This is a genomic window from Paenibacillus sp. FSL L8-0638, assembly GCF_038593075.1.
GTDB lineage: Bacteria > Bacillota > Bacilli > Paenibacillales > Paenibacillaceae > Paenibacillus > Paenibacillus polymyxa_D.
Map to the genome: position 1 here is coordinate 1,107,501 of NZ_CP151960.1, position 57,671 is coordinate 1,165,171.

The 57,671-nt window shown below is 48.5% G+C and carries 40 protein-coding genes, 14 tRNA genes and 2 rRNA genes (2 of these 56 cut by a window edge); 50 read left to right on the plus strand and 6 right to left on the minus strand.

Annotated elements, in window-relative coordinates:
* From MKY35_RS04945 to MKY35_RS05025, 17 genes are all read left to right on the plus strand, one after another.
* Positions 1-1,041 (plus strand): 23S ribosomal RNA (locus MKY35_RS04945); it begins 1,907 nt to the left of the window's first position.
* Between the two features lie 150 nt (positions 1,042-1,191).
* Positions 1,192-1,308, plus strand: a 5S ribosomal RNA gene (rrf, locus tag MKY35_RS04950).
* A 70-nt stretch (positions 1,309-1,378) separates the two neighbouring features.
* Positions 1,379-1,454: transfer RNA gene (locus MKY35_RS04955), tRNA-Ala, on the plus strand.
* Between the two features lie 4 nt (positions 1,455-1,458).
* Positions 1,459-1,534 (plus strand) — tRNA-Asn (locus MKY35_RS04960).
* Positions 1,535-1,537: 3 nt separating this feature from the next.
* Positions 1,538-1,620: transfer RNA gene (locus tag MKY35_RS04965), tRNA-Ser, on the plus strand.
* A 20-nt stretch (positions 1,621-1,640) separates the two neighbouring features.
* Positions 1,641-1,712, plus strand: a tRNA-Glu gene (locus tag MKY35_RS04970).
* A 10-nt stretch (positions 1,713-1,722) separates the two neighbouring features.
* Positions 1,723-1,798 (plus strand) — tRNA-Val (locus tag MKY35_RS04975).
* Positions 1,799-1,824: 26 nt separating this feature from the next.
* A tRNA-Met gene (locus MKY35_RS04980) sits at positions 1,825-1,898 on the plus strand.
* Between the two features lie 26 nt (positions 1,899-1,924).
* Positions 1,925-2,001 (plus strand) — tRNA-Asp (locus MKY35_RS04985).
* A 13-nt stretch (positions 2,002-2,014) separates the two neighbouring features.
* Positions 2,015-2,090: transfer RNA gene (locus MKY35_RS04990), tRNA-Thr, on the plus strand.
* A 4-nt stretch (positions 2,091-2,094) separates the two neighbouring features.
* A tRNA-Tyr gene (locus MKY35_RS04995) sits at positions 2,095-2,180 on the plus strand.
* Positions 2,181-2,187: 7 nt separating this feature from the next.
* Positions 2,188-2,263: transfer RNA gene (locus tag MKY35_RS05000), tRNA-Lys, on the plus strand.
* Between the two features lie 12 nt (positions 2,264-2,275).
* Positions 2,276-2,356, plus strand: a tRNA-Leu gene (locus tag MKY35_RS05005).
* Positions 2,357-2,366: 10 nt separating this feature from the next.
* Positions 2,367-2,441: transfer RNA gene (locus MKY35_RS05010), tRNA-Gly, on the plus strand.
* A 7-nt stretch (positions 2,442-2,448) separates the two neighbouring features.
* A tRNA-Arg gene (locus MKY35_RS05015) sits at positions 2,449-2,525 on the plus strand.
* A gap of 12 nt (positions 2,526-2,537) precedes the next feature.
* Positions 2,538-2,617: transfer RNA gene (locus MKY35_RS05020), tRNA-Leu, on the plus strand.
* 901 nt (positions 2,618-3,518) lie between these two features.
* Positions 3,519-3,983, plus strand: coding sequence for a hypothetical protein (locus MKY35_RS05025; protein WP_029514777.1), 465 nt, complete (start codon positions 3,519-3,521; stop codon positions 3,981-3,983).
* A gap of 455 nt (positions 3,984-4,438) precedes the next feature.
* On the opposite strand, the gene MKY35_RS05030 is transcribed toward MKY35_RS05025, so the two are convergent.
* Positions 4,439-5,269, minus strand: a complete 831-nt coding sequence (locus MKY35_RS05030; protein ID WP_342446606.1) for an SDR family oxidoreductase — start codon at positions 5,267-5,269, stop codon at positions 4,439-4,441.
* A 46-nt stretch (positions 5,270-5,315) separates the two neighbouring features.
* Positions 5,316-6,068 (minus strand): SDR family NAD(P)-dependent oxidoreductase, encoded by a 753-nt coding sequence (locus MKY35_RS05035; protein ID WP_342445766.1) that lies wholly within the window; start codon positions 6,066-6,068, stop codon positions 5,316-5,318.
* A gap of 167 nt (positions 6,069-6,235) precedes the next feature.
* Here MKY35_RS05035 and MKY35_RS05040 point away from each other — a divergent pair, with 167 nt between their 5' ends.
* Together MKY35_RS05040 and MKY35_RS05045 are read left to right on the plus strand one after the other, a co-directional pair.
* Positions 6,236-6,892 carry a TetR/AcrR family transcriptional regulator gene (locus tag MKY35_RS05040; RefSeq protein WP_049816862.1) on the plus strand — a complete coding sequence of 219 codons (657 nt, stop codon included), beginning with the start codon at positions 6,236-6,238 and terminating at the stop codon, positions 6,890-6,892.
* A 167-nt stretch (positions 6,893-7,059) separates the two neighbouring features.
* Positions 7,060-7,212: a hypothetical protein gene (locus tag MKY35_RS05045; protein ID WP_342445767.1), complete on the plus strand. Its 153-nt coding sequence runs from the start codon at positions 7,060-7,062 to the stop codon at positions 7,210-7,212.
* Positions 7,213-7,302: 90 nt separating this feature from the next.
* Here MKY35_RS05045 and MKY35_RS05050 read toward each other — a convergent pair whose 3' ends face one another.
* Complete coding sequence (locus MKY35_RS05050) at positions 7,303-8,655, minus strand: MATE family efflux transporter (RefSeq protein WP_029514780.1); 1,353 nt, start codon at positions 8,653-8,655, stop codon at positions 7,303-7,305.
* Between the two features lie 137 nt (positions 8,656-8,792).
* Between MKY35_RS05050 and MKY35_RS05055 the strand changes: the two genes are divergently transcribed.
* Positions 8,793-9,473: a TetR family transcriptional regulator gene (locus MKY35_RS05055; RefSeq protein ID WP_039269369.1), complete on the plus strand. Its 681-nt coding sequence runs from the start codon at positions 8,793-8,795 to the stop codon at positions 9,471-9,473.
* Positions 9,474-9,591: 118 nt separating this feature from the next.
* Here MKY35_RS05055 and MKY35_RS05060 read toward each other — a convergent pair whose 3' ends face one another.
* Positions 9,592-10,443, minus strand: a complete 852-nt coding sequence (locus MKY35_RS05060) for an aldo/keto reductase (protein ID WP_342445768.1) — start codon at positions 10,441-10,443, stop codon at positions 9,592-9,594.
* A gap of 194 nt (positions 10,444-10,637) precedes the next feature.
* On the opposite strand from MKY35_RS05060, the gene MKY35_RS05065 reads away from it, so the two are divergent.
* Positions 10,638-11,018: a helix-turn-helix domain-containing protein gene (locus tag MKY35_RS05065; RefSeq protein ID WP_025685981.1), complete on the plus strand. Its 381-nt coding sequence runs from the start codon at positions 10,638-10,640 to the stop codon at positions 11,016-11,018.
* 46 nt (positions 11,019-11,064) lie between these two features.
* On the opposite strand, the gene MKY35_RS05070 is transcribed toward MKY35_RS05065, so the two are convergent.
* Positions 11,065-12,135: an SDR family oxidoreductase gene (locus MKY35_RS05070; protein WP_342445769.1), complete on the minus strand. Its 1,071-nt coding sequence runs from the start codon at positions 12,133-12,135 to the stop codon at positions 11,065-11,067.
* 352 nt (positions 12,136-12,487) lie between these two features.
* On the opposite strand from MKY35_RS05070, the gene MKY35_RS05075 reads away from it, so the two are divergent.
* The 23 genes from MKY35_RS05075 to MKY35_RS05185 all read left to right on the plus strand — a co-directional run bounded on the left by MKY35_RS05075 (position 12,488) and on the right by MKY35_RS05185 (position 46,471).
* Complete coding sequence (locus MKY35_RS05075) at positions 12,488-12,943, plus strand: HAD-IA family hydrolase (RefSeq protein WP_342445770.1); 456 nt, start codon at positions 12,488-12,490, stop codon at positions 12,941-12,943.
* Positions 12,944-13,118: 175 nt separating this feature from the next.
* The gene (locus MKY35_RS05080; RefSeq protein WP_165149917.1) at positions 13,119-13,865 is read left to right on the plus strand and encodes an SDR family oxidoreductase; all 747 of its coding nucleotides are present in this window, start codon (positions 13,119-13,121) and stop codon (positions 13,863-13,865) included.
* Positions 13,866-14,025: 160 nt separating this feature from the next.
* Positions 14,026-14,373: a winged helix-turn-helix transcriptional regulator gene (locus MKY35_RS05085; protein ID WP_019685981.1), complete on the plus strand. Its 348-nt coding sequence runs from the start codon at positions 14,026-14,028 to the stop codon at positions 14,371-14,373.
* A gap of 489 nt (positions 14,374-14,862) precedes the next feature.
* Positions 14,863-18,888 (plus strand): DUF5695 domain-containing protein, encoded by a 4,026-nt coding sequence (locus tag MKY35_RS05090; RefSeq protein ID WP_342445771.1) that lies wholly within the window; start codon positions 14,863-14,865, stop codon positions 18,886-18,888.
* A gap of 134 nt (positions 18,889-19,022) precedes the next feature.
* Positions 19,023-20,321 carry an alpha-glucosidase/alpha-galactosidase gene (locus MKY35_RS05095; protein ID WP_342445772.1) on the plus strand — a complete coding sequence of 433 codons (1,299 nt, stop codon included), beginning with the start codon at positions 19,023-19,025 and terminating at the stop codon, positions 20,319-20,321.
* Between the two features lie 13 nt (positions 20,322-20,334).
* On the plus strand, positions 20,335-22,161 hold the full coding sequence (locus tag MKY35_RS05100) for a sensor histidine kinase (protein WP_342445773.1): 1,827 nt from the start codon (positions 20,335-20,337) through the stop codon (positions 22,159-22,161).
* A gap of 16 nt (positions 22,162-22,177) precedes the next feature.
* Positions 22,178-23,767 (plus strand): response regulator, encoded by a 1,590-nt coding sequence (locus MKY35_RS05105; protein WP_342445774.1) that lies wholly within the window; start codon positions 22,178-22,180, stop codon positions 23,765-23,767.
* A 123-nt stretch (positions 23,768-23,890) separates the two neighbouring features.
* Positions 23,891-25,246, plus strand: coding sequence for a sugar ABC transporter substrate-binding protein (locus MKY35_RS05110; RefSeq protein WP_342445775.1), 1,356 nt, complete (start codon positions 23,891-23,893; stop codon positions 25,244-25,246).
* Positions 25,247-25,279: 33 nt separating this feature from the next.
* Complete coding sequence (locus tag MKY35_RS05115) at positions 25,280-26,185, plus strand: sugar ABC transporter permease (RefSeq protein ID WP_342445776.1); 906 nt, start codon at positions 25,280-25,282, stop codon at positions 26,183-26,185.
* Positions 26,182-27,108 carry a carbohydrate ABC transporter permease gene (locus tag MKY35_RS05120; RefSeq protein ID WP_342445777.1) on the plus strand — a complete coding sequence of 309 codons (927 nt, stop codon included), beginning with the start codon at positions 26,182-26,184 and terminating at the stop codon, positions 27,106-27,108. Before MKY35_RS05115 ends, MKY35_RS05120 begins: the two co-directional genes overlap by 4 nt.
* A gap of 221 nt (positions 27,109-27,329) precedes the next feature.
* Complete coding sequence (locus MKY35_RS05125) at positions 27,330-28,385, plus strand: Xaa-Pro peptidase family protein (protein WP_342446607.1); 1,056 nt, start codon at positions 27,330-27,332, stop codon at positions 28,383-28,385.
* A gap of 68 nt (positions 28,386-28,453) precedes the next feature.
* The gene (locus MKY35_RS05130; protein WP_342445778.1) at positions 28,454-29,977 is read left to right on the plus strand and encodes an Ig domain-containing protein; all 1,524 of its coding nucleotides are present in this window, start codon (positions 28,454-28,456) and stop codon (positions 29,975-29,977) included.
* A gap of 45 nt (positions 29,978-30,022) precedes the next feature.
* Positions 30,023-31,231, plus strand: a complete 1,209-nt coding sequence (locus tag MKY35_RS05135) for an FAD-dependent oxidoreductase (RefSeq protein WP_342445779.1) — start codon at positions 30,023-30,025, stop codon at positions 31,229-31,231.
* Positions 31,228-32,229, plus strand: coding sequence for a 4-hydroxyproline epimerase (locus MKY35_RS05140; RefSeq protein ID WP_342445780.1), 1,002 nt, complete (start codon positions 31,228-31,230; stop codon positions 32,227-32,229). The genes MKY35_RS05135 and MKY35_RS05140 overlap by 4 nt, the downstream gene beginning before the upstream one ends.
* 63 nt (positions 32,230-32,292) lie before the next feature.
* Positions 32,293-33,180: a dihydrodipicolinate synthase family protein gene (locus MKY35_RS05145; protein WP_342445781.1), complete on the plus strand. Its 888-nt coding sequence runs from the start codon at positions 32,293-32,295 to the stop codon at positions 33,178-33,180.
* Between the two features lie 15 nt (positions 33,181-33,195).
* The gene (locus MKY35_RS05150) at positions 33,196-34,632 is read left to right on the plus strand and encodes an aldehyde dehydrogenase family protein (protein WP_342445782.1); all 1,437 of its coding nucleotides are present in this window, start codon (positions 33,196-33,198) and stop codon (positions 34,630-34,632) included.
* Positions 34,625-34,939: a (2Fe-2S)-binding protein gene (locus MKY35_RS05155; RefSeq protein ID WP_342445783.1), complete on the plus strand. Its 315-nt coding sequence runs from the start codon at positions 34,625-34,627 to the stop codon at positions 34,937-34,939. Before MKY35_RS05150 ends, MKY35_RS05155 begins: the two co-directional genes overlap by 8 nt.
* On the plus strand, positions 34,936-35,271 hold the full coding sequence (locus MKY35_RS05160) for a (2Fe-2S)-binding protein (RefSeq protein ID WP_322251192.1): 336 nt from the start codon (positions 34,936-34,938) through the stop codon (positions 35,269-35,271). Before MKY35_RS05155 ends, MKY35_RS05160 begins: the two co-directional genes overlap by 4 nt.
* Complete coding sequence (locus tag MKY35_RS05165) at positions 35,268-36,494, plus strand: FAD-dependent oxidoreductase (RefSeq protein WP_342445784.1); 1,227 nt, start codon at positions 35,268-35,270, stop codon at positions 36,492-36,494. Before MKY35_RS05160 ends, MKY35_RS05165 begins: the two co-directional genes overlap by 4 nt.
* Before the next feature lie 86 nt (positions 36,495-36,580).
* Positions 36,581-38,881 (plus strand): beta-L-arabinofuranosidase domain-containing protein, encoded by a 2,301-nt coding sequence (locus MKY35_RS05170; protein ID WP_342446608.1) that lies wholly within the window; start codon positions 36,581-36,583, stop codon positions 38,879-38,881.
* 436 nt (positions 38,882-39,317) lie between these two features.
* On the plus strand, positions 39,318-40,262 hold the full coding sequence (locus MKY35_RS05175; RefSeq protein WP_342445785.1) for a copper amine oxidase N-terminal domain-containing protein: 945 nt from the start codon (positions 39,318-39,320) through the stop codon (positions 40,260-40,262).
* 3 nt (positions 40,263-40,265) lie between these two features.
* Positions 40,266-43,556, plus strand: coding sequence for a DUF5704 domain-containing protein (locus MKY35_RS05180; RefSeq protein ID WP_342445786.1), 3,291 nt, complete (start codon positions 40,266-40,268; stop codon positions 43,554-43,556).
* A gap of 371 nt (positions 43,557-43,927) precedes the next feature.
* Entirely contained in the window at positions 43,928-46,471 is a 2,544-nt protein-coding gene (locus MKY35_RS05185) for a rhamnogalacturonan lyase (protein WP_342445787.1), read from the plus strand.
* 335 nt (positions 46,472-46,806) lie between these two features.
* Here MKY35_RS05185 and MKY35_RS05190 read toward each other — a convergent pair whose 3' ends face one another.
* The gene (locus MKY35_RS05190; protein ID WP_342445788.1) at positions 46,807-47,856 is read right to left on the minus strand and encodes a substrate-binding domain-containing protein; all 1,050 of its coding nucleotides are present in this window, start codon (positions 47,854-47,856) and stop codon (positions 46,807-46,809) included.
* Between the two features lie 409 nt (positions 47,857-48,265).
* Here MKY35_RS05190 and MKY35_RS05195 point away from each other — a divergent pair, with 409 nt between their 5' ends.
* The 6 genes from MKY35_RS05195 to nifB form a co-directional block, all read left to right on the plus strand.
* On the plus strand, positions 48,266-49,228 hold the full coding sequence (locus MKY35_RS05195; protein ID WP_342445789.1) for an ABC transporter permease subunit: 963 nt from the start codon (positions 48,266-48,268) through the stop codon (positions 49,226-49,228).
* 15 nt (positions 49,229-49,243) lie between these two features.
* Entirely contained in the window at positions 49,244-50,125 is an 882-nt protein-coding gene (locus MKY35_RS05200; RefSeq protein ID WP_322251200.1) for a carbohydrate ABC transporter permease, read from the plus strand.
* A 60-nt stretch (positions 50,126-50,185) separates the two neighbouring features.
* Positions 50,186-51,775, plus strand: coding sequence for an ABC transporter substrate-binding protein (locus tag MKY35_RS05205; protein WP_342445790.1), 1,590 nt, complete (start codon positions 50,186-50,188; stop codon positions 51,773-51,775).
* A gap of 25 nt (positions 51,776-51,800) precedes the next feature.
* Positions 51,801-53,267, plus strand: coding sequence for a glycoside hydrolase family 32 protein (locus MKY35_RS05210; RefSeq protein WP_342445791.1), 1,467 nt, complete (start codon positions 51,801-51,803; stop codon positions 53,265-53,267).
* On the plus strand, positions 53,264-56,521 hold the full coding sequence (locus MKY35_RS05215; RefSeq protein WP_342445792.1) for a GH32 C-terminal domain-containing protein: 3,258 nt from the start codon (positions 53,264-53,266) through the stop codon (positions 56,519-56,521). Before MKY35_RS05210 ends, MKY35_RS05215 begins: the two co-directional genes overlap by 4 nt.
* A gap of 270 nt (positions 56,522-56,791) precedes the next feature.
* Positions 56,792-57,671: the 5' portion of a nitrogenase cofactor biosynthesis protein NifB gene (gene nifB / locus MKY35_RS05220; RefSeq protein ID WP_342445793.1), read on the plus strand. It continues 620 nt past the right edge of the window; the window shows 880 of its 1,500 coding nt (coding positions 1-880); it begins with the start codon at positions 56,792-56,794; the stop codon falls past the right edge of the window.

The following is a 57,671-nucleotide window of genomic DNA, read 5'->3' on the forward strand; positions in this document are numbered from 1 at the left end:
GGGGAGTGGTAAGCCCTTCGGGGCGAAGCTATGAACCGAAGCCCCAGTAAACGGCGGCCGTAACTATAACGGTCCTAAGGTAGCGAAATTCCTTGTCAGGTAAATTCTGACCCGCACGAATGGCGTAACGACTTGGGCGCTGTCTCAACGAGAGATCCGGTGAAATTTTAATACCTGTGAAGATGCAGGTTACCCGCGACAAGACGGAAAGACCCCATGGAGCTTTACTGCAGCTTGATATTGAATTTGGGTACGATCTGTACAGGATAGGTGGGAGCCGTAGAACTTTGAGCGCCAGCTTGAAGGGAGGCATCCTTGGGATACCACCCTGATCGTATCTAGGTTCTAACTTGGTACCGTAATCCGGTGCGAGGACAGTGTCAGGTGGGCAGTTTGACTGGGGCGGTCGCCTCCTAAAGAGTAACGGAGGCGCCCCAAGGTTCCCTCAGAATGGTTGGAAATCATTCGAAGAGTGCAAAGGCAGAAGGGAGCTTGACTGCGAGACCTACAAGTCGAGCAGGGACGAAAGTCGGGCTTAGTGATCCGGTGGTACCGCATGGAAGGGCCATCGCTCAACGGATAAAAGCTACCCTGGGGATAACAGGCTTATCTCCCCCAAGAGTCCACATCGACGGGGAGGTTTGGCACCTCGATGTCGGCTCATCGCATCCTGGGGCTGAAGTAGGTCCCAAGGGTTGGGCTGTTCGCCCATTAAAGCGGTACGCGAGCTGGGTTCAGAACGTCGTGAGACAGTTCGGTCCCTATCTGTCGTGGGCGTAGGAAATTTGAGAGGAGCTGTCCTTAGTACGAGAGGACCGGGATGGACGTACCGCTGGTGTACCAGTTGTTCCGCCAGGAGCACCGCTGGGTAGCTATGTACGGAAGGGATAAGCGCTGAAAGCATCTAAGCGTGAAGCCCCCCTCAAGATGAGATTTCCCAGTATGTAAGACCCCTTGAAGACGACGAGGTAGATAGGTTGGGGGTGGAAGTGCAGTAATGCATGGAGCTGACCAATACTAATCGGTCGAGGGCTTATCCTAAGATAAGACGCAATGAGTTTCTGATCCAGTTTTCAGGGTGTAACCTTGAACGTATGTACAAGAGACATACAACAAGCGCATGGCTATTCATTCACACGATATGTGATGAACTGAATAACCGTACGGTAGAATTTGTATAGCAAATTCATGTTTGGTGGCGATAGCGGAGGGGTTCCACACGTACCCATCCCGAACACGACCGTTAAGCCCTCCAGCGCCGATGGTACTTGGACCGCAGGGTCCTGGGAGAGTAGGACGTCGCCAAGCAATCCCATAATGGGGATTTTTTTTCGCCTATCAGGCTATTGATTATACATACAAAATTGATTTTTTAGATGGGGCTATAGCTCAGCTGGGAGAGCGCCTGCCTTGCACGCAGGAGGTCAGGGGTTCGATCCCCCTTGGCTCCACCAATATTCCCTGATAGCTCAGTTGGTAGAGCACTCGACTGTTAATCGAGTTGTCACAGGTTCGAGTCCTGTTCGGGGAGCCATGTGGAGAGTTGGCCGAAGGAGCACGATTGGAAATCGTGTAGGCGCCAAAAGCGTCTCGAGGGTTCGAATCCCTCTCTCTCCGCCAGCTCTTAATAATAGATATATGGCCCGTTGGTCAAGGGGTTAAGACACCTCCCTTTCACGGAGGTAACAGGGGTTCGAATCCCCTACGGGTCATAAGCAGTATGGAGGCTTAGCTCAGCTGGGAGAGCATCTGCCTTACAAGCAGAGGGTCGGGGGTTCGATCCCCTCAGCCTCCACCATTTGAAAAATAAATATTTATTACTGTCGCGGGGTGGAGCAGTTCGGTAGCTCGTCGGGCTCATAACCCGAAGGTCGCAGGTTCAAATCCTGCCCCCGCAATTACTTCAACTAAGGAAGTTTCCTCTGGAACCGTGGTGTAGAGGCCTAACATGCCTGCCTGTCACGCAGGAGATCGCGGGTTCGAATCCCGTCGGTTCCGCCATTTAACTTAATACGCCGGTGTAGCTCAACTGGTAGAGCAACTGACTTGTAATCAGTAGGTTGGGGGTTCAAGTCCTCTCGCCGGCACCATATTGGAGGATTAGCGAAGTGGCCAAACGCATCAGACTGTAAATCTGCTCCCTTACGGGTTCGGTGGTTCGAATCCATCATCCTCCACCAGTTTTACGAGCCATTAGCTCAGTTGGTAGAGCACCTGACTTTTAATCAGGGTGTCGAAGGTTCGAGTCCTTCATGGCTCACCATTATCATTGTATGCGCGTGTGGCGGAATTGGCAGACGCACTAGACTTAGGATCTAGCGTCTTTGACGTGGGGGTTCAAGTCCCTCCACGCGCATCTTGTTTTTGCGGACGTGGCTCAGCGGTAGAGCATCGCCTTGCCAAGGCGAGGGTCGCGGGTTCGATTCCCGTCGTCCGCTCCATTTATTAGTCCCCTTAGCTCAGCTGGATAGAGCGTTTGACTACGAATCAAAAGGTCGGGAGTTCGAATCTCTCAGGGGACGCCATTAACTTCATAAGCCGGTGTGGCGGAATTGGCAGACGCGCGCGACTCAAAATCGTGAGGGAAACCGTGGAGGTTCGAGTCCTCTCACCGGCATCTATTTCGGGATGTAGCTCAATGGTAAAACTCAGCCTTCCAAGCTGGTAGCGTGGGTCCGATTCCCATTACCCGCTTTATATAGATGAAAAAGGAGAGATGGCTTATTTTTATGCCATCTCTCCTTTTTTACTTTTAAACTATTTCTATCGACATTACAAGCAGTAGAAACCCCAAGGCAATCTCCTCCGTTCTTTTGCGTTATTAAGATAGGGCGTACAACTAACGAGGAACGATAGTTAAATAACACACAATGTTGAGCAGGCGCTTCAAGTCTGCTCTTTTTATTAAACTAACGGGCAAGTTAGTTTTAAGTTTACTTCACCAACTCAACACAGAAAGCGCAAAAGTCTGTTGGGAAACTCGACAGACTTTTGCGCTTTAGAAGATGAATTTACCAAGGTTGACTTGTTGGTCCAATGTAAAAGGTATCGTACTCATTTGGTTTACGTATGCGGGTACGCCCCCTTCCATGCAGAGGGTCTTTCCCAAACAAATATGGACTAACGGCCACCATCTGAATGAAAATATCTTTGGCTTGTGAATCTGAACCTCCTTAATGGAAGTACAGGACACAGGCCGAGAGTTTTTTGGTAGGACATACTCTGAGTCCTTAATTTCCCGACTTCAAGGAACTATAGGCAGCATCGTATTATCTCGCTGGTCGAATATTTAAAGCGGTGTTTGTGAATACCAGTCTATGTGAACACTATTTAACAAACTAACAAATTCGCCATTCAAAATCTTCTCTTGAATCAATTTTGGTATACTATGTGGTAGATAAGAGAATTAATTTGAAGTCTGGGTATAAAGATGTTTCTACAACAACTTGAGAAATGAATTTGATTTTGGTGAAATGCGGAAGCTGTTAGGGCGTAAAGAGAGAAGAGGAGGAATGGAAATGTCGTATCTCGTTGATTTTAAAGATGTATCTACGGTTGGTTTAGAGTCTTCACCTGTAGCAGAAGCGCTTGCTGGTTTACGTGCTAATGAAGCCCGTTATTTTATGAACAAGTACAAGTATGAATTTACGGTTGTACCAGCTAGCGAAAGCCAGGAGAGCCTTGATTATGTGAACCGAATTTTGAGAGAAGAACGTGATATTGCGTTTGCGGCTAAACCTTTAGAAACGTCGCGTTTTCAAGTGGAAAATATCCGATTTACCTACGTTTTTTATGAGGATGGTCTTGCAATCAATGTCATGTATACGGTGGATGACCCTAAAAAGCGGGCTGTTGGTTTTAAGCTTTCTGAGGGGATGGAGGTACCAAAGGAGCTAGAAGGGAAGTTTAAGTTTGCTAGGCAGAAGTCTAAACTAGCTGGAACAATTCGGGGTTCGTTTTTTGTAATTAAAGGACAATATTAAAGTAAGCAAAAGCGCAAATGGAGGAATCCAGCACCTTATTCTCTTTGCAAAAAAGTGAAATTAAAGAAAGGGCTATCCCGCAAAAGGATTGCCCTTTTTTGAAAGAATGATGAAAAGCTACCGCTTATCGTATGATTATCAAATAGGAAGATCGCGGGTAGTCTCTGATAAGGAGACTATTTTTTTGAGAACTTGCCCTTTCAGCCAACGCGGTGAACCATACCATAAGTGAAGATGAAAAATTTCCTTGTGGGAAGTGACCTAACAATACGATTAGCCAGAATAGTTTGCTGCGAATGAAGGTAACAACACTTAGTGTGGTATGCACTCGTGTTGATCTTGTTTTAATATCCAAACTTCTATTTCATACATGTTGTTGTTAGTCCATGTCTAGCTTCGCTTTTCTCAAGTGCTTTATTAAGCGGCCCATGATCGATTCTCGGTCTCGTCTCCAATCAGTTGTTGAAGTAGTGAGACTGTTCGAGGTCGTGGATCAGTGCAGGTTGCACAGGCCGCCATCCCAGAAGTTCCTGAGTTGCAACGCTTGATCTCGGGATATCGAGCGCTGCAAGTGTGCTGAGGAAGCCGAAGTGGGTGTCTGCTTCTTCACGTGAAATGCTGACTACAGGCACGTTCAGGTGTTTACCGATAACACTTGCGATGTCGCGAAATGGCACGCCTTCATCTGCGACCCCATTCAGTCGTGAACCGGCGGGTGCCTTTTCTAACGCAAGGCGGTATAGATGTGCGGCGTCAAGGCGGTGCACAGCTGGCCAGCGGTTGGTCCCCCCTTCCACATAGGCTGAGAAGCCCTTCGTTTTGGCAATGTTGATCAGTCTCGGCACAAATCCTGTGTCACCCTCACCGTGTACCGAAGGACAAAGCTCTACGATTGATGTCCGCACTCCGCGCTCAGCCAGCAATAACGCTACGTTTTCTGCTGCCACTCCATTGGCGTGCGTGGTGATCACGAATGGATTACCAGATCCTTCCAGCGCCGCCCCCATCGCCTCAACGGCGTGCAGATCTGCTGTGAGTGCCCTGGCGAAGTTCGAGAAGTCGTGATTAAATGCCAGATGAATAATGCCATCCGCAGCAGCCGCACCACTACGAAGGCTGTCGAGATCGTCGATGTCACCGCGGTGTACTTCGGCCCCGGCCTCTTTTAGTTTCGCAGCGCTATTGTCTGAGCGCACAAGACCGACGACCTGATGACCCGCATCCATGAGTTCGCGGACGACAGCGGAACCGATGTAACCTGTTGCTCCTGTTACGAAAACACGCATCATGAAATCCCCCTTAAGCTACTAACCATTATTGTATAAATTATAATTACCACGCGATGGGTCCATCCTCATCTGAAAACGTTCCTGTTGGACCGTCCGCACCAATCATCGCAAGCCGGACCGCTTCACGCGCCCCTTGTTCAACACTACGAGTGCCAGCAAAATTATTGAGCGCAGTCGATGTAAAACCTGGACATGCCACATTGACCTTGATGTTTGTCGATTCAAGCGCAAAGGCAAAGGCAAGTGTGACCGCATGAACAGCCGATTTTGATGCCGAATAGGCCCCAAACATCGCACGATGTGAGTTTTCCGGAATGGAGTTCCAGCTAAGGGAGCCGCCGGTGCTGCCCATGTTGACGATGCGTGCTGAAGGAGCCTCACGTAAAAGTGGCAACATGGCCTGGGTGACAGCAATGACACCAAAAACATTAGTTTCATAAACCGAACGAATGTCTTCGAGCGAAGCAACGGTCAAAAGACCGCTCGTCGCGCCACTGCTCGGAAACGGATCGCCCGGTTTACCTGCGTGTGATATGGCCGCATTGTTCACAAGTACATCGAGATGACCAAATTCGTTCCGAATACGCTCTGCTGCAGCAACAATGGAGTCCTGATCGGTAACGTCGAGCTGGAGAGCGTGCGCATCCGAACCGATGCTTTTGGAAGCAGTTTCTCCATTTTCGAGGCTGCGTGATCCGACGAGCACGGTGAAGCCGTGTTCCGCTAGATCCTTCGCAATTTGTAAACCTATTCCTTTATTGGCGCCAGTGATCAAGGCAACGGGTTTGTCCTGCATGGTTGTAATCTCCTTTTTGGTGTGGGATACCATCTATATATTTCCTGTTGGATGTGGGATAATGATATTAAATCACATAAAAACGAAACTGTAAAGTTCCGGAACTAATCGGTTTCTAAATATATATTTTAAAAGGAGCTAAGTTTATGAGTAAAATAAAAAAGAAAATGTCTGAGAGGGGCGAATTATCTGAGGTCGTGGCAGAAAAGCCTGCGCAAGCATTGGGCCGCAAGCGAGATCACACGCGGGATGATAAAATCCTTGAGGCGACAATCGACATCCTCGCCGATACGAGTTTCGATGGTATGACAATGGACATGGTCGCGGCTCGAGCAAAGGCTGGGAAGGCGACGGTTTACCGCCGCTGGTCTTCCAAGGCGGAGTTAGTCCGAGACGCCTTGGCCTGGATGAATCGGAATCATCTTGAGCTCGAAAGCTTGCCTGATACAGGAACCTTGCGCGAAGATCTCCTCGTGCTTTTGAAGCCGCAATCAATCGCGGAAGAAGAACGCAAATTTCGAGTCCTAGCGGGCCTAGGCTCCTTTTTGCAGCATCCGGAATTTGCCGAAGCAGGAACAGCCGGGATTTTCGAGCCATGGGTTGTTGTGAACCGTGAGCTTATGAACCGAGCCGTCGTCCGCGGTGAAATTCCCGCTCACGCAGACATTGAGATGGCTTGCCAGGTCATTACTTCAATGGCTTCTTTTCGCGGACTCATCCAGCGCAAACCGTTCGACAAGCCTTTCTTCACAGCGCTAATCGATGGCATTCTACTGCCTGCACTCAAAAACCCGCAAACAGCTCCAAATATCATGGACAGATGATGACCAGGCGCTTACCAGAAGAATCTACAAGGTGGATCAATCACAGAAATGATTCAACTAACGGGAAACGATATTTGAATTTAGAACAGGGAGCACACTGCCGCGGCAAATGCTCCCTCTTTCATGGAAGTAACGGGCAGTACAGGTTAATACAGTAGCGTTGAAAAATGAAATATAAGGGATTAGGAGGCACGGATTTGCTCGTCTCGAAGTTTGCGCTGGGAACGATGATCTTCAGAGGTAAGAACTTTCCGATGAGTGTGTCGATGGGGGCGCTGAATAAGCAAGATCGTGCAGGTAGGGGGCATTTTCCTTTTTAAAATGACAATTGCCCTATTCCCCGTCCATGTACCTAAAAAAGGCAGGGTCGGGGAGTGTCCTATCCTGCCTTCTTGGGTGTTATATGTTTTCTACTGTACTAACTTATCCAATTCTGGCTGCAATTTGGTCCGCAAAACATACAACATGATGGCACCAACAAGGAATGCGACCGCATCCGCAATGACAAGCGACCAGACCACCCCGTGGAAGCCGTTCATTTGATTGGCGATAAACAACACAGGAATCAGAGTAATTCCTTGAATAATTGACATAATAAACGCGGCAGTTCCTTGCGCTGATGCTTGGAAGATCCCGGTAAACAATGTGGTCATTCCTGTAATGAACAAGGATAGGAACGTCACATGTAGAATGTAGCTGCCCATTCCAATTAATTGCGAGTCATTTGTAAATAAACCAATTAAGTGGTCGGAAATCAAATAGACGATGATGCCGAATACGACCGCTAACGCCACAATCACTTTGATCGTAAATCCAATGGTATTCTTCATGCGTAATTTATTCGCTGTGAATGAGAAGGCAATCAACGGCACGACTCCCTCGCATAAGCCCATCAGAATAAACTCAGGAAATTGCAATAAACGTGATGAAATTCCGTAAGCCGCTACGGCCTGATCCCCGTATTCGACAAGAAAATGGTTAAAGATGAGCGACATTGCACCCAAAAAGATACTCATAATAAAGACGGGAACTCCGATTTTGAATACATTGCTCAGAATGTCCTTGGTAGCCTTGAACCATTTTACGGAGACGGTTAAGAATTGGCTCTTATATCCCATATGGAAGGCGTAGAATGCACTCGCAACCAAGTTAGAAATGACCGTAGCAGACGCAACGCCGATCACATCCCAATGGAGCACGAAGATGACTAACGCGTCGAGAATAATATTTATAACAACACTGAGAATCATACCGATCATCGACGTGATTGCTGCGCCCTCCGAACGCACGATATTCTCCAGTGTGAAGAATAATACGACGAATGGTGAGCCAATAAGCATAATCGTGACATAGTCCTTCGTGAATCCGAAGGAGTCAGACGTTGCTCCCAGGCCATGAACGATTGGATTGATCAACGGGAGACCCACGGCCATCACGATAAGACCGAGAACTAAACTGCTGTAAAAGGCAAATGAAGACACATGCTTTACCTCATCATATTTTTTCTCTCCTAGCAAACGGGAGATGAATGTACCGCTACCCATGCCAATCAAATTGCCTAGCGCCATAATGATTGCGAATAACGGCAGGGTCAGTGCGAGTGCGGTTAACATGGCAGTATTGTGAAGTGTACCAAGGAAATAGGCATTCAAGATGGAATAAATGACACTCATTGACGTGCCTAGCATCATGGGTATAGCGAAGTGAGCTACGGCTTTTGCGACCGGTGCTTTTTCAAAGTAATGGAGGTTTTCTGCATCCATGCGGATCACTACTTTCTCTATTTATTTTGCCTTTCAGTCTAACACTGTTAGGTTGTGCCTTACAGTGTTAGATGGTATCATGAACCAATGAACCTGTAAAGCATAAACTTACACTGTTAGATAAAAGGGCGGATGACATGAAAAAGCAGCAACCTCAGATTTCGGAGGATAAGATTTTGGAAACCTCGTGGGAGCTTCTTGGAGAGGAGGGCATCGAGAAATTAAGCATGAGACGATTGGCCGACAGGTTAGGGATTCAGGCTCCCTCTCTGTACTGGTACTTCAAGAGCAAACAGCATCTCTACCAGCGTCTGGCCAACCAGGTATCGAAAATGATTCTGGAAGAGTTCCACTCCGAGGGGGAATGGAAGGAGCAGCTGACAGGGCTTGCGGTAACGGTACGGAACGTGCTCAGCCGATATCCCTGCTCCACGCAGCTCATGATGATGACGCTGCCCCACGAACCGGACATCATCCGGTTCACCAACCGTATGCTGCTCTGCGTGGAATCGACGCCGCTTGAGCAAGAGCAGAAAATGCAAGTGGTTACTACGCTTGTGAACTATGTCTTCTATTTCGTTCTAGACGATTATCAGCATGAGCGTAATGTCTCCGCTATCTTTAAGGACCAGAAAGCGCATCCGGGTGAGGAGATGATTCGCCTTCTGGACTCCATGAGCGAGACGGATGTGGGACTGTTTCGGAGGATGTTCACGAACGGGCTGTTCAATCTGATGGGAACCGACGGGGCGTTTGAGTTCGGCTTGAAGCTGATTCTGTTGGGGATTGAGCAGGTGATAAAGGAGCAGGAGAAGTAGTATGTAAAAACCGCCCATCCGGTTATTGGATGGGCGGTTTCAATTAGGTTTACGTTTACCCTAAATTGTTGGTTCTTTTGGCGTAATCAAAACCTACGGGTGATCTTTTGAAAGAGGGTTAGATATCGAGTTTACGGGTACCGATCCATTTCACCATGTCAGGATCGCGATGTGAAAAGAACAGGCTCTGTTTCGTATCTAACGTAGTAATCGACTCCATATCCTCTTGGCTTAACTCAAAGTCAAAGATATTGAAGTTTTCGATAATTCTCTCTTTAGGAACAGACTTTGGAATCACAACAACTTCTCTTTGTGCCAACCAGCGTAAAACCACCTGAGCAACGGATTTATTATACTTTTCAGCTATGGATACCAATATTTCATGCTGGAACAAGTTGTTTTTCCCTTCAGCAAAAGGCGCCCAGGATTCGATCTGAACATTATTCTCTTTCATAAATTTTGCATGTTCAATTTGCTGGTTGAATGGGTGCGTTTCAACCTGATTTACGGCAGGAACTACTTCATTATGAATAATCAAATCGATCAGGCGATCCTCATGGAAGATACTAACGCCGATTGCACGGACCTTTCCATCACGATACAATTCCTCCATAGCGCGCCAAGAACCAAACACATCTCCATATGGCTGGTGAATTAAATACAAATCCAAATAGTCCAACTGCAATCTTTCCAGTGATTTTTCAAATGCCTTTTTTGTACGCTCATAACCAGTATCCTGAACCCAAAGTTTCGTAGTGATAAATAACTCCTCTCTTGCCACGCCACTACGTTTGATCGCTCTGCCAACTGCTTCTTCATTTAGATAAGAGGCAGCGGTATCAATCAGCCGATAGCCTGCCATAATAGCGTCATAAACACTTTGTTCACATTCATTTGCATCTTGGATCTGATAAACACCAAAACCGAGTATAGGCATCTCAATCCCATTGTTCAAAGTTACTTTTTGCATATAAAATCCTTAGTATTAGGGAAATACTTTTACGGAATGTAAGCAAAACTTAATTTAATTCGGGGTCAACTAACGGGCAGGATAGCCTAATATTTTGGTTGTCGTTATAATGTTTAATAGGGACATTTAATATCTCCAATTCATCAGGAGTTACCAATGACCTGTTTCGAAATATTCGAAAAGGGGCAAGTTGTGTGAAAAAGACTGAAAAAATTTACAACACCGCAGTTGAGGCAACTTTAGAGGTAATTGGTGGGAAATGGAAACCTGTTATTCTCTTTCATTTGACATTCGGTAAGAAACGTAATAATGAATTTAAGAGCTTGATTCCCGCAATTACTCAAAAGATGTTAACGCAGCACCTTCGGGAGCTTGAAGAAGAGGGCGTCATCTTACGTATTTCTTATAATCAGGTACCACCTAGAGTTGAGTATGAGTTGACAGACTACGGCTGGAGTCTAAAGGAACTCCTACATCTGATGTGCCGTTGGGGGGATTCGCATATAGAGAGAAAGTACGAGGGAAAGGCTACTGTTCTGGCTAATCCAATGCTTACAGACGTGAATAACAGTTAAGAAACCGACCCAATACAAGGTCGGCTTTCTTATTTTATACGGTAGTTTACGGGATGACTTTACGCTTGCGGAAGTCGTTGAAGATGTTCATAAACATTGCTTCGGTATCGACGAATTCGTGAAAGCCTAAACGACGAGCCTTAGTTCCGTCGGCAAAAAAATCGTAATCCCATGCAAACACGAAATCGCCGAATAGCCAAGAGGAAACGTCTTTATAGGAATTCCGAGCAAGCCCATGCTTCTCAACCATTTTGTTCCAAAGCTGCTCCTTGTCCTCCATGACAACGTCCAGAGACATTTGCAACGGAGGGGCTGTTTCCATACCAAAGTATTGAGCGATCTTCGGCCATAACTCATTCCAACGGAACAGATCGCCGTTCGTAATGTTGAATGCCTGATTCGCACAGCGCTGGTCGGTCGCCGCCCATACTGTTGCCTTTGCGAGAAGCCCAGCGTCTGTCATCTCCAAGAGGCTGTTGTAAGCTCCTGACTTACCTGGAAACCGCAAAGGTATTCCAAGTTCCTTCGAAATTGAAGCGTAAATCGCTATGACCATTGCGAGGTTCATCGGATTTCCAAGCGAGAAGCCGCAGACTACAGAAGGACGGAGTGCAGACCAAGTCCAAGCCTTACCTTTTTGCCGTTGTTCTAAAAAATCTTGCTGATCAATATTGAACTCAGGAGGCATGTGGTTAGCGTCTGTCTCACGAGCAGGAGTTTTGAACGGGCCGAGATGTGCGCCGTATACCTTATATCCCTGCATCAGACTGACATGTTTCAAGCCCGGCGCGATTGGTTCGATCACTTCTACGATGTTCACTAACATGGCGAGGTTCGGTGGAACAAGTTCAGCCCAAGTTTGACGGTCTTGGTAAGCAGCATAAAAAATGTGTGTTACCCCAGTTAAATCGCTTAACTTCTCGTGAAGATCGTCTATATTGAGTAGATCCGCAGCCACATATCGAACATGGTTGCTAGATTCTCCACCGCGACGCGATACGCCGATCACGTCCCAATCAGGAAGAGAGATGAGGTGATCAATGAGGTTGCGACCGATAACACCATTCGCACCTACGACCAAGGCGACTTTGCGTGTTGTTGTAGATTCATTATTCATAGTGTTTCAGCTCCTTCTGTACTATTCTTTCTTTGTACAACATTATTTTGCATCAACTAACCATACATAGGAAGTACGCACATTAAAGTGACATAAGCACTTTAAAGTAATCGAGGTATATTTAGACGAAAAGAAGGCAGTCAACTCTCTCTTTGCTTTCTTAATCATTATGGTAGTTAGGTATACTCGGCGCTAGCTTTCAAAGGTAGTTTAAGTTAACGGAAGACGATAGTTCAAATAATATAGACTGCTGGCATGATTCGGCAGTCTATTCAGCTAACGGGCAGGATAGTTCAAATACGTGGTATCATGTGGTGAGTAATTAATGGAGCCCTCTTTTACAATGTTGAGAATGGGGGAAATCGTGGTCGGCTTGGAATGGGAAGGTTTGTATAGAGAATTGTTGGGAGATGGAAACCAATTGCTTATGGAAGGCGCAATGGATGTCTGTCATCGCTTATCAAAGACCCATCGAATGTTCGTAATCACGAATGGTATCACTCACACGCAAATCAAACGCTTGAAGCAGTCTGGGCTATATAAGTTTTTCGAGGATATCTTTGATTCGCAAAGCATTGGTTATCAAAAACCGAAGGAAGAATTTTTCAATTACGTCATAAGTCATATTTCAGAATTTAATAGAAAGGATGCGCTTGTCATTGGAGATTCATTAAATACGGATATCAAAGGTGGTCTTCAGTCGGGCATTGACACCTGTTGGGTCAACAGAACCGGACAAATAAGTCCGGCAGAAATTAAAAGCACATATACAATCTCAAACTTAATGGAGCTCACTTCCATCTGTTAGGCTGTAAAAACAAACGCTTGTGCCGCCTCAATTATCACTTTTTGGTGACTATATCACAAAAAAGTGGGTACTGTTTTTCTTGTAACTTTTCCCCCATACTATCGTTCATAGGAGGTTCATGAAGCAGACAGAGCATCCTATACCATATAAATCATTATAAAAGGAGTGTAATAGAATGGGGAAATTTGACGGGAAGGTAGCAGTTGTAACCGGAGGTACAAGCGGCATCGGTCTCGCGTCGGCACAACAGTTCGTAAAAGAAGGGGCTTACGTTTTTATCACGGGACGCAGACAACGTGAACTGGATGAAGCAGTAAAGCAGATCGGAAAGAATGTTACAGGTGTCCGAGGTGACATATCTAAATCGGAAGATCTAGATATATTATTCGAAACAGTTAAGCGAGAAAAGGGACACTTGGACATTCTCTTTGCAAATGCCGGACTAGGGTCATTGCTTCCATTAGGAGAAATTACAGAAGCACAATACTACAAGACTTTCGATGTCAACGTGAAAGGAACCATCTTTACAGTACAAAAGGCATTAGCTTTGTTTCCAAATAAAAGAGGTTCGATTATTCTAACGGGATCCACTGCTGGCTCGACGGGGATGCCAGCGTTTAGTATCTATGGTGCATCCAAGGCAGCGATCAGACAGCTCGTCCGCAGCTGGATTCTTGATATGAGAGGGACCGAAATTCGTATAAACATCCTTAGTCCGGGAACAATCGTAACGCCGGCGTACGATGAGTTATTTGGCTCTGAACTAGATCATTTACTGGAACAGGCAAAAAATGATATTCCGCTCGGCAGAGTGGGGCAGGTTGAAGAGATCTCCAATGCTGTCATGTTCCTAGCCTCTAATGAAAGCAGCTATATGAACGGCGTTGAATTATTCGTAGATGGCGGAGTTGCTCAAGTTTAACCAGGACATAATAATTTTCAAACGACAAAGATTTTTAAATCAACTTAAATGCGATTGTATTATCCCCTCCATGTAACGTTCAATTTTTCCTTCAGTGATCCTTGAAGGATCAAGCGATACATGAAGGGGATATTCTTAGATCGGGAGATGGTGCATTGATATGAAAACATTTTTCTGTGAACTGGAAGTTACACTAGAGGTTATCGGAGGAAAGTGGAAGGGGCTTGTTCTGTACTATTTAATAAAAGGACCTAAACGGACGGGAGAGCTTAAGCGACTCGTTCATAATATATCGCAAAAGATGCTGATTCAAACTCTTCGGGAACTGGAAACAGACGGATTAATTCGCAGAAAGATGTACAATCAGGTACCGCCTAAGGTGGAATATTCAACGACGGAACTGGGTCAATCACTTGAACCCATTTTGAGATCGCTTTGTGATTGGGGGGGGAATTACGCAGAGCAATCCTTCGCTCCGGGCGAGATTGAGATTTTGTATCTGGATTAACTGTCGGGGGACAAGAGCATAGTCCATTTGAAGTCGCTATTTTAGCGGCTTTTTTGTTTTATCGTTTTACGTTGATGTTTTCGAGTGATTAGCAATATTCTAGTACAGGTTACTTCGTAATTAACAAGGTACACTACAAAACTAAGGACACAAAACTTGTCTCAGAGATTAATAAGTACGTCTTGGATTATGGCAAAAGCATCATGCCCCAGCTGTTGCCAGGAGTCTGAGCAAACAGGTAAGCGGTTGAGGCTAATGACAATGAACCCATTACGCTAACTGGAAACGATAGTTCAATGATAAAGTGGTGGTCTCGAAAGGTTGAAATCCTATATAAATCGGTTGAAAATGTTGATTTCACCAGTGGACAAGGATTTGTACAATAGAGTTGTAACGCTTACATTTCCAAGGAGGTTGCGGCGAAATGAAGAGACTTCAGGTGATTGGCAAGCAAATCAGGACCCCGAAATCCCAAAGGAGGCCGTGTTGATGAAATTTAAGGGAATATTGGCGGCGTTTTTATTTTTAACCACAGCGTCTGTGCTGTTTGGGACGCATACGGCAGAGGCCCATGAACTATCCAATGACAAGCTGACGATTCAGACAGGCGAGCATGGCGAAATTTCATCCATACGTATCAAGGGAGATGCTTTTCCGACAGAGTATGTCATGAACGCAACGGTAACACCTGAGCAGAACACCGCAGATCATCAGTGGCTAGGGGAGCTGATGTTCACGTACCGATTGGATGGAGGTAGCTGGACAAAAGCATGGACGAACAAGTCGGCTGACGCACGCAAGATCACAACTAGTGGTAACCGTGTCACTGTCACGTACGAGAATTCTACTAATGCAGAAGGCATACGCAATTTTAAAGTCATCGAAACGTATTCGGCAGAGTCGAATGGTTCGGTGTTGTGGAATATACAGGTACAGAATACAAGTGGGAAAAAATTGGAGATTGGCGATTTTGGTTTGCCTCTGCCTTTTAATGAGCAGTGGACTAACGGTGACGCGATCTACGAAACCAGAGTGGTGACGCATTCCTTTGTCGGCAATAACAGCTCCTATATCACAGCTGGGCGTCCCAGCGGCATTGGCTCTTCCCTTTTGCTGATTCCTGATTCCACAACAGGTGCGGGTTTTGAATATCAGGATCACTGGAGGGATGAGGAGCATCCGGGCAGCAAATGGGCCTGGAATCCGGCCAACGAAGGTAAATGGCTGGAAGGGCTGAATGTATTTTATATTCATTCCAATGTCATCAAGTCCACCAACCGGGGCTATTTGCCCAATACAAGCCTGATCCTGAATCCCGGTCAAAGCAAAAACTATGGCTTCAAGTTTCTGGCTGTGAAGGACGAGCATGATGTAAAAGATACGTTGTACCAAGAAAACTTGGTGGATACAACAGTCGTACCCGGCATGATCGTGCCTACGAATCAAAAGGCGAAGGTAGACCTGCGCTCCAAGCAGGCGATCAGCAAAGTAACCTATCCCGACGGAACCGTTATTCCAGAGACGGATAGCAAGGCTGGAGGACACCACATTTATGAATTGAAATTTACTAAATTGGGTCCGAATTTCATAACGGTAGAATACGGCAATGGCAGCAAAACGGTTCTACAATTTTATGCCATCGAGCCGATTGATCAAGCGCTGCAACGGCACGCTACATTTATGGTCGACAAAACCCAATGGAATGTACCGGGTGATCTGCGCGACAAGGTATTTGACGATTGGATGATGCATACCAAATCCAAACGGAACATTTTCAACGGCTACTGGGGCTGGGGAGACGATTGGGGTCTGACGCACGGACAGTTCCTGGCTGAGAAAAACACACTGTCTCCGGTCGCCAAAGAGGTGCGGGCCGTAGACGATTATTTGGAAACGGCGATCTGGACGAATCTGATGAACGGACATCATGAGGATTATTTAATTCATGATTTCTTGATGCCAGAGCCTAACGATACACCGACCTATCGAGGGTATGCTTATCCGCATGTATACAACACGTATTTCAGCATGTACAAGATTGCCAAGGAATACCCGGATCTTGTTACTTACAAGCATCCAAAGGAAACGTATTTGCTGCGGGCGTATAACATTTTCAAAGCATTGTATGAAGGGCCAGTCGCGTACAACTGGGAAACAGGTTTGATGGGCGAACTGACCACACCGGATATTATTCGGGCACTTCATGATGAAGGCTATGATGATGAGGCGAATGATCTTAAGGAAAAAATGGATCGTAAATATAACAATTTTAAAAATACAAAGTATCCTTATGGTTCTGAATATAGCTATGACAATACAGGGGAAGAAGCTGTATATACGTTAGCCAAGCAGAATATAGATACAGAGGGCGAGCAAAGTAAAGCCCTGGAAATGATGGGTAAAATCAATGCCAAAACCCGTGCGGCACGCGGTCACATGCCCGTATGGTACTACTACACCGATCCGGTGACGATTACCGGGGAGAACTGGTTTAACTTCCAGTACACGACTTCGCTTGCTGGATATGCGATGGATGACTGGATTCGCCATCATGAGGACAATCACCGTGAGGAACAACAACGGTTGTCCTATGCAGCTAAAATTGCCAATGTCGGAGCGATTAACTCCGGGCAAATCAGCTCGGACCCTGAAAACATCGGGGCGGTCGCATGGACGTACCAAGCGGAAAAAGGCAATAACGGCACGAACGGCACTGGCGGCGGTAAAAATGTTCCGCTCTTTAACGGCTGGCGCGGCATGAGTGGTGAGGCTGATCTCGGATTGTTCGGTGCGCTCAAAACCTTAAGCGCTGATATCGCGATGGATCCGATTTTTGGATTGACGGGCTACGGTGCAGAGGTGAGCAAAAGTGGCAACGTGTATACGATCAAGCCGCTGGACGGTTTGTTCAAGCGAATCAATCTGATTACGGAAAAGATGTATATCGAGCTGGAAAAGGATCAGTATACAGAAGCCAAGCTGGCAACTTCCAAGGATTATGTATGGCTTCAGTTGAAAAATCAAACGCCAGGCCAAGCTCATTCCACGTACATTACATTTGACGGTTTGAAGAAAGGAACGTATTTGGTTAAAGTAGGCGGTCAATCACAAGGGAAGTTTAATGCATATGCGCCTTCCAACAAGCTTAAATTGGAGATTGGTACAGCATCCTCCTACACGGTAGAGCTGACACCAACCACACCTGATCCGAACAAGGCACCTGTTGTAGACGCTGGCAAAGATTCGAAGGTGAAGCTGCCAGATCAGATCATTCTGAAAGGCACAGCTACGGATGATGGACTTCCACAAGGCAAGGTGACGAGTGAGTGGAGTCTGGTTGAAGGACCGCAGGACGCGAAGGTCACATTCAGCAGCAAAGCATCGCTGCGCACGAAGGTGGACGTTTCCGAGCCAGGAACGTATGTGTTCAAGCTGACAGCCAGCGATTCTCAGTTGTCAGCGGAGGCTAAAGTAACGGTGGTAGCTGAACCGGCCGCTCCGTTACTTGAACAGCTTGCAGTTTACAAGTTTGATGAAACAAGCGGTTCTGTAGTTGCGGATTCATCGGACAGTGGCAATGATGCTGCCGTGAAGGGAACGGCTGCATGGGCTGCGGGTAAAACAGGCAATGCTGTCAGCCTGAACGGCAAGGACAGCTATGTGCAGCTTCCGGCGGGTATTGTCAGTCGTGCACAGCAATTGACCGTATCCGGCTGGGTCAAAGCGAACAGCCTGAGCGATTATGTACGGATTTTTGATTTCGGCTCCGGAACGAATGAATATATGTTCCTGACCCCTAAAGCAGGAAATACCATGCTGTTTGCCATTACCAATCAAGGCAACGGGCAGGGACAGGAGCAGACGATTGAAGGCCCTGTACTGCCGACAGGCGTATGGAAGCATGTTGCGGTTACGCTTTCAGGTTCCACAGGTATTTTATACGTGGATGGAAAAGAAGTGGGACGCAATACCAACTTGACCCTGAATCCTACCAGTCTGGGACAGACCAAAAATAATTTTATCGGCAAATCTCAGTACCCTGATCCATACTTCAATGGTCTGGTGGATGAGTTCCGCATCTACAGCCGTGCTTTGAATGCTTCTGAGGTAGCAGGTTTGGTCTCCGGTACAGCACAAAGCCTAACGGGAGCTGAGAAAATTACGGCTTTAAAAGAAGTAAACGTGACGACTCGTACGGGTGAAAAACCCGAACTGCCAAGCGTAGTGGAAGCTACGTATGGCGAAGGCTCCACTAAATGGGTGGCTGTGGAATGGGAGGATATAGACCCTGCACAATATGCTGCTCCAGGTTCGTTTGAGTTGAAGGGCAAAGTAGAAGGGACAGAGTTAAAGGCAATGGCGAAGGTAACCGTGATTGAGGCAGGGGCTGCGGTTCCATCGGTAACACCGGTTGGCCCGGAGAATTCAGTAACCCCGCCAACTACGATATCCCCGGTAACATCTGCCTTACCGCCTCGACCTGTCAGCTCCGCTAAATCAGCGGGGGTATTCTGAATGGGCGGCAACAACGCATAGTCATGACTAATTTTTCCCATCGTCACTTTCCTCCTATAAAGGGGAGAGTGGCGGTGGGTATCCTTGCATTTGGAGTGCAAAGATGCGAACAAAATGTGAATGGGGGATAAAGTATGAGCAAGATTACATTTCTGGGTGCAGGCAGTACGGTATTTGCTAAAAATGTGCTTGGCGATTGTATGTTGACGCCTGCTTTGCAGGGCTTTGAACTAGCGTTGTTCGATATTGACCCCGTAAGGCTGAAAGATTCAGAAAATATTTTATCCAATTTGAAAAAAACAACAGGGAGCACCTGTGTGATCCGCTCCTACACTGACCGCAAGGAAGCACTGCGTGGAGCGACTTATGTGGTAAATGCCATCCAGGTGGGCGGCTATGATCCGTGTACAATTACGGATTTTGAAATTCCCAAAAAATACGGTCTGCGCCAAACGATTGCCGATACGGTCGGCATTGGCGGTATTTTCCGCAATTTACGTACGATTCCGGTGATGCTCGATTTTGCAGCAGATGTGCGCGAAGTGTGCCCGGATGCATGGTTTCTCAACTACACGAATCCGATGGCAGTGCTAACGAATGTGATGAACGTTTATGGTGGTGTCCGTACGGTAGGGTTGTGTCATAGCGTTCAGGCGTGTATACCGGAACTGTTTAAAAGCCTGGGGCTCGAGCAGGAAGGTGTGAAGGCAAAAATCGCAGGCATCAATCATATGGCGTGGCTGCTCGAAGTGAGCAAGGACGGGGTGGATCTATATCCTGAGATTAAAAAACGAGCCGCCGCTAAGCAGCAGGAAAAGCATCATGATATGGTGCGCTTTGAAATGATGCTGAAATTCGGCTATTACATTACAGAATCGTCCGAGCATAACGCGGAGTATCATCCGTATTTTATCAAACGGGCATACCCTGAGCTGATTGAGCGCTTCAATATTCCTTTGGATGAATATCCTCGCCGCTGTGTGAACCAGATTGCACGATGGGAAACGATGCGTGAGGAGCTTTTGGGCAATCAGGATTTGCGTCATGAACGGTCAAACGAGTATGCCTCTTATATATTTGAGGCGATCGAAACGAATCAGCCTTTTGCCATTGGTGGCAATGTGATGAACACAGGCTTAATTACCAATCTGCCGAAGGAAGCCTGTGTGGAGGTACCTTGTCTGGTGAATCGTAACGGGGTTACGCCAACCTTTATCGGGGATTTGCCACCCCAATGTGCTGCACTGAACCGGACGAATATTAATACCCAGCTGTTAACGATTGAAGCTGCAATCACCGGGAAAAAGGAGCACATTTATCATGCTGCTATGTTGGACCCGCACACGTCCGCAGAGCTGTCTATGGATGATATCGTTTCTCTGTGTGATGACCTGATCGCAGCGCACGGGGAATGGCTCCCGGCCTATGTGTAAGGGAGACAGATGAATGGGAGGCCGGGGTCGTCAAAAGTTCGCTGGGATTCCTACGATTCGTGGGAAATTTATTGTACTGACGCTGGTACTCACCGTCATTCCGATGGTGGTACTGACCTTTACCTTTTACCGGATCGCGGCCCATTCCATCGGCGAGAAATCGGAAGCGCTGGCTATGCAGTCCCGGCAAATGAGTGAAAATTACGTCAATGCGACGCTTTCCGACTTGAATGACCTGACCAATGCCATTCTCAGCAATCCTGATGTGCAGTCCATGCTGGAGACCAAGCCGGAAGATGATTATGAATATTTACGGAACGATGAAACACTCAGTATGGTTGTCCGTACGCAAACCCAGACCAAGCCGTATATCACGTCCTCTCTCATATATGCCGCCAATGGCGGGCTCAAGCATTCTCTCTATCAGGGGAATGTTTCGGTCCGTTTTGGCGGCCTTCCTACATTAGAGGAAGCACGTGTGTACTATCGCCGCCTGCTCGCCGAGCGGCCCATGATGTGGATGGCTCATTCACCGTTTGAATCAGGACGTGGGATGGCGGAGGACCGCATATATGTAGGGAAGCTGCTTCGAAAAACGACTGGAGATTACGCACCCCTCGGATTTTTGCTGCTGGAAATTGACAAGGCCAGTCTGTTTCGGGGGCTTGCTTTTCATGGGACAGACGGCAATACCCAGATGTGGGTGCTGGATCAGGAGGGCGAGCCTGTATACCGATTGCCGGAGCAGGGTGCTGCGGATCAAGCGCTATTGCGGCAGATTGCTAAATCGGCTGTGGATAGGCCTGTGCTTACGAAGGATTGGAGAACATGGAACGGCCGCCAGACGATGATCTCTTACGGCCCGTTAAATGAAGGACAATGGACGCTGCTGCAAAAAGTCGATCAGTCTGTGCTGTTCGAGGATGCGCGGAAAATTGGTGCCTGGACCATCTGGACTTTTTTGATTGCACTGATGCTGGGCTGGATGCTGTCTTATCGGCTGAGTGACACGATTCGTCGGCCCCTGCTTCAATTGAGCCGATTAATGGCGGTCGATGGGAGTGTGAGTGCTACAGGCTTAGCCCAAGCTTTCGAAGCTCCTACTTCCGTTGTTTTTAATCCTAAGGATGAGGTAGGGCAGATCGGGGAGCGTTTTCTTCATATGATGCAAAAAAATCATGAACTGTACGATCAGGTCTACGAAGCGTTGCTGTCGCGTAAGCAGGCTGAGTTCCGCGCGCTTCAGGCGCAGATTAATCCGCATTTTTTGTACAACACGCTGGAGTCACTGAAGGGAATGGCATTGGCGAATGGGCAACGGGATATGGCAGAAGTAATCGGTGCCTTCGGTAAATGTTTTCGCATTTCACTAAGTTATGGCCGAGAGCAAATCAGTTTGGGACAGGAAGTTGAGCATGTAAGCGCCTATGTGAAGGTGCAGCAGTTCAGGTTTAGGAATTCGTTCGAGTGGATTTGCGAGGTAGAGGAGGATATTTGCGGATTTTATGTACCCAAACTAATCCTCCAGCCGCTCGTCGAAAATGCTATTTACCACGGTTTAAAAGGGCGCACCGACCGTGGCTATATCATGTTATCCGGTACAAGGGAAGGGGATATGTTGCGTTTGACGGTCAGTGATGATGGGGGCGGTATTGGAGCCGAGCGTCTGGACGATATTCGGAAGTCGCTGGAAGCGGAACGGGGGAGTGCTATTGGCTTTGGGCTGCGCAATGTGCATGAACGTCTTCGGCATTATGGTCCGCAATATGGACTGTCCGTGACAAGCGAGCCGGGTCAGTACACCTCGGTTACCTTACTGGCACCCATTCGAACTGAATAAGAAAGGGGAGAATGGCATGTACCGGCTGCTGATTGTGGACGACGAATATCATATTCGGGAAGGACTGAAGCTGATGGTGGCGGAAAGTGGCCTGTCAGTGGAAGTCAGTGATGTGGCGGGGGACGGCGCAACGGCATTACGTTTGTATACGGAGCAGCGACCGGACATGGTTTTACTGGATATTAATTTACCGGATATGAGTGGACTGGATGTAGCCAAAACTATTCGGGACAAGGATCAGCAGACCCCGTTATTATTCCTGACAGGGTACGAATCTATGACGTATATTCGTCAGGCAGTCTCGCTTCAAGCGGTCGATTATTTGCTCAAGCCTGTGACCAGCGAGGATTTCGAAGCGGCATTGAGCCGGGCTGAGGATCGTATTGCGCAATGGCGAAGAAGCGAGGAGGAAGCGATTCACCGCCATCGTTCATTGGAGCCATTGTACAGGGAGCATCTACTGCTGGATTTGCTCCAGCAGCGGCGTCCTGCAGCCGAGGTCATTCGGGAGATGGACGGGCTGAGATTTTTCGGCGAGACGAGTGGGCCGCCTTATACCGTGCTGTGTTGCGAGCTGGAGGAGGCGTCGCAGCAGGAAGCAGCCGCTAGCAAGTCACACGGTTCCATGCATAAAAACAGCCATGTATTCGCTGGACTGGCTGGGGAGGCTGCGGCAGCGACCGGGGCGAAGGCGCACAGTGCAGCGGTTTCCCGCGATCGGCGTGTTGTGCTGCTGGCGAGGGCATCTTGCAGGGCGGCGGAGCGGGCGGCACAGCAGATTCGGCAGACCGTGCAGGAACGATTGAGCCAGGGCGTGTCCATCGGGATTAGCCGTCCTGTACAACGGATGGAGCAACTTCCCGAGGCGTATGAGGAAGCCGTGCAAGCGGCGGAGCATCGGGGGTGGGTGGGCTATAGCCAGATCATCCCCTATGAGAGCATTCAGGCGGCCGAGCCAAACAGCAGTCAATTACTGGAGAAGGAACTGCTGATGATTACGGAAATTCGAGCGGGCAATGATGCTGCCGTACATGCAATTTTACAGGAATGGTCAGGACAGTTGGCAGGGTTGCCATTCAAGCAGGTGAAAATGATTGTCACTCAGCTCGTGCTGTTCGTCATGCGGATCGTTCAGAGTGATGCATCTGTAGGACAAACGTCCATGCAGGAGCATGACCCGTTGTTGGAGCTGTCCCGATTACGACATGGGCCCGAGATGGTTGATTATGTATCGCGCTATTTTGTTCGGGTGGGTCGTCATGTCCGAGAATCACGCGAGAAGGGTATTCCCCGCAAATTCCAACGGGCCAAGGAATGGATTCGGGAGCATCTTCAGGAGGATAGCGGGCTGAACCGTCTGGCAGAGTACATGAATATGAGCCCCAAATATTTGAGTACCCGCTTCAAGCAGGTTACAGGTGAAAGCTTCGCCGACTACCAGACGCGTGTTCGCTTTGAGCGAGCCCGAGAACTGCTGCTGGACCCGAATCGCAAGGTGGCGGAGGTAGCGGAGCTAGTGGGATTCACAGATACGAACTATTTTAGCATTGCCTTTAAAAAGCATACTGGACTGACCCCGACGGAGTTTCGTAAAACATTTTTGTAAACGCGCTGTTAAAAAAATCATACCAAAACAAAGAGAGTCTGGAGTCGTTGGGTGGTCGGCTCTGGGCTCTCGGCGCATAATAGGCTTGTAAGGAGAAACCAGTTCAGGAAGGGGCCGGTTGATTTGCTGAAACGAAGGTTACGGACATGGATGGCTCTCGTGATGACGGTGATGTTGACAGGGCTGACGGCTTGCAGTGGTAACGCTGGCGAACCGGCTAATCCCAATGCGGTCGAACTCAAGTTCATGTACTGGGGAAGTAATGATGAGAAGCAGGCGATGGAAAAAATGATTCAAAGCTTTAATGCATCCCACCCGAACACCCGGGTGAAGGGCGAGCATGTCCCTGGTGACTACACGACGAAAATTAACACGTTAATGGCTGCCAATCAGCTTCCTGATATCGCCTACCTGGGTGATTCCCTCACAATGAAATGGGCAAGTGAAGGCAGACTCCTGGATTTATCCTCTTATTATGACGAATATCCCGAATTAAAAAACAAGCTCAAATCCTCCTATCTCTACAGCGAACCCGGCAAGTCTATCGGCAATTACACCGCATTGGAAGTGATGCAGTTATTTTACAACAAGGAGTTGTTTACAGAAGCAGGGGTACCCGTCCCTCCGGCTGATCCTGAAAAAGCGTGGACATGGGATGAATTCCTGGAAATTGCCAAAAAGCTGACCAAGGATCAGAACGGCAAGCATCCGGGAGACAGTGGATTTGATCCGAAAAATATTGTGCAGTACGGCTTTGCCTTCGGCAATGACCGCAGCTCCTGGGGACCGCTTTTAGCAAGCAACGGCGGAGGTTTGACTGACAAAACGGGCAAGAAGTACACCCTGAACAGTCCTGAGTCGGTGGAGGTTTTTCAGAAGCTGCAGGATCTGGTGTTCAAGGAGCATGTTTCTCCTGATTTGATCCAGCAGCAGGACATGCCGTCTAATACGATTCGTCTTCAGACGAGGAAGGTCGCGATGGTGGTGGACGGAACCTGGTCCCTGCTTGATTTTTCGAACAACAAGCAGCTGCAATGGAGTATCGGCGTTCTGCCGAAGCTAAAAGAGCCCAAAACGATGATTGTTGCGGGAGCCACGGTCATTTTCCAGAGCACCAAGCACCCGAAGGAAGCGCTCGAATTCTATTTGTACCATAACAACCCCGAAAAGGTGGATCTGTTCAAGTCCGGTCTTTGGATGCCTATCGAGGAAAAATACTATACCGATGAGCAGGCTATCCAGTCATGGACCAACAATGCCGCACATCCACCGGAATTTCAAAAGGCTGGCATTGAGTATGCCAGAGATTATGCGATCAAGCCGTCAACTTCGACCCTTCGCAACTGGCCTGATATCGGTTCCAAGCTAACTCCGGGGCTGGATCTGATCTGGACGAACAAGAAGACGCCGCAACAGGCGCTGGATGAACTGGAACCTATCATTCAGCCATTACTTCAAGGGGTATACCCGGATGAATAATGCGGCGGGACAGCTGCGAAAGGAGAACAGCCCATGAAGCGACCAAAATCAGGAATGATGCGCATGGAGCGAAACTGGGGTCTGCTATTCGCGCTTCCTGCCATCCTCGGATTAATGATTTTTACAATTGGACCGATTGCGGCCTCGTTCGTATTCAGCTTAACCGATTGGACGATTGGTGGACAGATGACCTTCATAGGATTGGATAATTACCGAACCATTTTGACCGAGGATAATACCTTTTCCCAATCCATGTTCGTGACTACTTATTATGCACTGGGCAGCGTACCTCTCGGCTTGGCTGCGGCTTTTATCATTGCGCTGTTATTAAATCGAAAGGTGAAGGGTTTGTCGGTGTTCCGTACGATTTATTATCTACCTACCATTGTTCCGAGTATTGCTAACACGATGTTGTGGCTATGGATGTTCAACCCGGATTTTGGACTGTTAAATTCGCTGCTGGAGGGCGTTGGACTGCCGGGGAGCAAATGGATTTATGACGAGAACACTGCAATACCCTCGCTGATCATGATGAGCACTTGGGGGATCGGGAACACGGTCATTATCTTTTTGGCGGGACTTCAGTCGGTTCCCACTCATCTGTATGAAGCAGCTGAGGTAGACGGCGGCAATAGGTGGCATAAATTTTTTCACATTACCATTCCTTCGATGACACCAACCATTTTCTTCAATCTGGTCATGTCTTTAATCAGCACCTTTCAGGCCTTCAATCAGGCGTATGTTATGACCAACGGGGGACCTAACAATTCAACGTTGTTCTATGTGTTCTACTTGTGGCGTACGGCCTTTACGGAGACTAAAATCGGCTACGCCTCAGCTCTGGCTTGGATCTTATTTTTCGTCATCATGGTGCTTACCGTCCTGATTTTCTCCACATCCAAAAAGTGGGTTCACTATGAAGGAGGGGAACGTTCATGAATCAGGTCACTTCTTCTGTCAATTCTTCAGAAACACCACAACATCCGCTTCCACAGCCTGAACGCTCCCGTAGTCCTGCTACCCCCACCCGTTCCAAACCATTCTCAGCCAGCCGTGTTGTACTGTATATCGTTTTAATTATAGGCAGTGCGTTAATGCTGTTGCCATTTGTATGGCTTATTCGCAGCTCTCTGATGGGGACATCGCAAATTTTCGTGTTCCCGCCAGAGTGGATACCCTCTCCTTTTCAATGGAGCAATTACCCGGAAGCGCTGACTTCAGTACCGTTCGGCAGGTATTTTATGAATACGTTCATGATTGAGGTGTGTGTGCTGGCAGGAGTGATGTTGACCTCGATTGTGTCGGCGTTTACCTTTGCCCGCCTGCGCTGGCCTGGACGTAATCTGATTTTTTCCCTGCTAATCGGGTCGATGATGTTGCCTTACGCGGTGACGCTGATTCCCACTTTCGTCATGTGGCGTGAGCTGGGCGGGCTGAATACATTTCTGCCGCTGATTGTTCCTGCATGGTTCGGTGGAGGGGCGTTTAACATCTTCTTGATGCGACAATTTATGCTGACGATTCCGCGCGATCTGGACGAAGCGGCTTATATGGACGGAGGTACGCCTCTGACTGTACTATGGCGCGTCATTATTCCTTTATCTTCGCCTGCATTGATCGTGATCGGAATATTCACTTTTATTGATGTGTGGAACGATTTTTTGGGCCCAATTATTTACTTGAGTGACGAAAAGCATTTTACGCTAGCGCTGGGGCTGGCGACTTTCCGGGGATTAAACAATACCAACTGGCCTTACTTGATGGCGGCTTCCAGCACGATTTTGGCTCCGATCGTCCTGATATTTTTTATCGGACAGCGTTATTTTATCGAAGGCATTACATTGACAGGTATTAAAGGCTAAAAGGAAGCCGTGACGCGTTGGTGTATTTGAAAAAGAGACGGAGAATTGGACGCAGGACTTACGGGAAAGACGGCAGCGAGAAGAGTATACATGTGTTCAAAAGCAAGTGGAGAGTGTGTGCTAAGACATATGCCTTGAAAAGAAATGTGGAATAAGGAGGCGTACGAGTGAAAGAGGAAGAGAGTCAAAAGACAAAACCATTACAGGGTGTTTCTGGCAGACTGGCCCGGTTACGCTCGGAATTCACGGCTCTAGGGATAGATGCACTGCTTATTACACATGGGCCTAATCGAAGATATATGACCGGATTTACAGGTTCCGCTGGAATTGCGCTTGTTACGCAGGAAGAGGCCTTTTTAGTGACGGATTTCCGCTATATGATGCAGGCAACAGATCAGGCAGTGGAATATTCAGTTATTCGGCATGAGGCGCAAATCTTCCAGACCATCGCTGATCTCACAAGTAAGTTGGGGGTTCGTAGACTGGGTTTGGAGAGCAGGCATGTCTCACTTCAACAGTCGGGACAGCTTCAAGCCGCGCTGGGCTCGTTGGAGTACGTGCAAACGGAGGATGTCATTGAACGGCTGCGCGATGTGAAAGACGAAGAAGAGATTCGCACCATTAGCGAAGCTGCGCGTATTACCGATGCCGCCTTCACGGAGGTGCTGAATTATATTCAGCCTGGGGTTACAGAGCGACGGATTGCGGCGGAACTGGAATATCAGCTTCGGCTCGCAGGTGCGGAATCAGGCGGGTTTGCGTTCATTGTCGCTTCAGGTGAGCGTTCGGCGCTGCCGCACGGACTGGCCAGTGACAAGGAAATTGGTCAGAACGAGTTTGTCACAATGGATTTTGGCGCAAATGTACGTGGTTATCTGTCTGATATTACGCGTACCGTATTCGTCGGCAATCCGTCGGAGCGGCACGAGGAACTGTATGCTATTGTGCTGGAAGCGAATATGACGACGATTGCAGGACTTCGTCCCGGCTTAAGCGGTCGGGAGGGAGACAGTCTGGGACGGGATGTGATTGCCTCTTACGGCTATGGGGAGCAGTTTGGTCACGGGCTGGGCCACGGCTTTGGTCTCGAGATTCATGAGCAGGTACGGCTGTCCCGCGAAAGTAAGTCGGTGCTCGTACCGGGTCATGTCATTACCGTGGAACCAGGCATTTATATTCCAGGCTTCGGCGGGGTTCGGATTGAGGACGATGTGCTGATCACAGATGACGGTGTTAAGGTACTGACCTCTTCGCCTAAGGAGCTGCTTTTATTATAACACGCAGTGGCGCTATAGGTAACTATCATCGTTTGCAAGTCATTCAAAAATGAGATGGAGGGGATCAAATGAACACGCATAAAAGACACACCAGAATATGGCTGACTGCGCTGGCGGCTTCTCTCATTGTGGCTTTGACACCAGCTATTCCGGGTCAACAGGCTTATGCCGAGGCGGAGTCGGATGTAAAAGTCGTCGACATCTTTAGTCGGACGGTAAACGATTATGGTATAGATCTGGTTGATTGGCAAGGATATCTGGCGAACCCGTATGTGAAGCTAAAAGTGAAGCCGCCAGCGGATGCTGCTTTTCCGTTAACGGTTACGTTAAATGCGCAGGGCACGTCCCGGCTGATGATGGATCTGCCAAGTACGTTGTCGGCGCAAGGTGCAAGCAAAACGCTGACTTTTGCCAATGCACAGGAGGAAAAAGATTTTCGGCTAGCCATCCATCCTGACCGGATTGGAGGAAACGGTGAAATAGAAAACTATACGCTGTCTATGTCCGTTGCCGGAAATGATGGTCACACGACTACTCAGTCCATTCCGATTCGCGTGTTGGATCAGGACGATAATAAAGAGCCCACAGTTCCTCTCCATTTTGACTACAGATTCGATACGATCAAGCCTTATTTCAATGATGCAGCTACCAAAAAAGCCGCAGAGCTGGCGGTAAAGGACTGGTTCTATTTCTTTGATCTGGCTCCTTTCGATGAGGTTCCTGCCAACGCGGAGGTAAACCATCTGCCAGGTGACGACTGGCAAAATGAAATACAGGTGACAAATGATAAGCCCTACAAAGGCATGTGGGTGTTTATGAGAGGGCTGAACGGGCCGTATTCTACGGGCTTTCCGGCCACAAACGGCAATTATCATACACGTAACGGTGTGACCGTCCCGGGGAACCTGAACCGTTCCTATAGTTTGATTCTGGATTTCTATGATGATGCGATTCCATTCACATCGGTGGACGATGAAGAATGGTATCAATCCGATCTGTCCAAGGTGACGGATGTGCATGGGCTGATCATGCATGAATTCGGTCATGCGATTGTGTTCAGCGACACATTCCCGGGTGTCAAAGCATTGAAGGAAGCGGCGGGCAATGACCCGGATATTCTGGCTTATCAGCACAGACCGGCTGCACTGGATGACAGCTACCATCTCTCCGGAGAGCTTGCAGAAGTCGACAGATTGAGCGGACAAAATGGAGGCTGGCGCCATCTGTTCCCGACCCGGCGCTGGATGAACACGAAGCTTTCGCTACTCGTAGCAGAAAAAGCAGGCTGGCCGCTGCGTAAGGACCTGACTCCTTTCCTCGCGCCAGAAATCATAACGAAGGAATTGCCAGCACCCGTCAAAGGTAAAGCGTACACGGCTAAGCTGGAGGCCAAGGGAGGGGTTCCGTTTTACGATTGGACGGTGACAGGCGGTCAACTGCCCGCAGGGTTCACACTGGACCGTTTTACAGGAACGATTAGCGGAACAGCAGACAGCGGAGCAGGCAACAAGACGTATAAATTCACCGTACAGCTGCGGGATTATGATGAGCTGAGCAGGCCTGTGACACAAAGCTTTACGCTCAAGCTGTAATAATACCTCACAAGCAGATTAAAACGGTCGAAGGGAGGGATGCGAATGAAACATGATGCCGCGGATCTGGTCATTGTAGGCGGCGGAATCATCGGTACAGCCATCGCTTATTTTGCAGCTAAGTCCGGTATGAAGGTCGTGCTGGCTGAGCGAGGGGAGATTGCTGGAGGCACTTCGTCCCGTTGTGATGGCAATATATTGGCAATCGATAAAGAGCCCGGGTTTGACAGTCGAATGTCGTTGGTATCGCAGGAATTGGTGGCAGAGCTGGCTAGGGAACTGGAGGGTGAGTTTGAGTATCGTGCGCCTGGAAGTATTCTGGTCTGTGAAAATGACCAGGAGATGCAGGCCGCAGAGCAATGGGTCACCCGCCAGCAGCATGAAGGGCTTCCGTTTCGCATGCTGGATCAGCAGGATTTGCGAGAGGAATGGCCGCATTTGGCCAAAGATTTGCCGGGTGGGCTGGAGTGTGCGACAGATTCCACTGTGAATCCGGTGTTGATGACGTATGCACTGGCCGAGGCCGCGCGTCAGATGGGGGCCAAGTTATTACCGCGCATGCCGATACAGTCCATCCTTCAGGACGAAAGGGGGAACGTCCGCGGGGTGGAGACGCCAAATGGTGTGATCCATGCTGATGCAGTAGTATTGGCCGCAGGTGTATGGACACGTAGTATCGGTCATTCACTAGGTTTGGATCTTCCGATTATACCGCGCAAAGGACATATACTGGTGTCTGCCCGAATGCCTTCGATCGGAAACCGCAAGATGATGGAGTTCGGTTATCTGATGAGCAAGTTTGGCGGTCAGCGGAGTGTAGATGAGCTTTATGAAAAATACGGTGTAGCGCTGGTATTCGAGCCCACCGCATCACAGAACATTCTGATTGGCAGCAGCCGTCAGTTTGTCGGTATGGATACAGGTGTCGATCAACAGGTGATTCGCTTAATCGCTCGCAGAGCCATTCGCTTTTTTCCTGCCTTGGCCAATGTACCGATGATGAGGGCGTATACCGGTTTGCGTCCATGGACCCCTGATCATTTGCCCATCGTATCCGCAGTGGATGAAGTGCCGGGGCTATTCATCGCTTCAGGCCATGAAGGAGATGGTATTAGTCTTGCGGCGGTTACAGGTAAGCTGGTGACCGAGATGGTACGCGGCGAATCCACTTGTATTCCGGTGGAGCCGCTGCGATATGATCGATTTGGCGAGGCTTTTACCAGCCGCGAGGTTCACGGGGAGGTAACCGGATGAGTGTAGCGGGCAGAATTACTACGATTGATACCCATACGGGAGGCAATCCGACGCGAACGGTCATTCACGGCGCGCCTAAGCTGGTAGGTCGTACGATGCTGGAAAAAATGACTTATATGGCAGCACATCATGATGATTTTCGCCGTTTGCTGATGTTCGAGCCGCGTGGTCATGAGGTGATGTCAGGCTGCATTTTAACAGAACCTTGTCATCCTGATGCAGATATTGGTGTGGTCTTTATAGAGACTGGCGGCTATTTACCGATGTGCGGTCACGATACGATTGGAGTATGTACGGCGCTGATGGAGGGCGGACTGATTGCTGCGGATAAAAAATCGATATTGTTGGACACTCCGGCAGGCCCGGTTCAAGTGCAACTGGATGTGAATGCGGGCAAGGTGCGACAAGTAACGTTCACAAACATCCCTTCTTTTGTGTACCGCCGTGAAGTGGAGATTCAGGTAGAGGGCATCGGGCAAGTCACGCTGGATATTGCGTATGGAGGCAACTTTTACGCCATTGTAGAGGCGGCTTCCATCGGTCTTGCACTGGAGCAGAGCCATGGGGCAAAAATTGTACGAACAGCGGTGCAGATTCGGGAGGCAGTGAATGCGGTTGTTGAGGTCGTACATCCTGAAAATCCGGTTATTCAAGGATTGACACATATTGAATTTTACGGGGAGCCTGTGGCTCCACAGGCCGATTGCCGCAATGTCGTCGTCATCCCACCGGGAGGTATCGATCGTTCTCCTTGTGGCACAGGAACCTCGGCCAAGGTAGCGGTGTTGCACGCCAAGGGAAAACTGGACTTCAATGAGCCGTTTGTACATGAAAGCATCACAGGTTCCATGTTTCGGGCTGAAATCGTGGGGGAGACGCAGATCGGTCCTTATCCGGCAGTCATCCCACAAATTACAGGTTCGGCTTGGGTGACGGGACATCATCAATTTGTGTTGGACCCCGAGGACCCGCTTAAAGAAGGTTTTTTGCTGATGTGAGCATTTTACATCCATCCCGAATGCTGAGTATGAAAATAAAGATGGGAAAGGGTTGGTAAGCATATGGCACGTTTTGAAGGTGTATATGTGGCCTTGGTTACACCGTTCACGGCAGAGCTGGAGGTAGACCATAAGCGTCTGACCGAGCTATGCGAGCATCTGATTGCAAGCGGCATTAGCGGACTGGTTCCTACGGGATCGCTGGGAGAATATGCGGCTTTGTCCCCGGAGGAACGGTCGCAGGTTGTGCATACCGTAATTGACGCTGCGGCAGGGCGTGTCCCAGTTGTTGTCGGCTCGGCGGCTCCGTCCACCAAACAGGCGGTGCATTGGATTCAGCATGCGAAGGATGCTGGGGCTGCGGGTGTCATGGCACTGCCACCCATTAATTACAACCCACTGCCTCATGAGGTAACGGCCCATTATGAAGCATTGTCAAAGGTGGGCTTGCCGATCATTGCGTATAACAACCCCCATGATTACAAGGTTGACTTGACTCCAGATATTCTTGCGGACTTGTCGCGAATTGAAAATATCGTAGCAGTCAAGGAATTTTCCGGTGATGTACGGCGTATTCACGCTATTTTGGATCAGACAGAGCTGGAGGTCATGGTCGGAGTAGATAATCTAGCGATGGAGGGGGCATTATTCGGCGCGACAGGCTGGATTTCGGGGGTACCTAATGCGCTGCCCAAGGAAGGGGTAGAGTTGTTCCGACTTGCGCAGGCGGGAAATATGGCAGAAGCGTCCGCGTTGTATCGCAGGCTGCTGCCGCTGTTCCACTATGATGCCAGCCCGCAATTGGTACAGTCCATCAAATATATGATGGAGCTGGCTGGATTTCCGGTCGGTCCGACACGTCCGCCCAGACTTGCGCTGCCGCAGGCGGATTATGACCGCATTCGCGAAGCATTTGAGGTGGCGGTTCGTCCAAGCGAAGTATCATCCTGAATGGAGGTGAAGACGATGGAGAGCCGAAATTGGATCGGTGGTGAGTGGCTGAGCCCTTCCGGCGAGGAAATGGTGGTTCACAATCCTTCGGACTTGAAGGAGGAGGTGGGAGTCGTCCATTTTTCAGAAACGGGCGATATTACACAGGCCGGGGATGCGGCACGGCTGGCTCAGGCGGGCTGGGCTGCTTTAAGTCCCGCAGCGCGGGGAGTTTATCTGTTCAAAGCAGCCGGGTTACTAGAAGCAGCATTACCTGAATTAGCTGGACTGGCCAGCCGTGAGATGGGCAAGCCGATTACCGAGATGCGCGGAGAGGTCATGCGAGGTGTCCATCTGCTCCGCTACTATGCGGCAGAGGGCGTACGTTCTATTGGTACAGTCATTCCTTCGAATGAGCCGGGAGTGCTTCAATACACGAAGCGCATTCCGCTGGGTGTAACGGCTGTCATTACGCCGTGGAATTTTCCGGTAGCTATTCCGCTATGGAAAATCGCTCCTGCACTTTTGTGCGGAAACACGGTCATCTGGAAGCCTGCCGAACATGCTTCGTTAACTGCAGTACGGGTCGCCGAGCTATTCGAGGCGGTGCAGCTTCCACCCGGTGTACTGAACTTAGTCATTGGGCAGGGTAACCGTATTGGCGATGCCTTACTGGAGCATCCGGTACTGGATGCGGTCAGCTTCACGGGTTCCACCGCTACAGGTTTGGGCATTGCCGAGCGATGCGCGCGCCGTAACATGAAATACCAGACCGAGATGGGCGGTAAAAATGCCGCCATTGTGCTGAAAGACGCGGATGTAGCACAGGCGGTGGCGATGATTATCAGCGGAGCTTTCCGTTCAGCCGGGCAGAAATGCACGGCCACCAGCCGGGTGATTGTGGAACAGTCTGTCTATGAGACGTTCACGGAAGCCTTACGCCAAGCGGTGGAAAAAATACAGATCGCTCCGGCGCTTGACCCCGGTGCGTATCTTGGACCTGTGGCATCCGCAGGTCAATACGAGAAGGTCATGTCCTATGTATCACTCGCACGTCGGGAAGCTCACATTTTGGCCGAAGGTGGAGCCGCCGCCGGGACGGACGACGGATATTATGTGCGTCCACTGGTGGCGACTGGACTCAATTCGTCCCATCCGTTGATTCAGGAGGAGATTTTTGGACCTGTGTTGGGGGTCGTGCAGGCGGACGACTTCGAGGATGCAATTCGACTGTGCAATGATTCTATTTATGGATTAAGCGCCTCTCTATTCACCCGCGATTTGCGGTTGGCTCATCGGTTTCTGGATGAGGCGAACGCCGGTATGGTTCGGGTTAATCAGGAGACGGCTGGTGTGGAATACCAGGCTCCGTTTGGCGGTCTGAAGCAATCCAGTTCACATACCCGGGAACAGGGCCAGGCGGCGCTGGATTTTTATTCAGCGATTAAAACCTGTGCGATCAGCTATGAGTAAGCGGGTGACGGGACGAAGTGAGACGGTCGGGAGCCCATCAGGTCATTTGCTCATATGTCGCTGTGAAGAAGTGAGTATCGCACAGATGGAGCAGGCTTGCCGCATGGGTATGGACACCGTGCGCCAGCTTAAAATGGCTACGCGGGTGACGATGGGGGCATGTCAGGGCAGGGTATGCCGACAATTGGTGGAGTCATGGTTTTACAATCAGGTTCCTGCTGCTCGCCGGGAGGCGGAGCTGTTATCGCAAAGGCCTCCAGTGCGTCCCGTAACGTTCGGGCAGCTGGCAGAGGGAGGTTCTTTATGAGCCGCATGCGTATTGTAAATCATCCTATTTTGGGACCAAAGCCGGAGCGGCGGCAGGTATCTTTCTTTTTTGACGGTCGTCCCATGCAGGGATTGGCTGGAGAGCCATTGGCAGCAGCGTTGCTGGCCAGCGGCGTCCGTTTGCTGAGAAGACATGAGGAATCCGGTACGGCCAGAGGTGTATACTGCGCCATTGGGCATTGCAACGAATGCCGCCTGACGGTCCATCCGTTCGGTACCGTCCGTTCCTGCCTGACCAAGCTGGAGGAAGGTATGGTGGTGGAAACCGGACGACAGCTTTCGAATGAAATCACAGGGAGAATTGTGACATGAATGAAATGGCGCATCTCATCGTCATTGGAGCGGGTCCCGCCGGATTGTCCGCAGCGGTATCGGCTGCTGAGCATGGATTGCCAGTCACGGTACTGGATGAGTTTACAGAGCCGGGTGGACGTATGCCCGGGCAGTATCATGAGGAAGGCAGTCAAGGCTGGTGGGTTGGAAAACATGTTTCGGATGAGCTAATTACCCGTTGCAGGGAACTTGGGGTGGACATTCGCTGCGGTGTTTCCGTACATGGTATGGAATATACAACAATGTGGGGAATTTCCACTTCCTGTGGATTGTTCACGGCCGATTACGTATTGCTGGCGACTGGAGCTGCCGAAATTCCCGTTCCACTGGATGGCTGGACGCTGCCGGGCGTCATGTCTATCGGGGCCGCGCAGGTGATGACCAACGTTCATTACGTCAAGCCGGGAGAACGCGGCATCATCGTAGGCATGAACGTATTGTCGATGGCGATTGCCCGCGAGCTGTCCGTCGCCGGAGTGAAGGTGGCGGCGATTACACTGCCGTGCGCCAATCCGCTCGCTGGTGCAGCAGCAGATCCGACAGCCTCCGCGAAGCTGCTGCTTCAGCTATCGGGGCTGGCCCCTGCGGCCTGGATGCGTGCCGGTGGCAGGCTGGCAGCTGCGATGCGGATGGAGAAACTCATCGCGTGCTGCTATCCCCACAGAGGCTTTCGTCTGTGGGATATCCCGATCCGGTTGCGGACAGCAGTGCTGTCCGTCAACGGGCAGGATCGGGTCGAATCCGTGACCCTGGTCCACGTCAAACCGGACGGCTCGCCTATCCCTGGCAGCGAGCGCGTCGAACCCGCCGACTTCGTGGCGCTCAGCGGCGGCTTGTACCCGCTCGCTGAGCTGGCGGCGGTAGCCGGATGCAAATTCGTGTACAGCGCTGAGCTAGGCGGGCATGTCCCACTGCATGGTGAGCGAATGGAAACCTCGCTCAAAGGGCTGTACGTTGCCGGCAATATTACCGGCATCGAAAGCGGGCTGGTCGCGATGGCTCAAGGGCGATTAGCCGCCGCTTCCGTGCTCCATGCCGCTGGACTCGGCGGAGCAGGCGGGGAACAGCGGGTGCAGGAGGCGATCCGTGAGGTCCATTTTGCACGTAAGCATGCGCTGATTCAGTTTCATCCCGGCATTACAGAGGCGAGAACGCAGCTGTACCAGCAGTGGGGGCAAACCTCTTCTGGGAGCGGCGCGTAACGGCTCGTTGTGTTTGATATGCGTTTTTTTATCCCAAATTCGCCTTAAAGGAGGAACAGAAAGTGACTCTTAAAGCAAAAGCCCATATGAAAGCAAGGCCGTTTGCACTGAACGAGGTGGTATTGGCTGAAGGTCCTTTCAAACAGGCGATGGAGCTGAACCGATCTTATCTGTTGGAGCTTGAGCCTGATCGTCTGCTGGCGCGTTTTCGGGAATATGCCGGGCTTTCGCCCAAAGCGCCTCAATATGAGGGCTGGGAAGCGATGACTATTTCCGGTCATACACTGGGACATTATTTGTCCGCTTGCTCCATGATGTATGCTTCAACGGGCGATGAGCGTTTTAAAGAAATCGCACATTACATTACGGATGAGCTGGACGTTTGTCAGGCGGCGCATGGTGACGGATATGTATCCGGTATTCCAGGGGGAAAGGAACTTTTTGAAGAGGTATCTTCTGGAAATATTCGTTCGAAGGGCTTTGACCTGAACGGTGCCTGGGCTCCTTTGTATACACTACACAAGTTGTTCGCTGGTCTGCGTGATGCGTATCATTTGACAGGCTGTGACAAGGCATTAGGTGTAGAGCGCAAACTAGCGGACTGGCTCGAAGGAATTTTGCAGCAGATGAGCGATGAGCAGATGCAGCAGATGATGTTTTGCGAATACGGAGGCATGAACGAAGTATTGGCGGACTTGTACGCGGATACCGGGGAAGAGCGCTACTTGCGGCTGGCTGAGTGCTTCTGGCACAAGCTGGTGCTGGACCCGCTTAGCTCGCAGGAAGACTGTTTACAGGGCATTCACGCCAACACACAGATTCCGAAGCTGATCGGGCTTGCCAAGGAATATGAGCTGACTAATGATACGAAGCGCCGGGAGACGGTGGAGTTTTTTTGGGAGCGGGTGGTGGATCATCATTCGTATGTCATTGGCGGGAATAGCTTTGGAGAATATTTTGGAGCGCCAGATGGCTTGAATGATCGCATCGGGCCGCATACGACGGAGACGTGCAACACCTATAACATGCTCAAGCTGACAAATCATCTGTTTCAATGGAATGTTTCCGCCAAGGAAGCCGACTTTTATGAGCGAGGTCTATTCAATCATATTTTGGCCTCGCAGGACCCGGTTCATGGGGGCGTAACGTATTTTCTGTCGCTGGCGATGGGCGGGCACAAGCATTTTGAAAGCAAATTTGACGATTTCACATGCTGTGTTGGTACAGGGATGGAAAACCATGCGAGCTACGGCAGCGGTATTTATTTTCACGATCACGATAAGCTGTATGTCAATCAGTTCATTGCCTCCACGCTGGAATGGAAGGACAGAGGCGTTACGCTAAAACAAAACACTTCCTATCCAGAGACGGATCATACGAGGCTGGAGATTCAATGCGATCAACCTGCCTCATTTATGCTACTCATCCGCTATCCATATTGGGCTGAAAAAGGAATTACCATTCGTGTAAATGGCAAGGAACAATCGGTTGTATCGGAACCGGGCAGCTTTGTCTCTATCGCCAGAACGTGGATTGACGGGGATGTTGTAGAGGTGACGATTCCGATGTCGCTGAGGCTGGAGCAGATGCCGGATAATCCGGATCGGGCGGCTATCATGTATGGACCGCTGGTGCTGGCAGGCGACTTGGGCCCCTTAGAAGATCCTAAAGCCAAGGAGTTTCTCTATACACCGGTATTTATCCCTCAAACGGAAAAGCTGGATGCCTGGATACAGCCCGTGGAGGGCAAGACCAATACGTTCCGTACCTTGAATGCAGGGCATCCCCGGGATGTGGAATTGTCTCCTCTGTATAAAATGCATGACCGTACGTATTCCGTATATTGGGACATTTTTACGAAGGAAGCGTGGCAGGAGGCGGAACAGGAATACACAGCAGCACGCGAAAAACTGGCGATTCTGGAGCAGTGTACGGTTGATTTTGCCCAACCTGGTGAAATGCAGCCGGAGCGGGATCATAACTTCCAGGGAGATGCCTCGACTCGCACCGGATATGTGAATAACCGACCTTATCGGAATGCGGGAATTGACGGTTGGTTTTCTTTCGATTTAAATACAGATCCATCTGCTCCGATGCTGTTGGTCATTACCTACACAGCCACGCTGGAAATGCCTAACTGCGGTTTTGATATTTCGATTAACGGTCATCCACTTGAGCATTTTAGTGAAGGTTTTGATGAGGCCGATAAGTTTTACAACATTAATGCCGCTATTCCGGCTGCATATCTGGAGGGTAAGGATCAGGCGACAGTAACCTTCAAAGCCAAGCCGGGACAGCGTATCCGCAGATTGTTTGGGTTGAGGATGGTCAACAAGGACGTATATGAGCAACTCTATCAAGCTGGAAATTCAGGTATACATGAATGATCTTTGAAATGTTTCGTGAGAAAAAGTAACGTTTGATTTTTCGTCCGGTATGATTTATGATATAAGAAATATTGGATGATGCTGGAATAATCCATATGGTGGTATGAGTTGATATATTCATAGTTTTTTGCGCGTGAAGCACACGGGCTGTTTCTTCCTTCATAGGGGAGAGGCAGCCCTTTTTTGTTGATATTTTGCGGAAATATAAAACTTTTTAATGAGTCAGTTCTATGATTGAGGGGGAGGGATTGCTTTATAGAGTCTATTTGTTTGGAATGCTTTGTATTAGAAGTTTTTCTTATAGATTTTGTAAGAGGGAAACCCTATAATATATAAGTTGTATCCAGTATTTTCCGAAAGTGGGGATGCGATAAGTTTATGAAATTAGAGATGATATACATAGTTTAAAGTTTAAGCTGACAAAGGGGATAGAGAGATGAGTATGAAAAAATGGATGTTGAGTTTGACCGCAGTCACGTTGCTATGGGGCGCGACAAGTACGATTCCAACGACGGAGGCGGCAAGCAGCGCCAAGCCCATTGAAGTCTTGTTAAACGCGAAAAAAATACAGTTTCCAGATGCTAAACCTTTTCAGGATAGTAACGATTATGTGATGGTTCCGATTCGTTTTGTATCCGAAGCGCTAGGGGCTAAGGTAGGCTGGGAGAAAACAGGCGGTCAATTGGCTGTGTCGATTAAAAATGATGCCCATGCTGTTAACATGACAGTGGGTCAAAACACCGCTACCGTGGATGGGCAGACCAAAACGTATGAAACGAAGATTATTTTGAAGCAAAACCGTACTTTTGTGCCGCTGCGGTTGGTAAGTGAGGGTCTGGGGCAAACAGTGGAGTGGGATAAAGTTAGTCGCTGGGTCTGGATTGGAAAGAAGGAAATTGCTGCTCTGGAGGATACGGGGCATAAGGCGGTAAGTATCGAGCCGTATAAGAAGGCGATTGGCACAATGCCTGGTCTTCTAAACAACGTTGTCGGTCAGCCGTATGACAAAGTGGTGATCTTTAAACTGTCCGACTTGCCTATTAAGTTGTTGCGCGATATTTATTCAGTCGAGCCTTATACGAGTCCAAAGGGAGTTCCATACCTGAAAGTGCGAGCCAAAACGAAATCTACAGCAGGCAGCCTTTTTTACTTGACTAAAAATAAGGATGTGCGCCTTCGCCCTGCACTAGATGAAATGACGCAAGACAATGGAGACGGTACAAAGATGCTCTATTACAAAATATATTCGTACGCTGACGCTAACCTTTATGGCAACAAGGATTATAAAACCTTTGAGCTGCAAGATATTGAGTACATTGGTTTTGATCTCGCATCGAGAGACTATATCCCAATAATGGTTAATCCGTGGAAAGGTAATTAAGACATGGGAAAAACTGAACGCATTCTGGCCGTATTGCTGGTGGGGGTACTGCTTCTGTTGCAGCTCCCGCCTTTTTCTTTTCCCACCGACAAGGCGGCAGCCGATACAGAAATTACTCCGCTGTCCTACTATGCAGACAAGAATAATCGTTACTTTGTCGGTATGATGTATTTCGATATGTGGAAGAATATCGCAGGGACGTGGGTCACAAACGGTGGCAAACAGCCTGGAAAAGGGATGCATGGTGAGGCTACTTTTACTTACAAATTTAGTTTCCCGGGTAGAAAAATAAAAAGTGTTGAAGCATCACTTTATAGACCTAATGATGAGAACAACAAAGTGAACCCTGACTATATCAAATATTTTGAAAAATCTCGTTCTGATAGCTATGAAGAATACGTACGTTACATAAGTAAAGGCACAGTGAAGGACGATATTCGCTCCTATCAAGTGCAGGGGGTTGGAACGGACTCCACCATTATTCCAATTACAGTAAACATGATGCTTAATGCGGAAGTCATAGCCAAAGATATCAAGGAAGAGAGCTGCCCGAACTGTGCCAAAGAAGTAGAAGCCTGGCGTATCTATCAGCCCGTCCTGTTCAAGATCGAACTGGAGAGTGGTCTGATCGTCAAGCATTTTACCACTGATGGAAAATCGCTTAACAACGTATTTACACCAATAGAGGATGAGCTAAAAGCTGATCAACTGTATGATTTCACCCCGCCAACCAATCCAAAATATGAGTATGTGGGTTATAAGAAAAGCACGACAGGTAAACCGCCAAGCGGAGATATTTTACCGGGAATTGTACCCGGATTTACCTATGACGGTTCTTTTGAACAGTTTACCGCTTACTTGTATTACAAAGAAGCTCAGGGCTGTCCTAAGCCTGGAGAAAGCCAAGAGGGAGCACCCTCGGATTGCCAAGATCATGAACAGCCAACGAAAGGTGTTGTCTGCTCCCGCCCCGTTCCAGGTCTGCGCTTGGAAACTGCTGAATTGGACCCGACAGTATCTGCCGTTATTAAAGCCGATCAGCGAGGCGCGTCACGTTTTGATGTAGCCAAGGGTATTCCTACTTCTGAAAGCCTGTACGGAAACGTGCTGGCCCGGAATTACCTTTTTCAAAACACCTACCAACAGCTCAAAGGCAAGTGCACCTACAACGTCAAGCTGAAGCGCACGTATGATCTGGAATGGGAAGATATCAACGATACCCGGCACATGAAGGTCGTGGAGTATTACAAATACGAAATTGTGAAACCGTACTCCTACTGGGTGATCGACAACCTTGAGGTGTACGGTATCAAGAACGCGCAGCTACGTAACTATGCACTGCCGGGAGGTAGTATTACGATTCCACCACGGAATTACACGCCGCCGTCTGTAGAATCAGCGACCAACGGAAAATACTATCCGGCTCCTTCTCCGGGCATCGTCGATGGGGGTTCACTTTATATTTATGGCGGCAAGAGTATGCCGAAGGTGCCCAATGAACAAAGATCACTGGAGCCTGTGGCCCAGAAGGCTACACCAGACGTGGAAGTTGAAAACGATACTGTGAAATTCAACGGTCAAACGATCATGGACCACCAGCGTGTCAAGGAAAAGGGGCCGACTCCTGGCAAAATCCCTGAACCCGTAAAAATCGGGTCGGATATCCTGTACAGCCCGGGCCATATGATTGAAAAGCACAAGATCAATAAACCCAATACGTCAAGTAGCGGTGACATTACCTATGCGATTTTAAAAGGAAATATCAATGGCGGTGCAGATAAGACTTTGCCGATCCAAGGGATCAACACTGTGACTGTCCACACTCCCGTAGTGAATCTGTCTAAAGTGTCGGACGATGCTGCTCATAATCAGAAAACCCAACCTACAAAGGGACGATCCGCACTTATTTTGGAGCGACCTTTCCGGGTGACGATTTCAACAGCGGGACCACATTTGGATATTCCCGGATATGGTGATCGGGAGTATGCCAAATATGTACGAACCAAGCAGGTTCGCTTTCCGTTCGATGTGTACGACAAAGGAAAGACGCATTTTTATCCGCGGGGTACCTGGATCGACATTCCAGTGCTGCAGCTCAACACAGACTTTTATCTTCCCGTGTGGGTGGATGAAGGCAACTACACAGTTGAGTTCCGTACCATTGCTGAAAATGCACCGGAGGGGTTCACCGAACAGCGCCATGCCAACACGGATATCGCCCATCATGTCGCCGATGATGTGGTAAATATAGAGGTCATCGGACGGATGTATGATTTTCATATCACGGATATTGCCGATTACCATTGGGAGCGGGTGTTTCGGCAACGAAAAGGAAGCCCCACGCATAGCGGCCTGTCCTATTGGACGGGGCTTGGCAATATTGACGGGTTACCGAGAGGGAACCAGGAGCCATTCACCTTGCCCATTCGTCCCGGCAGTCACCCACATGAAGGTTATGCAAATGTGGCAGTCAAGACAGGCTACCATTTCAAGTTTGACCTCAAAACCAAAGGCAATATGTTTAGCGCCAAGGACGGTATTCGCATCACGCCATCGTTCTATTGGGTGAGCAAAGATGGGCGACAGCGGGAAGAGGTGGATCTGTACACACATTCCGGCAGTCGAAAATTTATCCGTTTGGGATCGGCGGAGGACCGGGAGAAGCGATATGTTATTTTGAATGAACGGCTGCGCAATGTGCCGATGGAGGAAATGCAGGACACGTCAGCCTACCAATACAAGCATGAGCTGAGTGAAGCACAGCAAAGCCAGTCGACGCTGGAACGCTATGTTTCTCTGCATGCCCACCGTATTGCACGCAGCAAGACCTGGATTGGACGTTACGACTGGCTGGTGCTGCCTGCGGCTGTGCGTACCTTGATGGGTCCGAAGACAGACCTGCCGGATGGGGTCAATGTGGATCGTGCTAATGCGTCGATTCAGCGCTGGTATGGTGAATATAGCCTGCCTGCTGATGTGTACGCAGTCACCAAAGGCACAGATTTGCGCGAGGTCAGTCGCCGTCAGGAGCTTAACGAGCATACGGATATATTCAAGAAAACAGGCTTTATCGTCGTTCGCTTTAATTTGGAGTCACTGCGTCAGGGTGACACCGAGCATCCGCATTTACAGTATATAAATGGCCCGCTATTGAACCAGTGGCAACTGGAGGGTTACCGCCGAGAGATAAAGGACCCGTACGGGCATACCTTTCATTTACAGGACGGGGATGTAGTATTTTATCATGCGGATCAGTCGAGCAGGGACGATTTCAGTTCATTTGTCCCTCACTAGGTTGCAGTAATCAAGACGAATCCTAATCCATAACTAGCGCGAAAAATATGAAAACGGACAATGGGAACAATCCACTGTCCGTTTTTTATTTCCTTTTGCGTTTATGCGAATATGATTTTGCCTACTTCCTCTGCCTTCATGGGGAGTTTGGCGGTGTTCAGCCCTTAGCATGCCGTTTTCATACAGGCTTGGTGAGGGCTGTTTTATTTGGAATGAGTAAACAACACGGATTTGTGTAGGGAAATCCTCGGATATTTAAACGCGTTTGGGGGAACGGCAAAACTATAATAATAGGGAATTTAATTTATGTAAGCGCAATCATTTTGACGTACTTGCTTGTCATCACAATACAATTGAGGAGGACGACTTGAATGGCTCAAAGGAAAGGCGCATGGCGAAAGGGAACCTTGACCGCTGCGCTGGCAGCGATGCTGGCGATGACGGGCACGACTGGAGGAGTGGCTGCGGAAGATTTGTCCGAACCGACACTACAGGCGGAATCAGCCATTGCAGTTGAACAGAACCGTAGCGGTAGCATTCAGCTGGAAAAGCTGGATCGCGGACTGGTAGCTGCGGTGACGCAGGAGGGGGTATTTTTAAGCTGGCGGTTATTGGCTCAAGAAGTGAACGGTTACGGTTCAACGGGGCTGACAGGAGCGGACTTCAACGTATACCGTGACGGTAAGAAGATTGCGACAGTGACCAACAGTACCAACTATGTGGATAAGGAAGGGAATGGTAAATCAGTATACAGAGTAGCTTCAGTCGTTAATGGGCGGGAAAAGGATCGTAGCGCTAAAGTGAAGCCATGGCAGCAGGGTTACTATGAGCTTCCTCTCCAAAAGCCTGCTGATGGAGTAACCCCGGCAGGTGAAGCCTATACTTATTCGGCCAACGATATGAGTGTGGGGGATGTGGATGGAGACGGGCAATATGAGTTTTTTGTAAAATGGGACCCGTCGAACTCCAAAGATGTATCTCAGAAGGGGTATACCGGAAATACGTATGTTGATGCGTATACGGCCGAAGGCAAGCTGTTGTACCGGATCGACCTAGGCGTGAATATTCGATCAGGTGCGCATTATACACAAATGATGGTGTACGATTTTGACGGCGATGGTAAAGCCGAGCTGATGTTCAAAACGGCTCCAGGGACCAAAACAATTTCTTTTGATAAGAAGGGCAAGCCGAAAAAAGAAAAGTATATTACTCTACCACGTGAGGATCGCAAAGCAGGGATTACACATGAGGATGATTACCGTTTGAGTCGCTCGGATTATTATAAGCATGTGGTGAACATGTTCATGAACTGGACGAAGCATGAAGAAGTGGTCAAGGGAAAATGGCCTGCTACGCTGGAGGAATGCTTTGGCATCGCTCCGAAATACAATTACCCGTTATCCCGAAAGGATGCGGAAAGCCTGACGGACTACTTTATGGATGTATACGCGCCTGCGCGGAGCGACAAAAACAAGCTGAGAGAGTTCGAGGGCTTTATTGTCGATGGACCGGAGTATTTAACGATTTTCAAGGGGAAAACGGGTGCTGAGCTGGATACCATCCGCTATGAGCCGGAGCGTCATGACGATGGCCTCATGTGGGGAGACTACGCCATGGCTCGAATTGAACCCGCCAACCGTGTAGACCGCTTCCTGGCAGGTGTGGCCTATCTGGACGGCCGCAAGCCGTATGCCGTATTTGCACGTGGCTATTATACGCGTTCCACTTTGGCCACCTACACATGGGATGGCCGCCATCTCCAAAAACATTGGATGGTGGACAGTGGCTGGACACCAATGACCAATCCATTTAACGATAGTCCGCACGGGCGTGATGGAACGGACCCGAAATTTGGCACCTTGACCACACAGGGAGCGCATTCTTTGAGCGTGGTGGATGTGGACGGTGACGGCAAGGACGAAATCGTATACGGTTCCGCCACGATTGACCATGATGGCAGCCTGTTGTACAGCTCATTTGATGTCATGCCTCCTGAAAGTGCAACTCCGGGTCAAACCGCCAGATTGGGGCACGGCGATGCACTGCATGTAACCGATATTGACCCGGATCGCCCCGGCAAAGAAATCTTTATGGTACATGAAGGTGGCACTTACGCTCCATATGGCTATTCTTTGCGGGATGCCAAAACAGGTGAAATCATTTACGGCGCATATTCCGGCAAGGATACAGGTCGGGGAATGGTCGGTGACATAGACCCGGATCAGCGAGGTCTGGAGACCTGGGCCATAGGCCTATGGACCGCAGCGGGCAAACAACTGGATACGAAGATGCCGGGTACCAATATGAGTATCAAATGGGCAGCTGATATGACCACACAAATCGTAAACGGCGCAATTGATGTAACCCCAACCATTGAGGATTGGAAACGAGGTACATTACTAACCGCATCAGGCACCAAAACGAACAATTATACCAAAGGAACGCCATCGTTGGTCGCTGACATTTTCGGAGATTGGCGCGAGGAAATGCTTGTCCGTACAGCGGATAGCTCAGCGATTCGTATCTATTTGAGCACCGAGCCTACAACGCATAAATTGTACACGTTGATGCATGATCCGCAGTATCGTGCGGATGTGGCGCGTCAAAATACCGGCTATAACCAGCCGTCCTACACAAGCTTTTACTTTGCATCCGACATGGATTGGGCAAATGTGCCGATTCCCAAACTCTACACGCCAAAAGCCTTGATTGAGGAAGGTAGCATCGACGAAGTAGAGGCAACGGAGGTGGATAAGACAAAGGCAACGGAGGTAGATGAAAAAGAAGTCGATGAAATGAAAGTTGAAGAAACGAGCATCGATGAAACGAGCATCGATGAAACGGAAATGGGAGCAAAGGAAATAGAGGGAGAGTCAGCAGCTCCAGTAGTTCCTGTAGTTTCAGCAGAGGATTGATAAACGACTAGCTGAAGACTAAGATTCTATTTCGGCGTATAGATTAGTTAATGGATTTAGAAAAAAGGCAAGCCTCTGATTTTTAGAGGCTTGCCTTTTTGTATTCTTAAGTTTAAGAGTATAGACGACTCTATCCAAGGCCGGCATTTCTGGTTTTAGAACATCTCTAAAATAGCAAATCTGCTGAAAGTAGCGGAGAGGACGGAACGATTGCGAAAAAGCGTCAGCGGTCGCCTTTGTATCTGGATTTTTACCACTAGGCTATTTAATAAAATCCGGATACAACAGCGATTGGAGCAACGTTCCGTTCGCGGAGCGTCGTCAGAACACCTTTTTCATTTTTCTATTTGTAACACTGGAGTGGATTCTCTAAATATCGGCTCTGTTCTAATATGCGTGATCTGATAAGGTCGGGATGGATTTTTGACCCGCGCCAGTAGCATCTCAGCCGCCGTAATGCCCATTTCGTTGTTGTAGATATGCACGGTGGATAAATGGGGTTCCACAATCCGGGATTCAGGAGCGTTATCAAACCCAAACACGGCAATATCGTCAGGAATTTTCAAGTTTTTATTTTTGAGCGCTTTCATGACACTGACGGCAATAAAATCATTGGCGCACACGAACGCAGACGGTAACACGCTCATGCCTTCCAATTGTTTATCCATCCAATCCGATTCGGAGAAAAAATTTCGGTCCTGATCGACGATACAGCAAGATAAATCCACATTTAGACCTGCTTCGATTAAAGCTCTGTTATATCCAACCCACCGCTCGTTGAAGCTTTTGCAATGCTTATAATCCCCGGCAAACCCGATCCGCGTAAATCCACGATGAATCAGGCTTTTGGTGACAGAATAAACGCTATGTTCATTTTCCATCAACAATAAATCCGCTTTCAAATCAGGGTAAGAAATGTCCACAGAACAATCAATAAAGATCGTGGGCAGTCCCAAATCCGTAATGAGTTCAGTATATTGTGGATCAAACATTTCAATACAAATAATTCCATCCACCTTGGAGGCTTCAAAATTGTTAGGAAGTGTTCCGGCATGGATTTCATTTTCCCGCACAATATGGATCGACAGATTATACCCTTCTGCGCTTATTCTTTTCTCCAGACCACTGATGAGCAAGGAGCCAAAATGTGAGCTGTTCGGCAGATTGCATGTGACCAGGGCAATGTTACCTTGATTTTTCGGGATGATGCTCTCCGTTTCCACATAGGCAAATTGCTTATATTTAAGTTCTATCGCTTTTTTAATGACCTTGTTCCGAGTATCAACCGGGATGCTATCACTACCGTTAATCGCTTTGGACGCGGTATTTCGGGAGATTCCCAAAGCGTCAGCAATGTCCTGAATGGTGACTTTTTCTTTCTTCATAGACAGGTTCCACCTTCACTAATAAATGGATTGCCTGAGAGGTACAATTTCCTCTTACGGCTCTCCGTTCAAACCTAAAATGTATCCTAAATGTATAATAGTTCGCATAAAATAGCAATGTTAACATTACAAATGACTAAGTTATTTTTACTTTTGTAATTATGTATTGGTGAAGCGAAAACCGTCATTGTCAATGACTAACTTTTAAAGTTGGAGTATGAGCTATGGATATTATCATTTATTGTTACAAAAATATAGATTAACAACAATTATTTTTGGTCAAATGTAAATAAATTATTTTACAAAAGTTGTTGACGGATGATATTTCGATTTGGTAAATTGAAGATGAAAATTGTAAGCCTTTTCATATTTGGTGCACAGACGTTGATTACAGATTGGGGGAATGCAAATGGCAAACTTGGCTAAGGTAGCTCAAAGGAATGCCAAACTGGGGGAGCAAAGGTCCATTCGCAGTAAATTAGACTATATTCACAAGAACTACTTTCTTTATGTACTGCTGGCACCTGCACTAATTCTTACGATTCTTTTCAAATATGTCCCGATGTATGGGGCGATTATTGCGTTCAAGGATTTTAGCCCGCTCAAAGGGATCTGGGGAAGCGACTGGGTCGGGCTGAAATACTTTGCTAAATTTTTGAACTCACCAAATTTTACGGATATTTTCTTCAATACGCTGAAGCTGAGCTTCTATGGCCTTTTGCTGGGCTTTCCTGTACCGATCCTGTTGGCAGTCATGCTGAACCAAATCCGCAAAGCGGGATTGAAAAAGAATATCCAGCTTGTATTGTACGCACCTAATTTTATCTCTGTCGTTGTTATTGTGGGGATGTTGTTTATTTTCTTGTCTCCGACGGGGCCGCTAAATCAAATCATTGCGTCGGTGACAGGCAACCCTGTGATCTTTATGACAGAACCTGAATATTTCCGCTGGATTTATATCCTGTCTGGAATTTGGCAGGGGGCGGGGTGGTCATCAATCATTTATGTAGCGGCGCTCGCGAATGTGGACCCTGAGCTGCATAATGCAGCAAGTCTGGACGGGGCTAATCTGCTCCAGCGCATTTGGCATATTGATTTACCGACGATTAAACCGATTATGGCGATTGTTTTTATTCTCGCAGCAGGAGGGATCATGTCGATTGGATTTGAGAAGGCGTATCTCATGCAGACATCCATGAATTTGCCTACTTCTGAAATCATTCCTACCTACGTGTATAAAGTCGGCTTGCAATCTGGCAATTACGCCTATTCTGCGGCGGTCGGGCTATTCAATTCCGCGATCAACGTAGTGCTGCTGCTGACCGTTAATTTTATCGTTAAGAAGCTCAATGAGGGAGAAGGGCTTTATTAGGAAAGGAGCCTCTATATGCAAGTCAAACATTCCAATCTGGATCGCTTCATCCTAGGCGTGAATTACATTGTGCTCACTCTGGCCGTTTTAATTATCGTAGTTCCCTTGGGTTATATCGTCATTGCCTCGTTTATGGACCCGACCGTTTTGTTAAGTAAAGGGTTATCTTTTCGTATTTCGGATTGGAGTGTGGAGGGCTATCGAAAAATTTTGTCCAACCCGGCGATGCTCCGTGGATTTGCCAATTCGGTGTTCTATTCTTCATGCTTTGCTCTGATCTCCGTAACGGTTTCGATTTGCGCCGGTTACGCCTTATCGGTGAACAGCCTGGTGGGACGGAATTTCTTCATGACATTGTTTATCATCACTATGTTTTTCAGTGGAGGACTGATTCCAACCTACCTGCTGGTCAAAAATTTAGGGATGCTGGATACCGTATGGGCTATCCTTCTTCCCGGTGCAATCAACGTGTGGGATCTGATTTTGGCACGAACCTTTTTCAAAGGCGTTCCGAATGAATTAAAAGAAGCTGCCAACGTGGACGGGGCTTCAGACTGGACGATATTTTTCAGAATTGTGCTGCCACTGTCCAAGCCGATTATTTTTGTCATTGCGTTATATGCCTTTGTTGGTCAGTGGAATTCGTATTTCGACGCCATGATCTATTTGGATAATCCACAACTGCATCCGCTTCAATTGGTACTGAGATCTATCCTGATCCAGAATCAGACGATGCCAGGCATGATTAGTGATCAATTAGCAATGGCAGAGCTAAAACGACTTTCGGAAATGATCAAATATTCTTCTATTGTCATCTCCAGTCTTCCTCTGCTTGTGATGTATCCCTTTTTCCAAAAGTATTTTGAGAAAGGCGTTATGGTCGGCTCCTTAAAATAACAGGGCTGCACTTATCATACGCAACATGCTTCTTTACTTTATTCCATGGAGGTCATCCAGATGAAAACAGTCAAAACTGCCTCATTTGCCGCACTGGCGGCGATCTTGGTTCTTTCCGGCTGCGGCAGCAGCAGTTCCTCTAATGAGAACGAATCAACAGATGTGAATGGAAAAGTAACGCTCAACTTTTTAACTCAAAGCTCTCCACTCGCTCCGGCAGACCCGAACGACAAGCTGATTAACAAACGGCTGGAAGAAAAAACGGGCATTCATATTCGTTGGAAGAACTTTACCAGTGACCAGTTTGTTGAAAAAAGAAATCTGGCTATTGCTAGCGGAGATCTGCCGGATGCAGTGTTTGATGCGGGGTACTCCGACTATGATCTGCTCAAGCTGGCCAAAGACGGTGTCATTATTCCGGTAGAGGATTTGATTGAACAGCATATGCCGAATTTTAAAAAGGTGCTGGAGCAATCACCGGAATATAAAGCGATGTTGACTGCGCCGGATGGACATATTTACTCCTTTCCGTGGATTGAAGAATTGGGGACGGGAAAAGAGGCGATCCAGTCCGTGGATGATTTGCCGTGGATTAATGTGGAGTGGCTGAAGAAGCTGGGGTTGTCCATGCCAAAAACGACCGAAGAGCTGAAGCAGGTCTTGATTGCTTTTAAAACAAAAGATCCCAACGGCAACGGGCAGGCGGACGAGATTCCGTTATCGTTTATAGATAAACCCGGCGGCGAGGACTTAGCCTTTTTATATGGTGCCTTTGGTCTTGGAGAGAACTGGGATCATACAGTAGTGACCAACGATGGAAAAGTCGTATTTACGGCAGCGGATAACGGATATAAGGACGCAGTCAAATATATTCATGATTTATACAAGGAAGGGCTGGTGGATATTGAATCCTCCCAGCAGGATTGGAACACGTATCTGGCCAAAGGGAAGGATCACCGCTATGGCCTGTACTTTACATGGGATAAAGCGAATATTACAGGCATGAATAAAAAATATGACCTCATGCCGCCACTGGCTGGCCCGGATGGACATGTAAATGTCACACGGTCCAATGGCATTGGCTTCGATCGGGGTCGCATGGTGATCACCAGTACTAATAAGAAGTTGGAAGCTACCGCCAAGTGGATTGACCAGCTCTATGATCCGATCCAGTCCATACAGAACAATTGGGGAACTTACGGGGATACCAAGCAGAAAAATATCTTTGAGTATGATACGACAAAAGGAATGCTGAAGCATTTACCGCTGGAAGGATCAGCTCCGGTGGAAATCAGACAAAAGACGAACATTGGCGGGCCGTTAGCTGTATTGGATGAATACTACGGAAAATACACCACGCAGCCGGAAGATGCCACATGGAGACTGGGTCTGCTCAAAAAGGTGATGGTTCCTCATATGCAGGCGGATCATAATTATCCCAAAGTGTTTTTCTCCATAGATGAGCTGGACCGCTTATCGACCATTGAAACTGATCTATTTGCCTATGTTCTCCGAAAACGTACGGAATGGTACCAGAATGGCAAGGTCGAAGAGGAGTGGCCGGAATATTTGCAGGAGCTGGACAGTCTGGGGCTACAGGAATGGTTGCAAATCAAACAGGCGGGCTATGACAGAAACGCAAGTAAATGATTCTATATTGAGGGAGCTGGAGTGTATGAACGTGATTAGACAAGATGAATACCGTCCATCCTATCACTTTTCACCGAAAAGCGGATGGCTGAATGATCCGAACGGAATGGTTTATTTTGAAGGGCGTTATCATTTGTTTTATCAGCATCACCCATTTGGCACAACATGGGGACCTATGCATTGGGGGCATGCTGTCAGCACTGATTTGGTGACCTGGGAGGAGCAGCCGATTGCTTTGGAGCCAGATGAGCAAGGGATGATTTTTTCGGGAAGTGCCGTGGTGGATGAGCAGGATACATCTGGATTTTTTGGAGGTAAACCGGGTTTGGTCGCTATTTTCACTCATCATGGTTCGCTTCCAGACACGGATCAGATACGGCAGTCACAGAGTCTTGCCTACAGTACTGATTCAGGTAAGAGCTGGATTAAATACACAGGCAACCCGGTGTTGGAGGATGAGCATTGTATTGATTTTCGGGACCCCAAAGTATTTTGGCATAAGCCTACAGAGCAGTGGGTGATGGTGCTGGCTTGTGGTCAGACGGTTCGAATCTATCATTCTCCTAATTTGAAGGAATGGGCCTTTGCTAGTGAATTTGGGCTTGGTATAGGTAGCCATGACGCAGTGTGGGAATGCCCGGATTTATTTCCGCTTTATGTTGATGGAGAGCCAACACGGGTGAAGTGGGTCATGCTCGTAAGTATTGGCGATACTCCAGAGATTCGAGAAGGGTCTAGAACACAATATTTTACAGGTGAATTTGATGGCACGACATTTGTGGCGGATAAGGATAGCGGAAAGGTCCGCTGGCTCGACCATGGCAGAGATAACTACGCAGGTGTGTGCTGGTCAGGTATCCCAGTGGAGGACGGACGGCGCCTGTTTATTGGATGGATGAGTAACTGGAGATATGCCAACCTGACACCGACTGAACGCTGGAGAGGGGCCATGTCTATTCCGAGAGAACTCGCGCTGGAAACGAGAAACGGCAAAGTTGCCCTTATTCAGCATCCTGTTCGGGAGCTGGAAGGATTGAGGACTCCTGTCCTATCCCTGAAAGGGCCATCTTTGGAGGAAGTGCGGAACGCATTTTCTGCCTTGCAACTGGATTGCTACGAAATTGTAGCTAAATTTGCGACCGATAGAGACTTCGGTTTTAAAGTGCGGGTATCTGACGAACAAGAGACGCTCGTCGGCTATGCTTCCAAAACACAGGAAGTATATGTGGACCGGACACGGTCAGGCTGTTCGAATTTTCATGAGGACTTTGCAGGGAGACACGCAGTCCCACTGGAAACGGCAGAAAACCGATTGGACCTTCATATGTATGTGGATCGTTCGTCCATTGAAGTGTTTTTTAACCACGGGCAGGTGGTGATTACCGATTTAATATTTCCTGATGCACAATCTAAGGGTCTTGATATATTCACAGCGGAAGAGCAGGTGACGTTATTTTCGCTGGAGCTTTATGCTTTGGAGGGTGGGCTGTGAAGCAGGAGTTCCCGACCACTCGAACGAATCTGACGGACTGGCAGATTAAAGGGCAGGGGCACATAGAGGATAACATCCAGGGACTTTTGCTGAGGTCGGAGCCACAGAAAAATGTGATGGCCATGTCTGGAACAACGTCTCAGGATTTTACTTTTGAGGCGGATGTGATGGTCACAGACACACAGGCGGCTGTTACGCTAGTATTCCGTTCCAGTGAGGACGGGGGGTCTTCCTATATGCTCCAGATCGTGCCGACTGCCGGATTGTTGCGGCTGCGGGATGCTGCCGGGGATATTGAAAAACTAAAAGAGGAACGTCGGGTCAATTTAAAAAAGGGAGATATTTATCATCTCAAGGTGAGCGTAGAAGGCTCCCGTCTTAAAGTGTTCTGGGATGAGGGATATAACTCGATTATAGATGTGTTCGATACGACGTATACATCAGGATATTTGGGGCTGAATGTCTGGAATGGATCGGCGTTATTTCAGAATATTCAAGTCAGTGATATGGATACGAATGTAAGCGAACCGTTCCTGATCCGTGGGAAATGGCAACCTGACCTGCGGGGGCTAAGGGCGGAGGGTGTGAGTACAGAGGGTGCATTGCAAATATATGGCCCCGCAGTTGCTGACCTGGTGCTGGAAGGCAGTGTGACGCTGAATCCTTCTGAACCGGAAATGGAAGCAGGACTATTTTTTAGAGGGAGTCAGGATGGGGAGAATGGATATGTTGCTTCTGTGCAAGGCGAAGGCAATCAGGTTCGCGTACAACTGAAGAAGGCGGACGGAACGTTGATGACAAGGTCGGCGCAGACATATCCGGGTGGGTTCAGCGGCAAACACCACTTGGAAATCATCGCTCATGGAGAGCGGATTCAGGTGTTTGTAGATGGCTATACGCCTGCGGCAATTGATATTATGGATAGCAACAATACCAACGGATTTACAGGCTTGAAAGTGAGCGGGGGAATCGCTTATTTTCAGGATTTCTACCTTACCCCTGTCTCGAATTACTACACAGAAAAATATCGCCCGCAGTATCATTATTCCCCTGCCAGAGGTTCAGCCAGCGATCCGAACGGATTGGTTTATTTCGAGGGGGAGTACCACCTGTTCCATCAGGATGGTGGACAATGGGCACATGCGGTCAGTCTGAATTTGCTGGATTGGAAAAGGCTTCCGTTTGCATTGAAGTGGAATGATCTTGGTCATATCTGGTCCGGCTCGGCTGTAGCCGATCTAACCAATACTTCCGGCTTGTTCGGCGACTATGGCGGGAAAGGGCTGATTGCTTATTATACTTCCTTTAATCCCGATCAGCCCAAGGGAAACCAGAGAATCGGCCTTGCTTACAGCACAGACCGAGGACGGACATGGCAATACCCGACAGACCGTCCAATTGTAATAGAGAACCCGGGTCAAAGTGAAAACGATCCTGGCAATTGGGATTTCCGTGATCCGAAAGTAGTGTGGGATGAAGCCTATCAGCGCTGGATTATGGTCGTGTCGGGAGGCGATCATATCCGTTTTTTCACCTCCACCAACCTAATAGATTGGCGCTGGACGGATAACTTTGGCTATGGTGATTATATACGTGGTGGAGTATGGGAATGCCCGGATCTATTTCGACTTCCGGTAGATGATGGTGGAACCTCTAAATGGGTGCTGATGATTAGCACTGGAGCCAGTACGAACACTCAAGGCTCAGATGCGGAATATTTTATCGGTGAACTGACGCCTGATGGCAAATTTCAAAATGATCATTCACCGGGGAAAGTGTTGAAAACCGATTGGGGCAAAGAATTCTACGCCTCGATGACCTTCTCCAATGTACCCGACGGGCGGCGTATCATGTTGGCATGGATGACGAATTGGGACTATCCGTTCAGCTTTCCGACTTCTCCCTGGAAGGGACAGTTTAGCATCCCAAGAGAGTTATCGCTAAAAACAACCCGTGAAGGCATTTGTTTGATACAGCATCCGATATCCGAGATGGCTTTACTGCGTTCCCTTTTATTTTCGATAGAAAATCAAAGTGTCACGGAATCTTCTCCGAATATACTGGAAAGTTTGAATGCAGGTGCGTATGAAATTGAAGCGGAATTTGAACTGCCTTCCGTTGGGGCTGCTTCGACATTCGGGTTTTACGTACGGGAGGGTGGTGAGCAAAAAACGGCAGTCGGTTATAAAACAGACGTGCAACAAATGTTTGTAAATCGTGCTGATTCAGGGTTTACTGATTTCTCTACTCTGTTTTCAACGATTCATAAAGCATCACTTGCACCTATCGAAAATCGAATCCAAATGCGCATATTTGTGGACGAATCCTCGGTTGAGGTGTTTGGGAATGATGGAGAGGTCGTCTTTTCGGAGATAATTTTGCCCGATTCGGCGCGAAGAGGGATGAGCTTTTACAGTCAGGGTGGTGTGGTCAAAGTTGTTTCCCTCCATGTTTATGCCTTGCGGAACAGCTGGAGGCTACCAGATGCTTCGTCCACCAGAGTGATCATGGATCACGCTTATGTTGAGCTTGAGAGGGAGCAGACGAAGCGCCTGTACGCGAGTGTGGAGAATGAGTCTGGAGAAAAAGAAAACTCGCTGATTTGGGTCTCCAACCATCCTGAGATTGCAAAGATCACCATGTCCGAGGACGGTAGCGTGCTAATGGAGGCGGTTGCCCCAGGAGAAGCTGTTGTTACGGCTTCCGATTCAGAGGATATAGTTCGCGGCAGTACCTTGGTTAAGGTGCACGGTGGGGTGTTTCATACCAACCTTACAGGTTGGAAGCCGGATGTTCCCGCATCGCGGTGGATCGTGACAGCGGATGGGATACGCGGAAGCTATAACAGTGATGCGAATTATATGGCTGCTGAGCGGGCAGAATGTTTCACGTATGAGGCAGATGTGAAGCTACATGGAAATGGAAGTGCGGGCTCCATGATTTTTCGCGCCAATGCTGACGGATCGAGTGGCTATTATCTGAATTTGGATCCCAATCTGAAATCCATCCGTCTGTTTTATAAAAAAGACGGACGTTTCGAGGATCAGCAGGTGCTTGCCAAGGTTCCAAGATTCGTTTTGCCGGAAATGTTTCATCATATTAAAATTGTAGCGGAGGGCCTGCGCATTCGCATTGATGTAGACGGTGAGCAGGTCATCGATCTGGAAGATGCTACATTTACCGAGGGGCATTTGGGTGTGAATGTATTTGGAGGGCAGGCATTTTATCAACATGTAAGGGTCGAGCAAATTTGAATATCTTATTTCAGAAAGAGAGCCGTCTTAACGGACTCTCTTTTTTTACGTCTTGATGTTATTGAGAATATAAAATGTAACCGCACACATGTGAAGGTTGTGATATCTTACCTAACGTGAAATTTGACGCATATGTGAAATGAGGATAAATGTCAGAGATTTCATGGAGAAGTGAATTGACTGTATTTGTTTCTGTCTCTAAGATGTAATTATATTCCAGACAGAATAGAGAATTATGTAAGGGAATATAACGTATAGAGGAGGGAATGAATGGACTCTTTAGCTGATCTCTCGGAAACCCCCTTAGCATTAGAAACTCTCAGACGACATCCCTGTTATAACGAAGAGGCACATCGCTATTTTGCGCGCATTCATCTTCCAGTAGCCCCGGCATGCAATATTCAGTGCCATTATTGCAACCGCAAATTCGATTGCGTCAATGAAAGCCGTCCCGGCGTTGTTAGTGAACTGCTTACGCCGGAGCAGGCGGCGAGCAAGACCTATGGCGTAGCGGCACAGCTGATGCAGCTGTCCGTTGTCGGCATTGCGGGACCTGGAGATCCGCTGGCCAATGCGGAGGCAACCTTCGATACCTTCCGCCGGGTCCGTGAGACAGTTAAGGATGTCATATTCTGTCTCAGCACGAATGGCCTTACCTTGATCAGGCATGTCGACAGGATTGTAGATCTGGGCATTTCGCATGTCACGATCACGATCAATGCTGTAGATCCAGTGGTGGGGAGCCGTATTTATGGATGGGTCTACGATGAAGGAAAACGCTATGCAGGAGAGGAGGCCGCACGGCTGTTGATTGACCGCCAGCTGGCAGGCTTGAAGATGCTGGCTTCGAGAGGCGTATTGTGCAAGGTGAACTCGGTGCTGATTCCCGAAGTCAATGATGCCCATCTGCCGGAGGTAGCCAGGGTGGTCAAGGAGCACGGCGCAGTGCTGCACAACATTATGCCGCTCATCATCGCACCTGGTAGCCGATATGAGCAGGAAGGGATGCGTGCCCCCCGTCCCCGCCTGGTCCGGCAGCTGCAGGAGAAATGTGCTGAAGCGGGAGCTGTCATTATGCGCCATTGCCGTCAGTGCAGGGCGGATGCGATTGGACTGCTGGGCGAGGATCGCAATCAGGATTTTACATGGG

Excerpts from the sequence above, each read along its gene's own strand:
- MKY35_RS05025 (WP_029514777.1), top strand. The coding sequence starts at position 3,519 with ATGTCGTATCTCGTTGATTTTAAAGATGTATCTACGGTTGGTTTAGAG.
- MKY35_RS05030 (WP_342446606.1), bottom strand. The coding sequence starts at position 5,269 with ATGCGTGTTTTCGTAACAGGAGCAACAGGTTACATCGGTTCCGCTGTC.
- MKY35_RS05035 (WP_342445766.1), bottom strand. The coding sequence starts at position 6,068 with ATGCAGGACAAACCCGTTGCCTTGATCACTGGCGCCAATAAAGGAATA.
- MKY35_RS05040 (WP_049816862.1), top strand. The coding sequence starts at position 6,236 with ATGTCTGAGAGGGGCGAATTATCTGAGGTCGTGGCAGAAAAGCCTGCG.
- MKY35_RS05045 (WP_342445767.1), top strand. The coding sequence starts at position 7,060 with ATGAAATATAAGGGATTAGGAGGCACGGATTTGCTCGTCTCGAAGTTT.
- MKY35_RS05050 (WP_029514780.1), bottom strand. The coding sequence starts at position 8,655 with ATGGATGCAGAAAACCTCCATTACTTTGAAAAAGCACCGGTCGCAAAA.
- MKY35_RS05055 (WP_039269369.1), top strand. The coding sequence starts at position 8,793 with ATGAAAAAGCAGCAACCTCAGATTTCGGAGGATAAGATTTTGGAAACC.
- MKY35_RS05060 (WP_342445768.1), bottom strand. The coding sequence starts at position 10,443 with ATGCAAAAAGTAACTTTGAACAATGGGATTGAGATGCCTATACTCGGT.
- MKY35_RS05070 (WP_342445769.1), bottom strand. The coding sequence starts at position 12,135 with ATGAATAATGAATCTACAACAACACGCAAAGTCGCCTTGGTCGTAGGT.
- MKY35_RS05075 (WP_342445770.1), top strand. The coding sequence starts at position 12,488 with ATGGGGGAAATCGTGGTCGGCTTGGAATGGGAAGGTTTGTATAGAGAA.
- MKY35_RS05080 (WP_165149917.1), top strand. The coding sequence starts at position 13,119 with ATGGGGAAATTTGACGGGAAGGTAGCAGTTGTAACCGGAGGTACAAGC.
- MKY35_RS05085 (WP_019685981.1), top strand. The coding sequence starts at position 14,026 with ATGAAAACATTTTTCTGTGAACTGGAAGTTACACTAGAGGTTATCGGA.
- MKY35_RS05090 (WP_342445771.1), top strand. The coding sequence starts at position 14,863 with ATGAAATTTAAGGGAATATTGGCGGCGTTTTTATTTTTAACCACAGCG.
- MKY35_RS05095 (WP_342445772.1), top strand. The coding sequence starts at position 19,023 with ATGAGCAAGATTACATTTCTGGGTGCAGGCAGTACGGTATTTGCTAAA.
- MKY35_RS05100 (WP_342445773.1), top strand. The coding sequence starts at position 20,335 with ATGGGAGGCCGGGGTCGTCAAAAGTTCGCTGGGATTCCTACGATTCGT.
- MKY35_RS05105 (WP_342445774.1), top strand. The coding sequence starts at position 22,178 with ATGTACCGGCTGCTGATTGTGGACGACGAATATCATATTCGGGAAGGA.
- MKY35_RS05115 (WP_342445776.1), top strand. The coding sequence starts at position 25,280 with ATGAAGCGACCAAAATCAGGAATGATGCGCATGGAGCGAAACTGGGGT.
- MKY35_RS05120 (WP_342445777.1), top strand. The coding sequence starts at position 26,182 with ATGAATCAGGTCACTTCTTCTGTCAATTCTTCAGAAACACCACAACAT.
- MKY35_RS05130 (WP_342445778.1), top strand. The coding sequence starts at position 28,454 with ATGAACACGCATAAAAGACACACCAGAATATGGCTGACTGCGCTGGCG.
- MKY35_RS05135 (WP_342445779.1), top strand. The coding sequence starts at position 30,023 with ATGAAACATGATGCCGCGGATCTGGTCATTGTAGGCGGCGGAATCATC.
- MKY35_RS05140 (WP_342445780.1), top strand. The coding sequence starts at position 31,228 with ATGAGTGTAGCGGGCAGAATTACTACGATTGATACCCATACGGGAGGC.
- MKY35_RS05145 (WP_342445781.1), top strand. The coding sequence starts at position 32,293 with ATGGCACGTTTTGAAGGTGTATATGTGGCCTTGGTTACACCGTTCACG.
- MKY35_RS05150 (WP_342445782.1), top strand. The coding sequence starts at position 33,196 with ATGGAGAGCCGAAATTGGATCGGTGGTGAGTGGCTGAGCCCTTCCGGC.
- MKY35_RS05155 (WP_342445783.1), top strand. The coding sequence starts at position 34,625 with ATGAGTAAGCGGGTGACGGGACGAAGTGAGACGGTCGGGAGCCCATCA.
- MKY35_RS05160 (WP_322251192.1), top strand. The coding sequence starts at position 34,936 with ATGAGCCGCATGCGTATTGTAAATCATCCTATTTTGGGACCAAAGCCG.
- MKY35_RS05165 (WP_342445784.1), top strand. The coding sequence starts at position 35,268 with ATGAATGAAATGGCGCATCTCATCGTCATTGGAGCGGGTCCCGCCGGA.
- MKY35_RS05170 (WP_342446608.1), top strand. The coding sequence starts at position 36,581 with ATGAAAGCAAGGCCGTTTGCACTGAACGAGGTGGTATTGGCTGAAGGT.
- MKY35_RS05175 (WP_342445785.1), top strand. The coding sequence starts at position 39,318 with ATGAGTATGAAAAAATGGATGTTGAGTTTGACCGCAGTCACGTTGCTA.
- MKY35_RS05180 (WP_342445786.1), top strand. The coding sequence starts at position 40,266 with ATGGGAAAAACTGAACGCATTCTGGCCGTATTGCTGGTGGGGGTACTG.
- MKY35_RS05185 (WP_342445787.1), top strand. The coding sequence starts at position 43,928 with ATGGCTCAAAGGAAAGGCGCATGGCGAAAGGGAACCTTGACCGCTGCG.
- MKY35_RS05190 (WP_342445788.1), bottom strand. The coding sequence starts at position 47,856 with ATGAAGAAAGAAAAAGTCACCATTCAGGACATTGCTGACGCTTTGGGA.
- MKY35_RS05195 (WP_342445789.1), top strand. The coding sequence starts at position 48,266 with ATGGCAAACTTGGCTAAGGTAGCTCAAAGGAATGCCAAACTGGGGGAG.
- MKY35_RS05200 (WP_322251200.1), top strand. The coding sequence starts at position 49,244 with ATGCAAGTCAAACATTCCAATCTGGATCGCTTCATCCTAGGCGTGAAT.
- MKY35_RS05205 (WP_342445790.1), top strand. The coding sequence starts at position 50,186 with ATGAAAACAGTCAAAACTGCCTCATTTGCCGCACTGGCGGCGATCTTG.
- MKY35_RS05210 (WP_342445791.1), top strand. The coding sequence starts at position 51,801 with ATGAACGTGATTAGACAAGATGAATACCGTCCATCCTATCACTTTTCA.